We start from the raw sequence: 57,671 nt of genomic DNA on the forward strand, positions 1-57,671 counted from the left end.
GGGTTTCCCCGGGCTTGGGCGCGCACATTCAGCCTCGCCGGCGATTGAGGCGCGGGGTCCGGGGCGGAGCCCCGCGGGCCGCCCGCACAGGGCATGTCACCCCCGCGCCCCCCGCCAGGCAAGCGCGCGGGCCCGCGCCTCACAAGGAGGCGCGGGCCCACACGTACAGAAGAGTCGTACGACCGAGTCGTACTCCGAAGGTCAGCCCGCGAGGATCTCGCGCGCCAGCTTCGCCGTCTCGGTCGGCGTCTTGCCGACCTTCACGCCCGCGGCCTCCAGGGCCTCCTTCTTCGCCTGCGCCGTGCCGGAGGAGCCGGAGACGATGGCGCCGGCGTGGCCCATGGTCTTGCCCTCGGGCGCGGTGAAGCCGGCGACGTAGCCGACGACCGGCTTGGTGACGTTGGCCTTGATGAAGTCGGCCGCACGCTCCTCGGCGTCGCCGCCGATCTCGCCGATCATCACGATCAGCTCGGTCTCCGGGTCGGCCTCGAAGGCCGCCAGAGCGTCGATGTGCGTGGTGCCGATGACCGGGTCGCCACCGATGCCGACGGCGGAGGAGAAGCCGATGTCACGGAGCTCGTACATCATCTGGTAGGTCAGCGTGCCGGACTTGGACACGAGACCGATGCGGCCGGGCTTGGTGATGTCGCCCGGGATGATGCCGGCGTTGGACTGGCCGGGGGTGATCAGGCCGGGGCAGTTCGGGCCCACGATCCGGGTCTTGTTGCCCTTGGCCTTCGCGTACGCCCAGAAGGCGGCGGAGTCGTGGACCGCGATGCCCTCGGTGATCACGACGGCCAGCGGGATCTCGGCGTCGATGGCCTCGACGACGGCGGCCTTGGCGAAGGCCGGCGGCACGAAGAGGACGGAGACGTCGGCCCCGGTCTTCTCCATCGCCTCGGCGACGGAGCCGAAGACCGGTACCTCGGTGCCGTCGAAGTCGACGGAGGTGCCCGCCTTGCGGGGGTTCACGCCACCGACGATGTTGGTGCCGTCGCCCAGCATGAGCTTGGTGTGCTTCATGCCCGTGGCACCGGTCATGCCCTGGACGATGACCTTGCTTTCCTTGGTCAGGAAGATAGCCATGTGTTTCTGACCTCGTCCCTTACTTCGCAGCCGCGAGCTCGGCGGCCTTGTCGGCCGCGCCGTCCATGGTGTCCACGCGCTGCACGAGCGGGTGGTTGGCGTCCGACAGGATCTTGCGACCCAGCTCCGCGTTGTTGCCGTCGAGGCGCACGACGAGCGGCTTGGTGACCTCTTCGCCCTTCGAGGCGAGCAGGGCCAGGGCCTGGACGATGCCGTTGGCGACCTCGTCACAGGCGGTGATGCCACCGAAGACGTTGACGAAGACGGACTTGACGTCGGGGTCGCCGAGGATGATCTCGAGACCGTTCGCCATGACCTCGGCGGAGGCGCCGCCGCCGATGTCGAGGAAGTTGGCGGGCTTCACGCCGCCGTGGTTCTCACCGGCGTACGCGACGACGTCGAGGGTGCTCATGACGAGCCCCGCGCCGTTGCCGATGATGCCGACCTCGCCGTCGAGCTTGACGTAGTTGAGGTTCTTGGCCTTCGCGGCAGCCTCGAGCGGGTTGGCTGCGGCGTGGTCCACGAACTCCTCGTGGCCCGGCTGCCGGAACTCGGCGTTCTCGTCGAGCGAGACCTTGCCGTCGAGGGCGAGGACGCGGCCGTCGGCGACCTTGGCCAGCGGGTTGACCTCGATGAGGAGCGCGTCCTCCTCGATGAAGGACTTCCACAGCGTCACGAGGATCTCGGCGACCTGCTCCGCGACCTCGGCCGGGAACTTCGCCTGCGCGACGATCTCGCGGGCCTTCTCGATGGAGACGCCCTCGTTGGCGTCGACCGGGACCTTGGCAAGGGCCTCGGGGGTCTTCTCGGCGACCTCCTCGATGTCCATGCCGCCCTGCACGGACGCCATGGCGAGGAAGGTGCGGTTGGTGCGGTCGAGGAGGTACGAGACGTAGTACTCCTCGGCGATCTCGGGCGCGGTCTCGGCGATCATCACCTTGTGGACCGTGTGGCCCTTGATGTCCATGCCGAGGATGTCCGTCGCGCGGGCGACGGCCTCGTCCGGGGTGGCTGCCAGCTTCACGCCGCCGGCCTTGCCACGGCCGCCGACCTTCACCTGCGCCTTGACGACCGAACGGCCGCCCAGACGCTCGGTTGCCTCGCGCGCCGCCTCAGGCGTGTCGATGACTTCACCGGCCAGCACCGGTACACCGTGCTTGGCGAAGAGGTCCCTCGCCTGGTACTCGAACAGGTCCACGCGCGTCCGTCCCTTTTCTCATGATCGCGGTTCGTTGTCTGCGTGGGCGTGCCGCGAAGGGCAACGTGACTGCGCTGTCACAAGGGAGGCGTACACGGTGTCCGTGGACGCGGCATGTCCGCCTCGCAGGTTATCCCCGTGGGACGTGGGTCCCTAAATCGCAGATCACACCTGAGCGGTGATACCGGTCACAGATCGCCCTGGTGGCGGGGTCGGAGACGGGCGGCCCCCACCCCAATGGGGACCGCCCGTGAACGTCCGTGGAGCGTCGGCTCTGCGACTGCTCCGGACCGCTGCTCTGCGACTGCTTCAGACCGCTTGTGGACCTTCCGACCCGCCGGTCGGTGAGATGCCCTGGGCGGTCAGGCCGTCAGAGGCCCTGGCCCTGGGTCAGACCTCGTCCTGTACCGGATCCTCGTCAGAGGCCCTGGGCCAGACCTCGTCAGAGGCCCTGGGCCAGGTGCGACGCGTAGCCCGGGGTGACGGCCGTGCCCAGGCCCTGCACGCCCGAGACCGCGTTGCCGGCCAGCGGGGTCGTGTAGACCGTGCCCGTCAGGTCCTGCGCGAACGGCTGGACCTCGGAGACGACGCCGCCGGCGAACGGCTGCACGTCCCCGACCACGCCCTGCGCGAGCGTGCCCGCGCTGCCGCCGACGCCGTACGCGACCGGCTCGACGTGGTCCACCACGGTGTCCACGAGCGGCTGGACCGAGCCGACGACGCCGCCCGCGAAGGGCTGCACCTCGGAGACGACCCCGCCGGCGAACGGCTGGACCTCGGAGACGACGCCGCCGGCGAACGGCTGCACGTCCCCGACCACACCCTGCGCGAGGCCGCCGACGTCGCCGACCGCCTGGCCGGCGACCGGGACGACGCCGTCGACGGCGCGCGCCGCGATGGGCGGCAGGGTGTCCTGCGCGGCCGCGTCCACGACGGGGGCGGCGTCGGCCGCCACGCCCTGGGCGTAGCCCTGAGCGTGGGCGGGGGCCTGCTCGAGGTCGGGGGCGAAGGCGGAGAGCGGACCGAAGAGGTAGTCGATCTCGCCCTGCACGTCGGCGGTTTCGGCGGCGGTGTCGGCGGTGGCAGTGGCGGCGACGTGGTTCTTGACGTCCGCGGCGGCCGTCTTGACGTCTGCGGCGGCGGTCTTGACGTTGCTGACGTCGACGGCCTGCTGGAGGTCGGCGTCCTTGGCGTCCTTGGCGACCTCGACGGCGTCGACCTGCTTCAGATCCACGTCCTTGACGTCCTTGACGTCCTCTACGGCGTCGGCCGCCTGGTCGGGCGTGGACAGCGGTACGGAGACGGGCAGCTCGTCGGCGCTTGCCGCGGCGGTGCCCAGGGCCCACATACCGGTGGCCGTGGCGGCGACGGCTATGGAACGGCGAATGTTCTTGTGCATGCTTGCGTCAATTCCTTCGAATTCGTTCGGCAGTCCGGAACTATCCGGTTGGCGGGCAGACCTGTCCCGCCCCCGCGCGGCAGGTCTTGTGCGGGGGAAAGGGCTGCCCTAGCCGGGGAATTCGAGGATTTCGCGTGGCCGCTCACGGGTCGGCGGCTCGGTCGCCGCCCCGCCCGCGCCGGGTATGAGCACAAGGGCCGCGCCGTCTGCGAGCGCCGCCGCGGGCTGGTCGCCCTTGCGCGGTGTGTGCGTCTCGCCCGACTGCTGCATCGCGCCGTGCGCGAAGTCGCACGGCCTGGTGGGCGCCGGGGCGGGCGCGGGCACAGGCGCGCGGACGGCGAGCCGCCCGAACAGCGAGGCGTCGCCCCGCTCCGCTGCGACCGGCCAGACGCCGACGACGATCCCCTGCGGAACACCGGCCCGTGCCGCCCGCTCCGCCGCGCTCGAGTCCGCGGACTGGTTGGCGGTCTGGTCTGCGGTCTGGTCCACGGGGCGCTCGGCCGTACGACCCAGACCCGCGTCGACGCCGGGAGGCGTCACGACGGAAGGGGCCGAGGGCTCGAAGGGGAAGGAGGGCGGACCGGGCAGGGAGGGCACGGCATTCGCGTACGGCATCGACGCGGCCGCCGACCGGAGAGGCTCGGCGACGCCCTGCACGACGCCCGCGACCGGCTTCGCCGCCTTGCGGACGGCGTCGACGGCGTGGCGGGGCTGAAGGGATTCGACGGATTCGAGGGCGGCGTCGACTGTGCCAGCGGTATCGATGGCCCCGGCGACGTCGACATCGACGGCTCCGGCGACATCGACGGTGTCGGCGACGTCGAGGACGCCGGCGTGACCGACCGCCTCCGCGTCGACCGCGTCCACGTCGACCGCGTCGACCGGAACCAGCGACCGCGCCGCCTCGACCGAGTCCGCCGCCACGCGCCGTACTTGCTCGCGCGGCGCGGCGGTCGCGCCCAGCTCGGCCTCGACGGTTGTCGGCGCCGGGGACTCCGCCGCCTGCGCCTGACCGCCGAAGAGGAAGCCGAACGCCAGGAGCCCGCCGAGGAACAGCACCGCCCGCAGCGCATGCCGATCAGCGGCCGCCCGGCGCAGCGCGCACAGGACGGCAGCAGAACGAGCCACTGCGGCAGACATGGTGGGACGGGCCTTCCCGGTCGGCGGAAGCGAACCTTCCGCGGGGATCGGGGTCGATGCTCGCACGAGCATCCGGGGTCGACGCAAGTCCTTGGTTACTGATGGGTCACCATGTCCGGTATGGGCAGTGGTCGCTTCTCGATCGCCGCCGCCATGACGTCCGGGAAAAGGTCCGGAGTGCAGGCGAAGGCCGGTGCGCCGAGCGCGCCGAGGGCGGCCGCGTGCTCGCGGTCGTACGCCGGCGTCCCCTCGTCCGAGAGCGCGAGCAGCGCCACGAACTGCACGCCCGACGCCTTCATCGCCGCGACCCGCTTGAGCATCTCGTCCCGTATGCCGCCTTCGTAGAGGTCGCTGATCAGCACGACGACCGTGTCGGCGGGGCGGGTGATCTGCGACTGGCAGTACGCGAGCGCCCGGTTGATGTCCGTGCCGCCGCCGAGCTGAGTGCCGAACAGGACGTCCACGGGGTCGTCCAGCTGGTCGGTGAGGTCGACGACGGCGGTGTCGAAGACGACGAGGCGGGTGGCGATGGAGCGCATCGACGCGAGGACCGCGCCGAACACGGAGGCGTAGACGACGGACGCGGCCATCGACCCCGACTGGTCGATGCAGAGCACCACGTCCTTCTTCACGGACTGGGACGCCCGGCCGTACCCGATGAGCCGCTCGGGCACGACCGTATGGAACTCGGGCAGGTAGTTCTTGAGGTTGGCGCGGATCGTGCGGTCCCAGTCGATGTCCCGGTGCCGTGGCCGGCTCACCTTCGCCGAACGGTCGAGCGCCCCCGTGAGCGTGGACCGCGTGCGGGTGGCGAGCCGCTTCTCCAGATCGTCGACGACCCTGCGCACGACTGCTCTGGCCGTCTCCTTGGTCGTCTCGGGCATGGCCTTGTTGAGCGAGAGCAGGGTGCCGACGAGGTGGACGTCCGCCTCGACGGCCTCCAGCATCTCCGGCTCCAGCAGCAGCGTGGACAGGCCGAGGCGGTCGATGGCGTCGCGCTGCATGACCTGGACGACGGAGCTGGGGAAGTACGTGCGGATGTCGCCGAGCCAGCGGGCGACCGAGGGCGCGGACGCCCCGAGCCCGGCGGAGCGGCCGCCGGTGCGGTTGTCGGGGCTCCTGCCCGTGCCGCCGCGGCCGTTGCCGTAGAGGGCGGTGAGCGCGCCGTCCATCGACGCGTCGACGCCGGAGAGCGCGCAGCCGGTCCCGTCCGCGTCCTCGCCGCCCAGCACAAGCCGCCACCGCCGCAGCCGCTCGTCCCCGGCCTCCTTCTCCGTCTCCGTCTGCTTCCCCGGTCCCGTCCCTGTCTCCGTCTGCTTCACCCTCCCCGTCCCCGTCTCCGTCTGCATCCCCGTCTCCCCCTGCGCCTCCGCGGCGCTCGCCGGGGCCGCCTGGCTCACCGGACTCGTCGTGCTCATCGGGCCACCCCCGCAAGGTCGTCGTCGTCGATTCCGAGCAGCAGCTGGAGGACCGGCAGCACCGCGTCCGCCCGCGGCCCGTCCAGACCGTGGCCGAACCCCGGGACCCCGCCCGTCTCGGTGTGCGTCCGGCCCGCCGCCGTCGCCGGGCCGCGCCGGACCAGCTCGCCCAAGGTGCGCCGTACGCCCGGCTCGTACGCCGAGAAGGTGCGGCGCAGCAGTGGCAGCACGTCGGTGAAGGCGTCCGCCGGCACACCGGTGAGCCAGGCGTCGACGAGCCCGAGCAGCCGCTCGTCGTGCACCAGCAGCATTCCGCCGCCGGAGGCGCCGCCGACGAAGCCCTCGACCCAGGCGGCCGCGTCGGGCGGCGGCGTGCCGGGCGAGAGCGCGAGGCTCATGAGCCGCGCGGCCTCGTCCTCCTCGAGCCGGCCGTCGTCCAGGAGCAGCCGGGCGGCCCGGCCCCGGATCACGCCGGGCACGGCGTCCCGTTCGGCGAGCCGCCGCAGCACGGCGCCCCACCGCTCCCCCAGCTCCTCGGCGCCGGGCAGCAGCCCTATCGCGCCGTGCACGCCGTCCAGATGGCCGCGCATCTCGGCCGCGCCGTCCGCGTCGAGCCCGGCGCAGGCGGGCGGCAGTCCGACGCAGACCCGCTCGGCGAGTCCGGCCGCGACCTCCCCCAGGGCGGCCGTGTCCGTGGACCGCACGTCGCCGTAGCGCAGGGAGCGGGCGAGAGCGGGCAGCGCCTGGGCGAGATGGCCGACGTCGGAGTCGAGCGCGGCCCGGTCGGCGAGGCACCGCATCACCACGGGCAGGGCGTCGGGCAGTTCGGCCAGCAGGCACTGCTCGGCGAGCGCGGTGACGTCGGCGAGCGCGGTCGCGGACACGGCCTGGGACTCGGCCTTGGCCGTGGCGGCGGAGAGCACGGTGGTGCCCCACACCCCGGCCTCGGCGACCCGGACGTAGAGCTCGGGCTCCCAGCGCAGCCGCCAGCTCTCCCGGAACGTGCCGGTGCTCCCCCGCCCCGTCACCGGCTCGCCCCACCCGATCGACAGCAGCCGCAGCCGGTGCAGCAGCCGGCTCTTGGCGGCGTCGTTCTCCTTGCGCAGGTCGAGGTCCGCCTCCCGCTCCAGCGCCTCCGGCTTGAGCCGCAGGCTGCGCTGGAGGCGGGCGAGGTCCCGCTGCAACGGCACGGCGGGCGCGGCCTCGGGGACCTCCCCGAGCACGTCCCCGACGACGAGCCGGTCCCGTACGAGGTCGAGCGGCACGTCGGAGCCGTCGCACATCACGGCCCGTATGGCGTCCGTCGTCTCGGTCAGGCCGGCCAGCGGCCGTCCCCGCATCGCGGCGAGGGTCTCGGCCAGCCGGACGGCCTCGATGACGTGGGCGGAGGAGACCATCCGGTCCTCGTCCCGCAGCAGTCCGGCGACCTTGGTCATCCAGCGCTCGACGGGCCGGTCGGGCGCGCCGAAGAGATGGCCGTACCAGCCGGGCGAGTCGATGCCCGCGCCATAGCCGCTGTGCCGGGCGAGCCTGCGGTGCGTCCAGGGCACCCAGGTCATCTCCGTCTTGACCTTGGGCAGCCCTTTCAGCAGGGCCTTGTCGGCGGCGACGGTGGTCTTCTCCTGGAGCGCGGGCACATGCCACGCTCCGCAGACGACGGCGACCTCTTCGCCGAACTCCTTGCGCGCGGCGCGCAGTTGGAGTCGCATATGGGCCTCCCGGACGAGGTCCCGGTCGTGCCCGCCGTGTCCGTACGCCTCCCGGAGGGCGGTCATGGCCTCCGCGAGCACGGCGAAGGGAGCGCGCGGATCGGTCTCGTCGCCGGCACCAGCACCAGCACCGCGATGCTCGACGACGTCCTCCCACCAGCGCTCGGGGTCGTCGTACCCGGCGGTCTTGGCGAGCACGCCGATCGGATCGACGCGCAGCCCGCCCCCGGACCCCCCTCCCGCCTCCCCCTCTTCCCCCTTCTCCTCTCCTGCCTCTTCTCGCTCCGCTGTCTCTTCGGCCGCTGTCAGCGCCAGCGAGTGCGCCGCGGGCAGGTCCATGAAGCGCACCGGCGCCCCGTGGCCGAGCGCCCAGCGCAGGGCGACCCACTCCGGGGAGAACTCGGCCAGCGGCCAGAACGCCGCCCGGCCCGGGTCGTCCACCGCGTGCGCGAGCAGGGCCACCGGCGGACGCATCTGCTCGTCCTGAGCGAGGGCGAGCAGGGCGTCCGCTTCGGGCGGCCCCTCGATCAGCACGGCCGCCGGGGACGCCGCATCGAGCGCGGCCCGCACCGCCCGCGCCGAGCCCGGCCCATGGTGGCGGACGCCGAGCAGCAGAGGCCCGGTCATACGCTCACCTCGCGGCAGGCGCGGTAGAAGTCCTTCCAGCCGTCGCGCTCGCGGACCACCGTCTCCAGATACTCCTGCCAGACGACCCGGTCCGCCGCCGGGTCGCGCACGACCGCGCCGAGGATGCCGGCCGCCACGTCGCCGGGGCGCAGGACGCCGTCGCCGAAGTGGGCGGCGAGCGCGAGACCGTTGGTGACGACGGAGATCGCCTCGGCCGTGGAGAGCGTGCCCGAGGGCGACTTGAGCTTGGTGCGGCCGTCGGCGGAGACGCCGTCCCGCAGCTCCCGGAAGACGGTGACGACGCGGCGGATCTCCTCCAGCCCCTCGGGCGCCGCGGGCAGGTCGAGGGAGCGCCCGATCTGGTCGACGCGCCGCGACACGATGTCGACCTCGGCCTCGGGCGTGGCGGGCAGGGGCAGCACGACGGTGTTGAACCGGCGGCGCAGGGCGCTGGAGAGGTCGTTGATCCCGCGGTCCCGGTCGTTGGCGGTGGCGATGAGGTTGAAGCCGCGGACGGCCTGGACCTCCTGGCCCAGCTCCGGGACGGGCAGGGTCTTCTCGGACAGGATCGTGATCAGCGAGTCCTGCACGTCGGCCGGGATGCGGGTGAGCTCCTCGACGCGTGCGGTCATGCCCTCGGACATGGCGCGCATGACGGGGCTGGGCACGAGCGCGTCGCGGCTGGGGCCGTGGGCGAGCAGCTGGGCGTAGTTCCAGCCGTACCGAATGGCTTCCTCGGGCGTGCCGGCCGTGCCCTGGACGAGCAGGGTGGAGTCGCCGCTGACGGCGGCGGCGAGATGCTCGGAGACCCAGGTCTTGGCGGTGCCCGGCACGCCGAGGAGCAGCAGCGCGCGGTCGGTGGCGAGCGTGGTGACGGCGACTTCGACGATCCGGCGCGGCCCTACGTACTTGGGCGTGATCACGACGCCGTCGGGGAGGGTCCCGCCGAGGAGATAGGTGGCGACGGCCCAGGGCGAGAGCTTCCATCGGGCGGGCCGCGGCCGGTCGTCGGCCGCGGCGAGCGCCTTGAGCTCGTCGGCGAAGGCGTCCTCGGCGTGCGGTCGCAGCGCCTCGGCTCCGGTTTCGGACACGGTCATGGATCCCCCTCCAGATCGTCGACCAGATCGATCGACCCGATGTGGGATCCACCGTGCACCATGCCACTGACAATCGACCGTCGGCCGACCGTCTGCGCAGGTCAGCGCCTCAATGAGGCCGCCTCGCGGAGGAGTTGGACCGGGAGCTACTCGACGATCGGGGAGACCGCGATGCAGCCGGCCGCGGCCGCCAGGCCCTCGCCCTTCTCCTCCTTGATGACCTTGCCCTTGTACGTGATCTTGCACGCGACCTCGGACCCGGAGAGGTCCGCCGCGGCCGGCATGACGCCGGGCGGCATGATCCCGCGCAGCGTGACCGTCTTCTTCCACGGCAGCGTCGGCTTCTGCACCGTCTCGATCTTCGGGTCCGTCGCCTTGCCGCCGCCGGCGTGGAAGTCGATCGAGTCGACGTTCTTGCCGGTGACCTCGTACGTGACCTCGTACGTCTCGTTCGTGGCCTTGTCGACGGCGTCGACGGCCTCCGAGCAGGAGGAGAGGCTGAGCGCCAGGCCTGCGACGGCGACCGCGCAGACGGCGGTGCGGATGGAGCGGTTCATCGGGGACCCCCGGATCGTGAGGCTGAGACCTGCAATCAATCGCAAAGAAAAGGTAAAGTCAAATCGCCGCGCAAGCCCATCAAACCGCAGGTCAGGGCCCGTTGTCAGTGGCGCGCCGTAACGTCTTGGACATGAATCAGCAGGGGGTGCGCTGGACGTCGGAACAGGTGCTGGCACTGGCTCCTGACGACGCGTCACGCAGAGCGGGTACCAGACTCGGCACGGCCGGGCCGTGGTCGAGCGCGGGCAGCAGCAGCTCGGGGGCCGTGTGGGGCCTGTGCAAGGGCAGCGGCAGCAGGCCGTATCAAACGATCGTGGACACCGCCGGGCCGGCGTACAAGTGCAGTTGCCCGAGCCGGAAGTTCCCGTGCAAGCACGCGCTGGGGCTGCTGCTGCTCTGGGCCGCGGACGAGGAGGCGGTGCGGGACTCCACGGCGCCGGACTGGGCCGAGGAGTGGCTGGAGGGGCGCGGAAAGCGCACCGCGGGCCAGGAGCAGGGCGACGCGGGCGCGCCCGCGAAGGCGGCGGACCCGGAGGCGGCCAGACGCCGGGCCGAGCGCCGGGCCGCGCGGATCGCCGCGGGGGCCACGGAGCTCGAGCAGCGGCTGGCCGATCTGCTGCGCGGCGGCCTCGCCACGGCCGAGCAGGCGGGGTACGGCCTGTGGGAGGAGACCGCGGCCCGCATGGTCGACGCCCAGGCCCCTGGACTGGCGGGCCGGGTGCGGGAGTTGGGGGCGATCCCCGGCTCGGGTCCGGGCTGGCCGGTCCGGCTGCTGGAGGAGTGCGCGCTGATCCACCTCCTGGACTCGGCCTGGCTGGGCGTCGACCGGCTGCCGGAGCCGCTCGCGGCGACCGTGCGCACCAGAGTCGGCCTCACCTCGCCCGCCGACGGCGCGCCCGTCCGGGACCACTGGCTGGTCCTCGCGCAGTACGACACGTCCGACGGCAAGCTGACCACGCGCCGCATATGGCTGTACGGACAGGAGTCCGGGCGCACGGCGCTGCTGCTCTCCTTCGGAGCTGCCGGCCGCTCCCCGCAGCAGGCGCTGCCGGTGGGGCTGACGGTCGACGCCGAGCTGACGCCGCACACGGGGGCGGGGCAGCTGCGGGCGGAGTGGGGCGAGCAGTTCGGCGGCCCGGTCCCGATCGCCTCGCCGCCGCCGGGCGGTCCGGTCGAGGCGGCCGTCGCGGCGTACGGCCGGGCGCTGCGGGAGGACCCCTGGCTGGACTCCTGGCCGGTGACGCTGAGCGAGGTCATACCCATCCCGTCGCGGGACGGCTGGCAGCTGGCCGACGCGGTCGGCGAGTCCGCGCTGCCCATAGCCCCCGCCGCGCTCTCGCGGCCCGGACTGTGGCGGCTGGCCGCGCTCTCCGCCGGGCGGCCGGTGACGGTCTTCGGCGAGTGCGGCCACCGGGGGTTCAACCCCCTCGCGGCCTGGTCCGAGGACGCCTCCGAGACCGTCCCGCTGACCTGAACGACGTCCCGGAAACGCAACGCATGCCCGCACGCATCTCTGCACGCATCTCTGCACGCACGTCCGCAACCACGTCCGCCCGCATGTCTGCACGCACGGAGAGGGAGGCCGCCATGACCAGTACCGCCGCCAGCCATTCCCCCTGGGAAGAGCTCGTCACCTCGGCCCTGCTCGGCACGGACCGCCGTACCCCGCCCGCGGGACTCGTGCCGCCGGGCAAGGACGCGCCGGCCGCGCTGTTGGACGCCGCGGCGCTGCACACCGTGCGACGCCGGGCCGGACTGCTGCCCGCGCCGGCCGCCGAACGGCCGGAGCCCGCGGCCCACGACCCGCGTCCGCAGCTGCCCGCGGCGGCCCGGCGACGGCTCGCCCAGCTGCTCGCCGACCGGTCGGCCTCCTCCGGTGCGGGAGGCCGGCGGGGCTCGGCCCCCGATCTGACCGAGCTGCTCCCGCAGTGGCTGGCCACGGCCAACGAACACGGGTACCAGGCACCGGCGTCCACACTGCCCGCGCTGCTGGACGCGGCCCGCGCCCGCACGGACCTGCGTCCGCAGGCCCTCGCGTTCGCCGGGCCGCTCGGGCTGTGGCTGGCCCGGCTCAACCCGGAGTGGAAGTACGCGCTGCGCGGCGCGTCCGGCGGGTCGGCGCTGCCGGACCCCGGGGACGCGGCGGCTGTCCAGCGGCTATGGGAGGAGGGCCTGTTCGCCGAACGGGTCGCGCTGCTGACGTCGGTGCGGCGCCGCGACGCGGCGGCGGCGCTCGCTCTGCTGCGCACCACCTGGGCGACGGAACGGGCGGAGGACCGGCTGATGTTCCTCGACTCGCTGCGCACCGGCCTGACGGACGCGGACGAGGAGTTCCTCGAACAGGCCCTGTCCGACCGCAGCCGCAATGTCCGCGCCACGGCGGCGGAGCTCCTGTCGGCGCTGCCGCACTCCGCGCTGGCCGCGCGCATGGCGGCGCGGGCGGCGTCGTGCGTCAGCCTGGACCGCAGCGGCGACGGGACGGGGGCGGCGATATCCGTCGAGGCGCCGCACGAGTGCGATGCGGACATGCAACGGGACGGGGTCTCCCCGAACCCGCCCTCCGGCCGGGGCGAACGGTCCTGGTGGCTCGGCCAGCTGGTCGAGGCGGCGCCCCTTGCCACCTGGCAGGGCCGGCTCGGCGGGCGCACGGCGGAGGAGATCGTCGCTCTGCCCGTCGCGGACGACTGGGGCGACGAGCTCCACGCGGCATGGTGCCGGGCGGCGGTCCGCCAGCGCGACGCCCACTGGTCCCGCGCCCTGCTCGGCGCACCGGGCGTCCCACCGGCGTCCGGCCCCGGCACGACGTCCCTCGCCGAACGGGCGAAGCTGCTGGCAACGCTGCCGGAGCCGGAACGCGCGCAATGGGTGGCGGAGTTCATCGCGGCGCACGGCCTCTCGGAGGCGTTCCAGCTGCTCGGGGTCTGCGCGGTGCCCTGGGCGGAGCCCCTGGGCCGATCGGTCGTCGACGCCCTGGACATCGCCCGCGACGCGGGCAGCTACCCCTGGAGCTTCAGCGGAGTGATGGGCCTGGCCGAACGCTGTCTTTCCCCAGAGGAGGCCCCCCGCCTGGAGATCCTGACGACAACCCCAGACGAACGGGAAGGGGCGTCGCCGGGGGCGGGGGGCTACTGGTCGGAGGCGTTTCAGAGGCTGGTGTCGACGTTGAGGCTGAGGGCGGAGATGGGGGTGGAGCTGGGGGCGGTTCTCTCCCCCACCCCGCCCCTCCCCTGAACTGGGGGCAGGCCCCCGGGCGACCCCGCGTGCCCAGGTGCCCGCACCAAACAGGACCGGCTGCCCCGGGCAGCCCAGGAGGACCCGCACCAAGCAGGACCGGCTGTCCCGGGCAGCTCAAGCGCCCGCGCTCGGGTGAATCCTCAGGCTGGAGCGGGCCAGACCCGCACCGACGAGACCCCCGCGCGAGCCCCTACGCTTCCGCAGACTCCCTCACGTTCTCGTTCACCCACGTTACGATCGACGCCGTCGTCGCTCCCGGTGTGAAGATCTCCGCCACGCCCTTCTCCTTGAGCGGGGCGATGTCCGCCTCCGGGATGATGCCGCCGCCGAAGACCTTGATGTCCTCCGCCTCGCGCTCCTTCAAAAGGTCGATTACCTTCGCAAAGAGCGTGTTGTGCGCGCCGGAGAGGATCGAGAGGCCGATCGCGTCCGCGTCCTCCTGGATCGCCGTGTCCACGATCTGCTCGGGGGTCTGGTGGAGGCCCGTGTAGATGACCTCCATGCCCGCGTCGCGCAGCGCACGCGCGATCACCTTGGCCCCGCGATCATGGCCGTCGAGACCCGGCTTGGCGACCACCACGCGGATCGGACCAGTCACACCCATCACTGCCTCCACATACCGACTGCGCCGCCTTGGGCACGGGGCCCCGCGCCTGCCAGGGCCGGGGAGTGAACGAACGTTATCTCCAGCATCCCGCAACGCGCCGTTTCGCGGAGGATAGCGAGGGGGAAATCACACGTGGGACATGTTCGCTATGCGTCGTACCCGTATCGGGCAGTGCACAAGCCGCTCCGGGCAACGTCGCGAGGGAGCCGCTACAGGGTCGTCGCGTCACCGCGCCGTCAGCCGCGCGGCGCGGTGATGCGACCCCGTTGGCACCGGCCCGCACCGGGCCGGTCGCCAGAGCCTGAGCGGCATCCCATGAGGGCACACACGGGGGACGGAGGCGTCCTTCGCGTGCCGTTCGGGAGGTCGGCCATGAAGGTTTTCCCCTTCATCCCACTGTGTCTGCGCCACGTCCGGAGCCTGGGAATCTCCGCCGCTCTGCTCCGGGCCACCGCCCTTGAGCTGGCCATTCTCGCCGGACACCTGCTGCTCTACCCCTCCGGCCTCGCCCCAGAGCGCCGCACCCCCAGCCCGAAGCCGCTGGAGCAGGCCCCCAGCCGCACCGCGCGCAGCCGTCAGACCACCGACCCAGCCCCGGACCACCTCCACGCCCCCACCCCCGACCCCACCGACGCGCCCGCGCCCCTCCCCGTACCCCTCGCCGAGGCCACCGCCCTGCCCACCAGCGGCCCGGAGCGCCCGCCCGCCGTCCTGCTCCACGGGTTCGTCGACAACCGCTCCGTGTTCATCCTTCTGCGCCGCTCCCTCGCCCGGTACGGCTGGCGGCACCTCGAGTGCCTGAACTACTCCCCGCTGACCTGCGACATCCGCACCGCCGCCGAGCTGCTCGGCCGCCATATCGAGGAGATCTGCACCCGCACCGGGCACCGCGAGGTCGACATCGTCGGGCACAGCCTGGGCGGCCTGATCGCCCGGTACTACGTGCAGCGACTCGGCGGCGACCAGCGGGTACGCATCCTCGTCACCCTCGGCACCCCGCACTCCGGCACGGCCGTCGCCCCGCTCGCCAGCGCCCACCCGATCGTCCGCCAGATGCGCCCCGAGTCCTCCGTGATTCAGGAGCTGCGCAGGCCGGCCCCCGGCTGCCGGACCCGGTTCGTGAGCTTCTGGAGCGATCTGGACCAGATCATGGTCCCCATCGAGACGGCCTGCATCGACCACCCCGACCTCATCGCCGAGAACGTGAGGGTGAGCGGAATCGGGCATCTCGCCCTCCCCGTGCACCCCGCCGTCGCGGCGGGCATCCGCCAGGCACTCGAGTCGACCGAGCCCGCGGCCGGAGCGTCCGGAGCGGTCTCCGTCGCCTGACTCGACCGCCGTCCCAGACGACCGCTCATCGAACATATTTCGAACGTACGGCCAAAGCTCTGCCCGCAAGCGCCGAAAGGCCGCCGAATGCCCGTTTCCTGATTGCCTAAAACCAGCGGAAGATTGTCGACGTCCTATACCGCCGGGTACAGTCGCGGCCACTGCTTTCCTCTGGGACCCCACCCCTCCGCAGTCCGGGGCCCAGACCCAGGTCCTGCTGCCGAGGCGAGAGAGAAGTTGGTGAACGACCAGCACGCCCACGCCGGGTACGTCGGATACGACGCGTACACCACAGGCAGCTTCGAGACAGACCCGCTGTTCGGCGCCCTTCCGGGGAGCTACGAGGCGGGGCACAGCGGTCAGTACGACGCGACGCAGTGGACCACCGGTTCCCACCAGATCGCCGGCTACGACGCCTACGCAGCGCCGCAGGCGCCGCAGTCGCAAGAGACGCAGCACGCCCAACAGACGCAGCAGGCCGCTCAGTACGACACCACGGGACAGTGGGACGCCAGCGCCTGGAACCAGTCGACGCAGACGGGCCAGTACGAGACGGCCGCGGCCACATTCGCGTACGACACCACCGGGCAGTGGGCGGCGCCCGCCTTCGACACCGGGACGTACGACGCGACCGCCTGGAACACCGGCGCGGAGACCGGCTACCAGGGCTACGAAGAGGTCGTCGTACCGCACCAGTACACGCCTGAGCATGAGTTCACGGCCGAGCCCGCCTTCGAGGGCGTCGAGGCCTTCCAGGCCACCGCCCAGTTCGAGGCTCTTCCGGAGACCGAGGCCGAGCCCGAGCCGCAGGCCGAGTTCAACGCCCCCTTCGACGCCGAGTACGACAACGGCGAGTACAACGCCGAGTTCAGCCCTGAGTTCAACGCCGACCTCAACGCCGACTTCGACGCCGACGCGCAGGTCGGCCCCGAGGGCGAGTTCGACGCGGACGTGGACACCGCCCAGGACGCGGCCCCGGACGCGAACGCGGACTCCGAGACCATCACCCCGGTCGTCCCCGTCACCCCCCGGCCCGTCCGCCGTGCCGGCGGCAGCCGCGGCCGACGCCGTACGCCCGCCAAGCGCTCCGCCCTCCTCACCGTCGCCGTGCCCTCCGCCTGCGTCATGGGCGTCGCCGGCATCGCCGCCGCGTCCGTGGGCGGCCTGACCGGCGGCAGCGAGAGCAAGAACGACAACAAGACCAACCTGGCGGCCGCCGACCCGGCCGCCGTCAAGCCTGCCGCCGCGAACAACAAGATGGACACGCAGCTCGCCGCTCTCAGCGCCGACGCCCGCGACTTCGGCAGCCGCGCCTCGCGCACCCAGGAGCGCATCGACCTCAAGGCGCGCCAGGAGGCGGACCGCAAGAAGCGCGAGGAGGAGGCCAAGCGCCGCGAGGCGCTGCGCCCCAAGTTCGTGCTGCCGGTCAAGCAGAACGGTCTCAGCGCGTACTACGGCCAGGCGGGCGTCAACTGGATGTCCGTGCACTCCGGCATCGACTTCCCCGTGTCGTACGGCACGGAGGTCATGGCCGCGACCGACGGCACCGTGCGCACCCAGTGGAACAGCGCCTACGGCAACATGGCCATCGTGACGGCGGCCGACGGCACCGAGACCTGGTACTGCCACCTCAGCAGCACCAAGATCCGCTCGGGCTCCGTCAAGGCCGGTGACGTCATCGCGTACTCGGGCAACTCCGGCAACTCCACCGGACCGCACCTCCACTTCGAGGTGCGTCCCGGCGGCGGTTCGGCGATCGACCCGCTCCCGTGGCTGCGCAGCCACGGCCTCGACCCGACGTAGAGCGACAGCCTCAAGCCACGGCCTGTCACCTCACTTCACGAGTCGACTGACACCACGAGTACGCACGTCACGAGTCAACTGACGCCACGAGCCGAGCCCGCGAGGCCGGCGGGAGGCCGAAGCCCCCCGCCAGGAGCCCTGAGCCCCCGCCCTCGTCAGAGCTTCTCGACCGGTGCGTACCGCAGCAGCAGTCGCTTCGGCTTCGCGTCCCCGAAGTCGATCGTCGCCTGCGCGTCCGCCCCCGCCCCCGTCACCTGCACCACGGTGCCCAGGCCGAACTGGTCGTGCGTGACCCGGTCGCCCACCACCAGCGAGATCACGGGCTTGTCGGTCGTCCGCCGGGTGGCGAAGCCCGAGGCTCCGCCCCCGCCGCCCGACCGGGAGCGCGAGGACGACAGCGCCGAGGCGATGCCCGAGGTGGGTCCCGCAGGCGCGGCCATCGGGCCCGTGCGCTTCCACTCCAGGTGCTTGCCCGGGATCTCCTCCAGAAAGCGCGACGGCGGGTTGTACGAGGGCTGGCCCCAGGCGCTCCGCATGGACGAACGCGTCAGATAGAGCCGCTCGCGGGCGCGCGTGATGCCGACGTACGCCAGGCGGCGCTCCTCCTCCAGCTCCTTGGACTGGCCGAGGGCCCGCATATGCGGGAAGACGCCGTCCTCCATGCCGGTCAGGAACACCACGGGGAACTCGAGGCCCTTGGCGGTGTGCAGGGTCATCAGCGTGATGACGCCGGAGCCGTCCTCGTCCTCGTCGGGGATCTGGTCGGAGTCGGCGACGAGCGCCACCTTCTCCAGGAACTCCGCGAGCGTGCCCGCGCCCTCGTCCTCGGCGCGCTCCTGCTCGAACTCGAGCGCCACGGCGGCCAGTTCCTGGAGGTTCTCGATGCGGGTCTCGTCCTGCGGGTCGGTGGACGCCTGGAGCTCGGCGAGGTAGCCGGTGCGCTCCAGGACGGCCTCCAGCACGACGGCGGGGCCCGCGCCGGAGTCGACGACCGTGCGCAGCTCCTCCATCAGGACGTTGAAGCGCTTGACGGCGTTGGCGGATCGGGCCGCCATGCCGTACGCCTCGTCCACGCGCCGCAGCGCCTGCGGGAAAGTGATCTTCTCGCGGAGCGAGAGGGCGTCGATCATCGCCTCGGCGCGATCGCCGATGCCGCGCTTGGGGACGTTCAGGATGCGGCGCAGCGGGACGTTGTCCTCGGGGTTGGCGAGGACGCGCAGATACGCCAGGACGTCCCGGACCTCCTTGCGCTCGTAGAAGCGCACGCCGCCGACGACCTTGTAGGGCAGGCCGACCCGGATGAAGATCTCTTCGAAGACGCGGGACTGGGCGTTCGTACGGTAGAAGACGGCGACGTCGCCGGCCTTCGCGTCGGCCGCGTCCGTCAGCCGGTCGATCTCGTCGGCGACGAACTGCGCCTCGTCGTGCTCGGTGTCGGCGACATAGCCGGTGATCTGCGCGCCCGCGCCGGCCTTGGTCCACAGGTTCTTCGGGCGGCGGCTCTCGTTCCGCTCGATGACGGCGTTGGCGGCGGAGAGGATCGTCTGCGTCGAGCGGTAGTTCTGCTCCAGCAGGATCGTCGTCGCGTCCGAGTAGTCCTCCTCGAACTGGAGGATGTTGCGGATGGTCGCACCGCGGAAGGCGTAGATCGACTGGTCGGCGTCGCCGACGACGCAGAGCTCGGCCGGCGGCAGGTCCTCCTGGCCGGCGCCCACCAGCTCGCGCACAAGGGTGTACTGAGCGTGGTTGGTGTCCTGGTACTCGTCGACCAGCACATGGCGGAAGCGGCGCTGGTAGTGCTCCGCGACGTCCGGGAACGCCTGGAGCAGGTGCACCGTGGTCATGATGATGTCGTCGAAGTCCAGGGCGTTGGCCTCGCGCAGCCGCGCCTGGTACATCCGGTACGCCTCGGCGAGCGTCTTCTCGAAACCTCCCCCAGAGCCTTCGGCCTGGGAGGTGCCCCCAACTGCCTGGTCGGCGAAGGTCTCCTCGTCGATCAGCTCGTTCTTCAGGTTCGAGATCTTGGCGCTGAAGGACTTCGGCGGGAACTTCTTGGGGTCGAGCTCCAGATCGCGGCAGACCAGGGCCATCAGCCGCTTCGAGTCCGCCGCGTCGTAGATCGAGAACGACGAGGTGAAGCCCAGCTTCTTGGACTCGCGGCGCAGGATGCGGACGCAGGCGCTGTGGAACGTCATGACCCACATGGCGTTGGCGCGCGGGCCGACGAGCTGCTCGACGCGCTCCTTCATCTCGCCGGCGGCCTTGTTGGTGAAGGTGATCGCCAGTATCTGCCCGGGGTGGACGCTGCGCGTGCCCAGCAGGTGCGCGATCCGGTGGGTCAGCACCCGGGTCTTGCCGGAGCCCGCGCCGGCCACGATGAGCAGGGGCGAGCCGGTGTGCACGACGGCGGCCCGCTGCTGCTCGTTCAGCCCCTCGAGCAGGGCGGCGGGGTCCACGACGGTGCGGGGGGCGCCGTCCCGGTGGTACGGATCCCGGGCCGGGGGCACGTCGAACGCGCCCTGGAAGAGATCGTCCGGAACCTGCTCCGGATCGGAGTCCTCGGGCGGCGGCGGGTGCTCCTCCGTGTGGGGCTGGAGGTCCGCCAGGAAGCTGTCGTCAAAGAGGCTGCTCATCGCTCTACGAGTCTAGGCGGCCGCACTGACAGCCCGCGGCCGCATTCGCATACGGCCCCGGTCGCGTCCGAATACGACGGGGAGCCGCGTCCGAATACGGGCGGGACCCGCGGCCGGATGCGGCTGGCTGGCGTGTCCGGACGCGGGCGGGGCGGGCCCTGAAGGGGCAGGGGCAGGCACTACGGGCCGGGGGCAGGTCTGGCCAGGCCAGGCCAGGCCACGGTCGTACGACGTCACGACCCGCGACCCCATGCCAGTACGCGGCGGCCAGGACCCCCCGCGCAGGCCCCAGGCTCCCTGCCCAGGCCGCACGCCCCAGCGCGCCGCACCCCGCCCGCCCCCGGCCGCTTGAAGCTCACAGCCTCACAGCCGCCTCACGGCCGCCGATCTCCCCTGACCCGGCGCCCGCGACCGGCTACGGCTCCTGGTTCTGCTGCTCCCGTTTCCTCATCACTTCCGGGTCCGGGTACAGATCTGCCACGTCGGCCGACGGCACGATCTCGGACGGCTGGGGCGGCACGACCTTCACCGGCTTGTCGACCTCGCTGAGCGTCAGCGAAACGGGCTCGTCGTCGATCTCGAACTCGATGGCCTGTGGAGCGGTCCCGCCCTTGACCGAGAGATAGACGGTCACCCCGTCGTCCTCGGGCTGCTGGACGAGCGGTATCAGCTTCTCCTCCGGCTTGTCCCGCGCCTCGTAGCGCGTCGTCCCGGGGTTCAGCCGCTTCGCCGACTCCACGCTCTCCGGGATGGAGGCGAAGCCGCGGTCGAGATCGCAGAGCCTGAGCGTCTCGTCGTCCTTCATCTCGCTCGGCGTCAGCTCGATCCACTTTCCGCGCGCCTTCTCGGCGGCGGGTTCGTACTTCGCCACCTGCTCCGGGCCGATCACGGTCGCGAGCTGTCGGTACTGCTTGAGCATCTCGTCGTCGAGGCGGATCCAGGCGCGCTCGCCGCGTTGCGCGATCACCTCGGTGAACGCGAAGGGGGCCTTCTCGGTCTTCCCCGCGCAGTTGCCGTCTCGGTCGCCGCGGAGGTCGTGTGCGGAGCTTTGCAACCTGGCCGACCGATACCCCTTCAACTCCTTGAGCGACTGCGACATCAGCCGCCCGTCGCTCTTCGGGTCGGGCGCGGAGCTCTCGCCGCCCTTCCCCGAGCTCTGCGACTCCTCCCCCGAGCCGCAGCCGCTCGCCACCGCCGCCAGTAAGGCCATGGCACACATTCCAGCCAAACCTGACTTTCTCTTCCCCACCCCTGAACCTTCCAGTAACCGGGCTCAATCCCGGGACTCACCAGTCAAACGTCCACAGGTTCTCACTTTGGTCACGAAAATGTATCGGGCATATCGACCATCAACCTTCACAACAGCCACACGTATTGGCTAGCGTGCTCGATCAGGTGGTCCCGTCCCCCCTTGGCGAACCACGCCAATCGGGTCGCCTGCGCCGAATTCGGACTATCCACACGGAAGTTCGGAACCGGGGACCCACTTTGCACACTTGGGGTGAATCGGACCGCGACCCACTCGGTCCGTAGGGCGATCTTCCGTTCCGCCCGAACCCGACAGCTAACCCGGTAGGCGGTCCACGGAAGAAGGAGATGTCGGCCTTGGCGTCGCATCGCAAGCCGCGTACCCGTACCGGAATCCCCGGGATGGCCGGAATACGCACCAACTCCCCCGCCGTCGGGTTCACTACGGCTGCGCTCGCCGGCGTCACCCTGCTGTCGACGCAGAGCGCCGACGCGGCGCCCGCCGACCCGAACCCCTCCGTCGAGGAAGTACAGAAGAAGGTCGACGACCTGTACCGGCAGGCCGGTTCGGAGACCCAGCGCTACAACAAGGCCAAGGAGGCCACCGCCGAGAAGCGGCGCGAGGTCGACGGGATGCTCGACGAGGCCGCCAAGCGCACCGACAAGCTCAACGAGTCACGGCAGGCCCTCGGCAACTACGCCGCCGCGCAGTACCGGACGGGCGCGGTCACTCCGACCGCCGCGCTGCTGTTCGCGGACAGCCCGGAGTCGTACTTCGACCAGACGCAGCTGATGGACCGGATGACCGACCGTCAGCGCAAGGTCATCGACGACTACGAGACCGAGCGCGCCGAAGCGGCCGAGCAGCGCACGGAGGCGACCAAGAGCCTCGAGTCGCTCACGGAGTCCCAGAAGACGCTGCAGACCAGCAAGCGCGAGGTGCAGGCCAAGCTCGCCGAGGCGCGCTCGCTGCTGTCGAGGCTGACGGCGGACGAGAAGGCGCGGGTCGCGGAGCTCGAGCGCAAGAAGCAGGAAGAGGCCCGCCGCAAGGCCGAGGCGAAGGCCAAGGAGGAGGCGGAGGCCCGCGAGAAGGCCGAGGCGGAGGCTGAGGCCGAGCGCCGCCGCCAGGAGCAGAACGAGGGCGGCACAGGCCCGGGCACGGGCACGAACCCCGGCTCCGGTACGGGCCCCGGTACTGCCCCCGGCGACGGCTCGTACGCCACCAAGGCCGCCAAGGTCCTCTCCTTCGCTCGCGCCCAGATCGGCAAGCCGTACGTCTGGGGAGCGACCGGCCCCAGCTCGTACGACTGCTCCGGCCTGACCCAGGCCGCCTGGAAGGCCGCAGGCGTCGACCTGCCGCGTACCACCTGGGACCAGGTCAAGGCCGGCGAGCGCGTCGCCACGGAGGACCTGCTCCCCGGCGACCTGGTCTTCTTCTACGACGACATCAGCCACGTCGGCATCTACATCGGCGACGGCAAGATGATCCACGCCCCCAAGCCGGGCGCGAACGTCCGCGAGGAGTCGATCTACTACATGCCGATCTACGGCAGCGTCCGCCCGGCCTGACCCCGGGGACCCTACGGAGACGGCTCCAGACCGGGCATCAGCCCCGCGCCTGGGTCGCCGACCTGGCGGCCGCGTAGCAGCCCAGCGCCTCCCAGGCGTTCGCCGTCGCCGGCGCGCCTGGGAGGCGTCCGCGCTCCAGCGGACGCCTCACGCGTCCACGCCGTCTCACATCCAGGCCGCCTCACGTCCACGCCGACTCACGTCCACAGCGTCGCGATGAAGATGTTGGCGATCGTCAGGCCGCCCACCGCCCCGAAGACCGCCTTCTCCACCCGCTCCTCGTCCCGCTTGACGTACACCAGGGCGAGGATCACCACCAGCACCGCCAGCTTGACGCCGATCTTGAGGTTGTTCACCGGCTGGTCGTCCGCCTGGTTGAGGCCCACCAGCGCCACGCCCGTGACCAGCATGGTCAGCGCGCCGTGCAGCATCGCCGGGACGAACCGCGCCGTCCCCGCCCCCATCGCCTTCATCTGGGTGAGGAAACCCCCGAGCAGCGAGGCGATGCCGATGATGTGCAGGGCCACGAAGACATTGATCAATACGTCCATGAGGCGGAGCCTAACCGGCCCCATACCACCGCTCTCCGGTCAGGTATGCCTCATTCGTCGCATCGGTCACACGGGACGGGAACCCGGTCCGGCGCCATGGGCCCGGCACTCATAACGCGCCTTGTGCTGTCCACCTTTGTGCAATATCGGTCCGTACGCCTCACCCCCGTGACCTCCAGGCTTAGCGTCCTCCCTCAGGTGACCGACTCCCCACCGCCGCCGGACCCTCCCGGCGACAGTCGGCCGCCACCGCCGAGGAATCCGGCGGCGGGCCGCTCCCCCTGTGCGGTCCGTCGCCGGACCCGGACCCGCAGGGATCGGAAGGACGTGGACGCCCTCGTGGCAGTGCACCGGAAACCCAAGCAGTATCCGCTCACCGGGCCCGCCGCCCGGACCGCCGCCACCCTCGCGCTCGCCGGCGCGGCGACCGCCACCGCCTTCGAGGGCACCGGGTACGCCGAGCCCGCCCTCACCCCCGCTCAGGTCAAGGCCAAGGTCGACAAGCTGTACCAGGAGGCGGAGGCCGCCGCGGAGAAGTACAACGGGGCCAAGGAGCAGGCCGCCGAGGCGCGCACCGCGCTGGACTCGCTGCGGGACGAGGCCGTGCGCAGGACCGAGCGGCTCAACAACTCGCGCATGGCGCTCGGCTCGATCGCCACCGCCCAGTACCGCGCCGCAGGCATGGACCCCGGGCTCCAGCTCGCGCTCACCTCGGACCCCGACGACTACCTGGAGCGGGCCGCGCTCGCCGAGCGGGTGGGCGCGCGTCAGGCGGACGCCATCTCGGGGGTGGAGCAGCAGCTGGTGGAGATCGCCCGGCTGAAGGCGGAGGCGGGACGGCGGACGGCCGCGCTCAAGGCCCGGCAGAGCGAGCTGGCCGCGCACAAGTCGACCGTGCAGGACAAGCTCGCGGCGGCGGAGCGCCACTTGGACCGGCTGACCGCCGAGCAGCGCACGGCGTACGAGGGGTCCAGCGGCGCGGCCGCACCGGCGGACGACGTGCGCGCCGACCGCTCCAGCGCCCCCCGCGGCGCTCTCAAAGCGCCCAACGCCCGCGCCGAGCAGGCCATCGCGTACGCCTATGGAGCGATCGGGAAGCCGTACGTATGGGGGGCGACCGGACCCAACTCGTACGACTGCTCCGGTCTGACCCAGGCCGCCTGGCGCTCCGCCGGGGTCTCGCTGCCGCGCACCACGTACACCCAGATCAACGCGGGCCAGCGGGTGTCGCGCTCCCAGCTCGCCCCGGGGGACCTGGTGTTCTTCTACTCCGGGATCTCGCACGTCGGGCTCTACATCGGCGGCGGCAAGATGATCCACGCGCCGCGGCCCGGGTCCCCTGTCCGCGTCGCCCCGCTCGACGAGATGCCCTTCGCCGGAGCGACCCGGCCGGCTTGAGCCGCCTCACGCGAGCCGCCCACCCGCAGGCGACCCGAAGACGGCCCGCCCGCCCGAAGACGACCCGCCCGCAGACGAGACCCGGCCCGGCAGCCGCGACGACGCGACGTCCGGGCCGGGTCGGGTCGGGCCGTATGCGTCAGACCAGCCGGCGCGCCGTGGCCCAACGGGTCAGCTCGTGCCGGTTGGAGAGCTGGAGCTTGCGCAGCACCGCCGAGACGTGCGACTCGACCGTCTTGACCGAGATGAAGAGCTGCTTCGCGATCTCCTTGTACGCATAGCCGCGCGCGATCAGCCGCAGCACCTCGCGCTCGCGCTGGGTGAGCCGGTCCAGGTCCTCGTCCACCGGCGGCGCGTCCGTCGAGGCGAAGGCGTCCAGCACGAAGCCCGCGAGCCGCGGCGAGAACACCGCGTCGCCGTCCTGCACCCGGAAGATCGAGTCGACCAGGTCCGTGCCCGTGATCGTCTTGGTGACGTAGCCGCGCGCGCCGCCGCGGATGACGCCGATCACGTCCTCGGCCGCGTCCGAGACGGACAGCGCCAGGAACCGCACCGGGTTCTCGGCCGCCGCCATCATCGGGGCGCAGCGGCGCAGCACCTCCACCCCGCCGCCGCCCGGCAGATGGACGTCCAGCAGCACGACCTCGGGACGGGTCGCCGTGATCACGGTGACCGCCTGGTCGACGTCGGCGGCCTCGCCGACCACCTCGACGCCCGTGCGGTCGGTCTGCCCGATCTCGGCCTGCACTCCCGTGCGGAACATCCGGTGGTCGTCGACGAGCACGACCCGCACCCGCCGCTCCACGCCGCCCGCGCCCTCGCCGGCCGTGCTCTCTCCAGCAGCCTCGGTCATCCGTCCGCCCTCTCCATCTCGAGCTCCACTTCCGTGCCCCCGCCCGGTACGGAGCGCAGTCGCGCCGTGCCGCCGTTGCGCTGCATCCGGCCGATGATCGATTCTCTAACGCCCATGCGGTCCTCGGGCACCGCGTCCGGGTCGAAGCCCGGCCCCCGGTCCCGTACGGAGACGAACACCGTGCGGCCCTCGACCTCCGCGTAGACCTGCACCGCCCCGCCCTCGCCACCGTACTTCGCCGCGTTGACCATCGCCTCGCGCGCGGCCTGCATCTGCGCGGTCAGTTTCTCGTCGAGCGGGCAGTCGCCGACGACCACGACCTCCAGCGGGACGCCGTGCTTGTCCTCGACCTCGGCCGCGGCCTTCTTCACCGCCTCGGCGAGCGTGTCGGGCTCCTCGTCCTCGTCCTTGCCGTTGCCCTCGGGCTTGTAGAGCCAGTTGCGCAGCTCGCGCTCCTGGGCGCGGGCGAGGCGGCGGACCTCGCCGGCGTCGTCGGCGTTGCGCTGGATCAGGGTCAGGGTGTGCAGGACGGAGTCGTGGACGTGCGCGGCGACCTCGGCGCGCTCCTGGGCGCGGATGCGCATCGTCCGCTCCTCCGAGAGGTCCTGTGTCATCCGCACCAGCCACGGCCCGGCGAGCAGGGCGACTCCGGCGATGACGGCGACGGACGCGGTGAGCACGTTGCCGAGCTGGGCGGCCGAGCCGCGCACCACCATGAAGACGGTCAGGCCCATGCCGACCAGCGCGACGCCCGCCAGCGCCCGGCCCAGCTGGAGGAGCCTGCGGCGGCGGCCGACCTCGGTCCAGCGGGCGCGGCGGGCGTTGTCGGCCTGCCGCCACACCAGCACCACGCCTGCGCCGGTCAGCAGGATCGGCCAGATGTAGTTGGTGTTGCTGCCCATGTCGACGTTGCCGACGAAGACGGAGGCGCCGATGAGCAGCGCGGCCACCGCGACGAGCTGGCCGCGGTCGGGCTTGCGCAGCCGGCGGCGGCCGTCGGGCGTGGTCTCGAAGACGGAGCGCGGCTCGCTGGTCCTGCCGCCGACGCCGAGCGGCACGACGATCCAGAAGACGGCGTAGAGCACCACGCCGAGGCCGTTGGCCATGAGGAGGCCGAGGAAGACCAGCCGTACCCAGATGACGGGCAGTCCCAGATGCCCGGCGAGGCCGCGGGCCACTCCGCCGAGCATCCGGCCGTCGGCGCTGCGGTACAGCTTGCGCAGCGGCTGCTCCTCCGGCGCTGAGGCGCGTGAGGGACCGGCGGGTCGGGGCGTGGCGACTGGCATGCACCGATCGTCACACGCACGGGCGGGGCGCGGTATCAGGGTCGTCCCTTAAACCGACCCTGAAAGCGGTGGGCGACAGTCCGACCTGAAAGCGGGGGCGATGGACCGATCCTGAGAGCCGGGGGCGATGGGCCCTGGCCCTGAGAGCTGGGGGCGATAGATCACCCCCGAGAGCCGGGGGCGATGGACCGACCCTGAGAGCCAGGGGGCGATATCAGGGACCGTCCAGGGTCGACCTGGGTGCCGCGGGGGCGCACGGCCCGTCACCATGGACGTATGACAGAGCCGACCAGCGCGCCCGCCGGCGCGCAGCAGCCGGATGCGCGGCATGAGGCGGCGGAGCACGAGCCGCCGCAGCTGCGCCGCGCCCCCCGCCACAAGGTGGTGGCCGGGGTCTGCGGCGGGCTCGGCCGGTACTGCGACGTGGACCCGGTGATCTTCCGGATCGTCCTGGGCGTGCTCTCGGTGACCGGCGGCATCGGCCTGATCTTCTACGGCTTCGCCTGGCTGGCGATCCCCGCCGACGACGAGGACGAGAACGAGGCCCGCCGGCTGCTGTCCGGCCGGGTCGACGGCGCGTCGCTGACCGCCGTGCTGCTCGCCCTGATCGGCTGCGGCCTCTTCCTGTCCATGCTGAGCAACGGCGGGATCCTCGCCTTCGCCGCGCTGCTCTCGATCGCCGTGGCCGGCGCGGCCGTGTGGTCGCAGCGCCGCCGGGTCACCTCGGCCGAGGGCGTGCATCTGGACGCGGTGACGGCGCAGGCGGTGTCCGAGGCCCCGCCCGAGACGAAGGCGCCGCCCGTCCGCGACAGCCCGTCGTGGTGGCGGGACCCGATCGTCAAGGACGGCACGACCGGCCCGGTGCCCACCGGGTATCTGTGGGGCCCGGCGGACGCCTCGCTCGACGGGCTGACGCCGCGTCGGCGGCATGCGTCCCCCGCCGCCCCCGCCGCCGTGCGCGGGCCGCGCGCCATCGGCGGCGCGGTCTTCCTGCTGGCGCTGATCGCGGGCGGGCTGGGCACGGGCATCAGCTGGGACTCCCAGCCGCTGGGCACCAGCCTGCAGATCGGCCTGGTCTGCGCGCTGGGCGTGTTCGGACTGGGGCTGCTGGTCAGCTCGTTCCTGGGCCGTACGGGCTTCGGCACGCTGCTGCTGACGGTGATCACGGCGGGGCTGCTGGCGGGCGCGTCCGCGCTGCCCAAGGACATCAGCACCCACTGGTCGCGCACCTCGTGGAAGCCGGCGTCCGTGTCGGCCGTGCAGCCGTTCTACGACCATGGCACCGGCATCGCGACCCTCGATCTGTCCGCCGTCGCCGTGCCCGAGGGCGAGACGGTGACGACGATGGCGCAGGTGGGGGCGGGGCAGCTCAAGGTCGTGGTGCCGAAGGACGCGTCGGTGCGGCTGACGGCCGAGGCGGGTCTGGGCGACGTCCGGCTGCCCGACGACACGTCGCAGGACGTCGACGTCGCTCCCGCCCGGGAGCGGGCGGCGACCCTGGCGCCCCCCAAGGGCGCGAAACCGTCCGGAACGCTGGAGCTCCGCCTCGAGGTGGGCCTGGGACAGGTGGAGGTGACCCGTGCCGCGTCCTGACGACGTACGTCCTGACGAACGGCCTTCGCAGGGACGGCGAGAGGAGGGCTGGAGCCCTGACGCCTGGGGTCCGGCGGGATCGGGCGGCCCGGGCTTGGGATCGGCGGGTCCTGCGGGATCGGGCCCCGGCGCGGGACCGGAGGGCTGGGGTCCGCTCGGCCCGACAGGCCCGACGGGCCCGGGTCGCCCGCGCCGCCCTGAGGAGCGGCCTCGGCTCCGGCACGGCTTCCGCCCCGGCAAGCTGCTCGCGGGCACGGCGGTGCTGACCGCCGCCCTCCTCTTCGCGGGCGATGCGGCCGGCGCCTGGCAGACGCCCTGGTGGGTGGTCTTCCCGGTGGTCTTCGGCGGTCTGTTCCTGGCCGGGACCGTGACCTGGCTGCACTACATCGTTCGTCGGCGCCGCGCCGCGATCATCGCGTCGAGGGAGAGCACCGCCGCCCCGCCGACCACCAGCGGCAGCCAGGCCATGAGGTAGGCGAGGTCGTTGCCGTAGTAGTACGGCTCGGTCTGCCAGCTCACCGTCAGCCACAGGCTCAGCGAGATCAGCGCCCCGCCGAACGCGGCGATCCGGGCGAGCAGCCCGACCAGGGTGCCGACCCCGACGGCCAGCTCGCCGTACGCGATGGCGTAGCCGAAGCCCTCGGGGTTCTTCAGCGCCAGGTCGACCAGTCCGGGCACGGCCGAGGTGTCGCGCACCGCGCGCATCATGTCGCCGATGGAGTCGGGGCCGCTCGCCGCCAGGAACTGGCTGTCGGTGAGCTTGTCCAGGCCCGCGTAGACGAAGGTCACGCCCAGGAAGATCCGCAGCGGCAGCAGCGCGTAGGGCTGTGCCCGGTCGCGCCAGCCGCCGCCGACGGGGCCGCCGCCGTCGAGGGCGCCGTAGTTCGTCGGCCGGTATGTGTGTGCCATCGCTGGTCCCGCCTTCGGTTGACCCGTCAACTGACCATACGTACGACGGCGTGGCCCCGCTCACCAGGTGTGCGGCGCACACTGTGACAAGCGGAGGCCCAGCGTCAGCCCCCGACGGGCGCGGACCGGGGCGCCGGCGGCGCGCCGGTCAGTCGGTCACCTCGATGAGGCAGCGGTTGGACTCCACCCCCGAAGCGGTCACCACCTGCACGTCCACCTGACCCGGCTCGACCTCCACCGGGACCGGCACGGTGATGACGGTGTCCGACGGGTTGGCGAAGCCGCCGGGGACGGGGATCAGCGGTACGTGGACATGGACCGGGCCGATGCGCACGACCATTCGGGCCAGCCGGTCCGGGTCGCCGGCGCCCGGCGGCACGAAGCCCGCGCCGCGGATCTCGATGTCGTCGCCGGTGCGGATGGGGGCGTCCAGGTCGCCCGCCTCCCGGGCCCGGACGACGGACAGGACGACGGGCCGGCCGCCCTCCGCGTACTTCCCGGCGAAGTACGTCGCCGCCGACACCACGACGAGCAGCGCCAGGCCCCACGGAAGCTGCGGCAGCTGCTCGGGCCGACGGGCCAGCCGTATCAGGGCGAACACCACGGCAACGCCGCTGACCAGGGCGTACTGCACGTCCGAGAAGCTGCCGCGGCCGTTGTCGTCGCAGAGCAGATCGGCCAGCCTCGGCCGGTCGGCCCGCACCTTCGGCAGCCGCTGGGTCAGCACCCGCACGGCGACCACGCGGCGTACGACGACGGCGACGGCGCAGACCAGCGCGACGACGCAGAGCAGGCTCGCGCCGCGGGCGAGGCCGAGACCCCGGGTGAGCGCGTCCCGCTCGGCGGCGGAGGAGGCCAGGCCCAGCTGGAAGGCGAGGACCAGCACGGAGAAGGCGGCGAGGAGCACCCAGGCGATGGCGACGGCGCGGGAGGTGGAGAGCCGGTTGTCCTCGCCGATCAGCGGGGCGAGCAGACCGCCGCGCGCCCGGTGCAGCCGGGCCGCGCCGGTCAGCGCCGCCGCGAGCAGGAGGGCGGCGAGCAGCCCGGCGGTGCGTGCCGTGCTCCAGCCGCTGTCGACGGCGGTGAGCGTCTGGCCGAGCGCGAGGGCCAGGACGCTCGCCCAGACCACCATCAGCGAGCTGCGCCAGACCAGCTGGAGCCAGGCGTCGCCGACCGCGCGGCTGCGGTCGGCGACGGAGCGGGCGGACTGCCTCAGCTCGTCGGAGACCCACTGGCGCGACGCCCCCGGCGAGTGGGCGACGCCGACGGGGAGGCCCTGGCCCGCGGCGAACTCATCCCGTTTGGCGAGGAACGCGGCCACCGCGCGCCGATGCCCCTCGCGCGCTCCGTGCGTGCATTCGTCGCACTCTCTCGCCTCTTGCACGGCCACGTTCGTACGCCACCCTTCCCCGCCCCGCACCGAGTGATCTTCCGCTATGAAATTCCTTTTGATGACTGGGAATTGTGCCGTACGAACGGGCGACGCGCCGGAGCACAGCAGGCCGACAGGGGTGAATTCGCCGTCGCGGAATTGACCGGGGGGAACCGTCAGGCCGCCGGGAGCGCTACTGGAGCAGGTCGGGCTCGGCCCGGCTGATCTGCTGCCACATCGGCTGGTAGTTGATCCAGGCGACGAGATCGCTGCCGAGCTGCTCGCGGGTGTCGACGGCGTCCCGGTGCTCGATCAGCACGGGCTTGCCCGCCGCCCGCGCCGCGAGCTGCACCTGGGCGCAGCGCTCCATCGAGACGAACCACCAGGCCGCGGCGTCGACCGAGTCCCCGACGGTCAGCAGCCCGTGGTTGCGCAGGATGACGGCCTTGTACGGGCCGAGTGCCTCGGCGATCCGGCGCCCTTCCGCCTCGTCGACGACCACTCCGGTGTACCGGTCGAAGAGCGCGTGGTCCTGGTAGAAGGCGCACGCCTCCTGGGTGATCGGCTCGATCAGCTCGCCGAGCGCGGACAGGGCGCGTCCGTGCACGGAGTGGGTGTGGGCGACGGCGACCACGTCGGGCCGGGCGAGGTGGACCTGGGCGTGCACGGCGAAGGCGGCCTGGTTGACGTGGCGCCGTCCGACGACGACCTGGCCGGCGGCGTTGACCAGGACCAGATCGCCCGCGGCGACGTGCGCGAAGGGCACGCCGAAGGGGTTGACCCAGAAGCAGTCGGCGAACTCGGGGTCCCGGACGCTGACATGCCCGGACACCCCTTCCTCGTACCCGAGCCGCCCGAACAGCCGCACCGCGCCGGCCAGCCGCTCCTTGCGGTAGGCCCGCTCGTCCGCCGGGGAGTCGTGCACGGGAGGCATCGAGAAGCGCAGCTGTTCCACGGGTATGGGGGCGGGCGTCTCCGTCATGGCTGGAAGCTACCTCTGGGTACCTCAACTGACCAGAGATCGGGGCGTCTTCCACGAGAATGCGCTCATGACCGACACGACATCCCCGCTGGTCTCTCTCCTCGGCCTGGAGCCGCATGTGGAAGGCGGCTGGTTCAGGGAGACCTGGAAGACGGCCGGATCCACGACGCCGCCGGACTATCCCGGCCCGCGCACCTACGCGACGGGCATCTACTTCCTGCTGCACCCCGGCGAGAGCTCGCGCTGGCACCGCGTGCGCTCCGACGAGCTCTGGCTCTGGCACCGCGGCGGCCCGCTCCGCCTGCATCTGGGCGGCACGGGCGAGACGCCCTCGCTGGAGACCACGCTGACGCTCGGCCCGTCCGTCGAGTCGGGCGAACGCCCCCAGCTCCTGGTCCCGGCGGGCGCCTGGCAGGCGGCCGAGCCCGTGGGCGCCGAGCCGGTGCTGGTGACCTGCGTCGTCGCGCCGGGCTTCCACTTCGACGACTTCGAGCTGGAGAAGCCGTAGCGAGAGCCATGAAGCCGTGAAGCGAGAGCCATAGAGGACCGCCCGCGCGACACGCCTCCCCTGCACGCGCCGACGCCGCCGCTCGGCAAGACGAGCGACGGCGTCGGCGATACGGCTACGGGGGGTCTACTCCCACTCGATGGTGCCCGGCGGCTTGCTGGTCACGTCCAGCACCACGCGGTTGACGTCGGCCACCTCGTTGGTGATCCGCGTCGAGATCCTCGCCAGCACGTCGTACGGCATCCGCGTCCAGTCCGCCGTCATCGCGTCCTCGGACGAGACGGGACGGAGCACGATCGGGTGGCCGTACGTCCGGCCGTCGCCCTGCACGCCGACGCTGCGGACGTCCGCGAGCAGCACGACCGGGCACTGCCAGATGTCCCGGTCGAGACCGGCTGCCGTGAGCTCCTCGCGGGCGATGGCGTCGGCCTCGCGGAGCAGGTCCAGACGGTCCCTCGTCACCTCGCCGACGATCCGGATGCCCAGGCCGGGGCCCGGGAACGGCTGGCGCTGGACGATCTCCTCCGGCAGGCCCAGCTCCTGGCCGACCATCCGGACCTCGTCCTTGAACAGCTGGCGCAGCGGCTCGACGAGCTCGAACTCGAGGTCCTCGGGGAGCCCGCCGACGTTGTGGTGCGACTTGATGTTGGCGGTGCCGGTGCCGCCGCCGGACTCGACCACGTCGGGGTAGAGGGTGCCCTGGACGAGGAAGGCGACGTCCTCGCCGTGCTCGGCCTCGGCGATGATCTCGGCCTGCGCCTGCTCGAAGACCCGGATGAACTCGCGGCCGATGATCTTCCGCTTCTCCTCGGGGTCGGAGACCCCGGCGAGCGCGGCCAGGAACCGCTCCTGCGCGTCGACGACCTTCAGCGAGACGCCGGTCGCCGCGACGAAGTCCTTCTCGACCTGCTCGGTCTCGCCCTTGCGCATCAGACCGTGGTCGACGTACACGCAGGTCAGCTGCGAGCCGATGGCCTTCTGCACAAGAGCGGCGGCCACCGCAGAGTCGACGCCGCCGGACAGGCCGCAGATGGCGCGCTTCGTGCCGACCTGCTCGCGGATCGCCGCGACCTGCTCGTCGATCACATTGCCGGTCGTCCAGGTCGGCTCGATGCCGGCGCCCCGGTAGAGGAAGTGCTCCAGGACCTGCTGGCCGTAGGTGGAGTGCATCACCTCGGGGTGGTGCTGGACGCCGTAGAGCTTCTTCTCGTCGTTCTCGAAGGCCGCGACCGGGACGACGTCCGTGGACGCGGTGACGGTGAAGCCCTCGGGCGCGGCGGAGCAGGCGTCGCCGTGCGACATCCACACGGGCTGCTCGGCCGGGGTGCCCTCGAAGAGGGTGGAGCCGGTCTTGGAGACGTGCAGCGGCGTGCGGCCGTACTCGCGGGCGCCGGTGTTGTCGACGGTTCCGCCGAGCGTCGTGGCCATCAGCTGGAAGCCGTAGCACATGCCGAAGACGGGGACGCCGGCCTCGAAGATCTGGCGGTCGAGGCGCGGCGCGCCCTCCGCGTACACGGAGGAGGGGCCGCCGGAGAGGATGATCGCCGCGGGCTTCTTGGCCAGCATCTCGGCCACCGGCATGGTGGACGGGACGATCTCGCTGTAGACCCGCGCTTCACGCACGCGGCGGGCGATGAGCTGGGCGTACTGCGCGCCGAAGTCGACAACGAGGACTACGTCCGGGTTGGAAGTCTCGGGCGCGGCAGCGGGGGACGCTGATGACACTTCGGCGGCCTTCCGGCGGGATGGGAGGGGTCGGTTTTGTCGATTCTACCGGCGCGCCAGGGTGACTTTTCGTCTCACCATCCGAACCCGGATTGCCGCGCTCCGAGTCGGCTGGTCCATACTGGCCGCATGCACAAGCAGCTGACCTTCGTCTTTACCTATGGCACCGGCCCGTCCGGCTGCCATGGTCGTGCTGCTTGAGCTGCTGACAAGCGACTTCCCAGGCGCCCCGGGCCGACAAGGCCCGGGGCGTTCTGTCATCTCCGGGCCGTGCCGCTCCGGGGCCTCCTCCCAGCAAAGGAGCCCCACACCATGACCGCTACCGCTACTGCCGCTGCTGCCGCCGCCGGCGAGAAGACCGGTGCGCGCACCGACGAGGCCGCGGGCGTGATCACCGGCGCACGCGAGCGCATCGACGCGCTCGACGACCGGATCATCGGCCTGATCCAGGAACGGATGGCCGTCTCCACGGTGATCCAGGAAGCCCGCATCACCTCGGGCGGCCGCCGGGTGAGCCTGTCGCGCGAGATGGAGGTGCTCGGCCACTACAGCGAGGCTCTCGGCAAGCCGGGCACCTCGCTGGCGATGACGCTGCTGGAGCTGTGCCGGGGACGTATCTGAGTTCGGGCGCATCCTCACCCGTACGGCGCGTGACCGCACGCGACGAGGCTTCGTTGGTACCGGTGTCCGCGCCAGCCAGGGGCGGGCCAGGAAGGAAAACCACGCGTGGGCTCCGCTGGGGCGTGTGACGTGCGCAGGTACGTCGTGGGACCTCGCCCCAGCGCGCGTGACCGGTCGGCAGGGGACAGCAGCCCGGTCACCCGAAGAGCGGCCGGCTCCGGGGACGCCCGGGGCCGACCGCATCCGGACCGTCCGTCGGACGACCGGCGCAGGCGCTCGACTCCCCCCGGCGGACGACCCGTCGACTGCTCTTGTCGACTGCTCTTGAGGCAGCCCGTACCCCCGCCGCTCCGCACCCCCTCGCCCCCCCTTGGCCCAGAGCCGCCCGGGCGAACTGCGTCCCCGCTCGAAGCCGCCCGCCTCCGCTTCCTACGCGAGGCGTGAGTGACGCAGGCCACATAAAGATTCTGTGAGCGGTCGTACAACCCTTCTCACTGGTCACAGGTCATGCATGCGTAACAACGGCCTCACCCGTGTACCCCCATCTCGGAAGGCCCCTCCAAACGTGTGCCGCATCGCGTGGCACCCAGACTTCACTGAGGTCTTCATGAAGCTTCGCCGCGCTATGGCTGTCGCCGCCGCGACCGCCGTCATAGCCCCCGCCGCGCTCCTGGTCGCCCCGGCGGCTTACGCGACGACCCCCACGCCGAGCGAGACTGCCACCGCTCCGGCGCCCTCCGAGTCCGCCCCGACCTCAGCGGCTCCCAGCGCGAGCACCTCCGCCACCGCCTCGGCCTCCGAGACGGCCCCGGCGCCGAGCGCCTCGGCGTCCTCGCCGGCCGCCTCGGCCACCGCGTCGACGTCCGCGTCGCCGAGCACGCCGACGAAGACGCCGAGCCCGTCGGCGACCGCGCCCACCTCGCCCGACGACATCTGCGACTTCGAGGGCGAGCCGAGCCTCGACGAGAACCTGCGGACCAGCCTCGACGGCCTGCCGTCGAAGATCGTCGCGGGCAGCGGCTTCCACCAGTTCGAGCTCAACGTCTCGAACAAGGGCAAGAACGCCTACAAGCGCGTGGACCTCGGCGTCTTCACCGCGCAGGTGGACGAGGACACGTGGGAGGACACCACGGGTCACCTCACCCTGCAGTACAAGGACCCCGAGTCCGGCAAGTGGATCGACATCTCCCTCGACGAGGACGACGCGGGCGCCGGCTACCTCGGCTACACCGACGTGAAGGCGAAGGAGACGTTCACCGTCGACCTGCGCGTGAGCGTCGACAAGTCCGCTCCGGCCGGCTTCGGCTACGCCATGAGCATCGGCATCTACGCGGACGACGAGGGCAACTGCGTCTACGCGGACGACGAGTCGTACTACGAGTTCGACATCCTCGCCTCCGGCACGAAGCCCGGTGACGTCGAGGACGCCAAGCCGCAGGAGGGCGGCAAGAAGCCGCTGCCGTCCACCAAGCCGGCCGGCGACAAGGAGATCAAGGTCGAGGGCAACCTCGCCGAGACCGGTTCGGACTCCATGGTTCCCGTCATCGGCATCGTCGGCGGCATCGCCGTCGTCGCCGGCGCCGGCGTCATGTTCGCGATGAAGCGCCGCCGCGGCGACGCCACCGCGTAACGAGCCACCTGCAAGACCAGCGAGGCCGCTGCACTCGGAGGGGGGTGCAGCGGCCTCGCTGTGTGTTCGGGGCGTGCTCGGGGTTGCGAGCGGGCTCGTCAGGCGGTGCTGGACTGCGGCGGGACCGCGGTGCTGGACTGCTCCTTCGGCGGGACCGCGGGCATGCCCAGGAACGGCAGGTTCAGCGCGCCGAACGCGTCCGCCGGGACCACCGGGGACTTCGGGGCCACCGGGGACAGCCGTTCGTACGCCGCTCCCTGCGCCGGACGCAGGTCCTCCTCGCCCTTGTTGGGCCAGAACGACATCGCCCGCTCCGCCTGCGCCGTGATCGTCAGGGACGGGTTCACCCCGAGGTTCGCCGAGACCGCCGCGCCGTCCACGACCGAGACGCCGGGGTGGCCGTAGAGCCGGTGGTACGGGTCGATCACGCCCTCGTGGGCCGACGCGCCGATCGGGCAGCCGCCCAGGAAGTGGGCCGTCAGCGGGGTGCCCATCAGCTCGCCGATGTTCGAGCCCGCGAAGCCGTTGATCTCCTCGGCGAGCAGGGACGCGGCGCGGGTGGCCTCGGCGATCTGCTCGGGGTTGGGGACGCCGTGGCCCTGGCGGGCCGTGAGCAGGCCCTTGCCCAGGCCCTTGGGCTTGCGGTACGTCGTCAGCGAGTTGTCCAGCGACTGCATGACCAGGCCGATGATGGTCCGCTCCGACCAGCGCCGGTTGGAGAGCGAGCGCAGCGAGAGCACGGGGTGGCGCGCGCAGTTGCCCAGCCAGCCCAGCACCCGGCGGCCGCCGTAGGGGACCTGGAGGATCGTCATCGCGCCCATGGCGTTGGAGCCCTTGCCGTAGCGGACGGGCTCGATGTGAGTGCTCTCGTCCGGGTGGATGGACGACGTGATCGCGACGCCGCGCGTGAAGTCGGCCTTGTGGCCGTGGCGCTTGCGGTAGCGGCGGTTGTCGGTCTGCGCGCCGACGATCGCCTCGGAGTTCGTGCGCGTCAGATCGCCGAGCCGCCCGGAGATGCGCGGGAGCAGTCCGCTGTCCTTCATCCGGTGCAGCAGGGTCTGCGTGCCGTAGGTGCCGGCGGCGACGACGACCCTGGGCGCCGTGAACGTGCGCCCCCGCCCCTTGCGCTTGGCGTCGCTGGGGAGGGTCTTGACCGCGAAGCCGCCTCGCGCGTCCTCGGTGACGGCGACGACCGACGTCATCGGGTGGACGACCGCGCCCGCCTTCTCGGCGAGGTAGAGGTAGTTCTCGTTGAGGGTGTTCTTCGCGCCGTGGCGGCAGCCCGTCATGCACTCGCCGCACTCGGTGCAGGCGCGCCGGGAGGGGCCAGCGCCCCCGAAGTAGGGGTCGGCGACCTCGCGGCCGGGCGCGGCCTTCGCCGTCCCGTGGGCGTCCTCGCCGTCGCCGAAGAACACCCCGACCGGCGCCATGTGGAAGCTGTCGCCGACGCCCATGGCCTGTGCGGTCGCCTTCAGATGGACGTCCGAGGGGGTCATCGTCGGGTTGAGCCGTACGCCCAGCATCCGCTTGGCCTGCTCGTAGTACGGCGTCAGCTCCGACTTCCAGTCGGTGATGGACGCCCACTGGCGGTCCTCGAAGAACGGCGTGGGCGGCACGTACAGCGTGTTGGCGTAGTTCAGCGAGCCGCCGCCGACCCCGGCGCCCGCCAGCACCATCACATTGCCGAGCAGATGGATGCGCTGGATGCCGAAGAGGCCGAGCGCCGGCGCCCAGAGGTAGTTGCGCAGGTCCCAGGAGTTCCTCGGCAGGCTCTCGCGGGTGAAGCGGCGGCCCGCCTCCAGGACGCCGACGCGGTAGCCCTTCTCGGTCAGCCGGAGAGCGGAGACCGAGCCGCCGAAGCCCGAGCCGACGACGATGACGTCGTAGTCGTAGGGAGATTCGTCCTGATTCTGGGCAGGGGGTGCCTCGGGCATGGCTCTCCTCGGTGCTTTCCTCTGTGCTTCTTGGGTGCTTCTGGGTGCTTCTTGGCTGCTTCTTGGATGCGGTGACGAGTGGGCTAGCGCAGGCGCAGGGCCTTCATCGCCTTCAGGGCCCGGCTCATGAACGCCGCGTACTTCTCGTCGTCCATGCCGAAGGACGGGCCCAGCGGCATCAGCCGCTGCTGGGCGACCGTCTGGGCCTCGGTGTACTTCAGGATGCCCTCGGAGCCGTGCCGCCGGCTGAGGCCGGAGTCCTTCATGCCGCCCATGGGCGCCTGGACGCTGCCGTACGCCGGCGCGTACCCCTCGTTGATGTTGACCGTGCCGGTGCGCAGCTTCGCCGCGACGGCGTGGCCGCGCCTGCCGTCCTTCGTCCAGACGCTGGAGTTGAGGCCGAACGACGTGGCGTTGGCCTGCGCGACGACCTCGTCCTCGTCGGTGAAGCGGTAGACGGAGACGACCGGGCCGAAGGTCTCCTCCGTGCACACGGCCATCGGCGACTCGACGCCTTCGAGGATCGTGGGCTCGTAGAAGTACGGGCCGATGTCGGGGCGGGCGACGCCGCCCGCGACGATCGTGGCGCCCTTGGCGACGGCCTCCTCGACATGGCGGGCGACGGTCTCCAGCTGGCGCTCGCCGACCAGGGAGCCCATGTCCGCTCCGTACGCCAGCGCCGTGCCGAGGCGCATCGCCTTGGTGCGCGCCGCGAACCGGGCGATGAAGTCGTCGGCGATCGACTCGTGGACGTACAGCCGCTCGATGGAGATGCAGAGCTGGCCGGCGGAGGAGAAGCAGGCGCGGACCGCTCCGGCCGCCGCCTTCTCGACGTCGGCGTCGTGCAGCACCAGCATGGCGTTCTTGCCGCCGAGCTCGAGGGAGACTCCGATGAGCCGGGCCGCCGCGCCCTGGGCGACCTCGCGTCCGGTGCGGGTCGAGCCGGTGAAGGAGACGTAGTCCGCGTGCTTGACGACCTCGGGGCCGACGACCGGGCCCTCGCCGAGCACGACCTGGAAGACCTCGGCGGGCAGCCCGGCCTCGATGAGCAGGTCGCGCGCCCACAGGGCGGTGAGCGCGGTCTCGGTGTCGGGCTTCATCACCACGGCGTTGCCGGAGACGAAGGCGGGCAGCGCGTCGCCGACCGACAGCTCGAGGGGGTAGTTCCAGGGGGCGATCTGGCCGACGACCCCGCGCGGCTGGCGCAGTTCGGTGGTCTTGGTCAGGACCGGGACGACGCCGGTGTGGCGCTTGGGCTTGAGGTAGAAAGGCGCCCTGCGGCCGTAGTGGCGGGCGGCGACGGCGACCGCCTGGACCTCTTCGTGCGCGTGGAGGCGGGCCTTGCCGGTCTCCAGCTGGATCAGGTCGAGGACCTCGGCCTGGCGCTCGAGCACGAGGTCGTGGAAGCGCAGCAGGACGGCGCCGCGGGCGCGCGGCGAGGCGGCGGCCCACAGGGGCTGCGCGGCGCGGGCGCGGGCGAAGGCGGTGGCCACGTCCTCGGGGGTGGACTCGGGCAGGTCCGCCAGCTTCTCGCCGGTGAAGGGCGTGTGGTTGAGGGTGCGGCCGGAACCGACCACGCCTCGGGCGAGTTGGGCGACCACCTCGGGGGTGACCACGTCGGCGGCGGTGCGCGCGCCGGCCGGGGCGGCGGCGGTGGGGTTGGCGCCGGGGGCGGCGGCGAGGGCCTGCGAGTCCGTCATGGGGGCGAGAGTATGCGCCATCCGGGGCTTTGGGTACCCGTCGGTAACAGCTTTTCACCGACCCTGCACCATCGCGCCAGCGATTGCTGGCACATAAGCCCTGATCAGGGGCGCTTCCACGGTTCACGGGGCTGTGGAGCCTTCACCGGACCTCACAGAATTCCTGCCCTCACGACCTGCCGCGGCTGCCCCCGACTCCCCTGCGCCGACCCCGGCGCGCACCCGCGCGCCGGGTGCGGGGGCGTCCCCGCGGCGTCACAGTCCTTCGATCTTGAGGTGCTCGACCACCTCGTCGAAGAGCTCGTCGCCCTCCTTGGCCGCCCAGCCCTCGGCGGGGCCGCTGACCCGCAGCCGCCAGTAGACCTGGCCGGCGCCCTCGCCCTTGACGACGACGCGCTCGTGCCAGAGGTAGCGGACCGGATCGTCGCTGGAGTCGCTGTACGGGACGTGGTCGACGAGCGTGTCGAAGGCCTTCTTGCCCTGCTGCGTCGTGGACTCGCTCGTGACGTCCGCGTCCTTGACGTCCAGCCCGTTCCGGCCGCCCTTCTCGTAGTACCGGCGCCAGACCTCCGCCTCGGGCTTGAGCTCGTCCTTCTCGGCCTCGGTGTCGATCCGCTCCAGGTAGACCTGGAAGACGCCGCTGGGGTCGGAGTAGGTGACGCTGTTGCCGGTGTCGCCCTCGACCCGCTCGTACTCCGCGGGCACCGCGATGCTCGCCGAGACGACCTCGCGGTCGGGACGGACCTCCCAGCCCTCCGGCATCCCCTCGGTCTTGAACGGATTGGCGAAGACGAGGACGGTGCCGACGGCCGCCGCGAGCAGGCCGGCGCCGAGCCCGAACTGCGCGGCGCGGTTGCCCTGGAGGATCGGCGGCACCCATCGGCTGCCGCCCGTCGCGGGCGCTCCGGCCGCTGCCGCGCCGCCGGCGAGGGCCCGCGTCGCCTCGGCCGTGGGCTGCGGCGGCCGGGCGACCGACTCCAGCGTCTGCCGGACCTCGGTGGCGTCCGGCCGCATCGCCGGGTCCTTGCGCAGCAGGCGCATCACCAGCGTGCCGAAGGCCCCCAGCCCGCGCGCGGGCATCTGCGGCTCGGCGGAGAGCACGGCCTGAAGGGTCGCGGGGACGTTGGACCGGCGGTACGGGGACATGCCCTCCACCGCCGCGTACAGCACCACGCCGAGCGACCACAGATCCGACTCGGGCCCGGGGGCCTGCCCCAGCACCCGCTCCGGGGCGATGAACTCCGGCGACCCGACGAAGCCCCCGGTCTCGGTCAGCCCCTGCTCGCCCTCCACCTGCGCGATGCCGAAGTCGGTGAGCACGACCCGCTCGCCGCGTCCCAGCAGGACGTTGTCGGGCTTGACGTCGCGGTGCAGCACGCCGGCCTCGTGCGCGGCCGTGAGCGCGCCCAGCACGGCGAGGCCGATCCTGGCCGCCTCGCGGACGTCGAGCGTGCCGTCCTGGAGCCGGCCGGCGAGCGACTGGCCCTGGACGAGCTCCATCACGATCCACGGCTTGGCGTCCTCGACCACCACGTCGTGCATGGTGACGACGGAGGGGTGCTCGATCCGGGCGGCGGCGCGCGCCTCGCGCTGCATGCGCAGATAGACCCGCTCGCGGTCGCGGTCGCTCAAGTGCTCGGGGACCCGAGGCTCCTTGACGGCGACGTCCCGGTCCACGACCTCGTCGCGGGCCCGCCAGACCGTGCCCATCCCGCCGTGCCCCAGGCGGTCCATCAGGCGGTAGCGTCCGCCGATCAGCCGCCCGACGGAGGGATCTGGGGCAGAAGCGGGGGAAGTCGAAGCGGAACCCGGCAGCGCGCTCGCCTGCGTCGGCTGGTACCCGGCGCTCTGCGGCGGCGCCGGCGCGTAAGCAGAGGAGGCAGAGGAGGCAGAGGAAGCGGAAGGAGCGGGAGGAGCGGAAGCGGAAGGATCGGAAGCCGCTCCGGCATGCGGCGGCCGAAGTCCGTAACTGGTGGGCTCGTTCACCCTTCCCCCCTCATTGGTCATGTTCACATCCTGACCAATCGAGGTCGGCGATGCCACCTGCGAAGGCGACCGGATGCAGAGCCGTGACAGTACCCGGCCTGTGTCCGCGCTCGTCATCCGGTCGCGGCGAAGGAGTCCAGAGCGGTGTCGAAGTGCCGCCGCGCCTCGTCCATGCGCCCGACCGGAGCGGAGACCCACACGTCGTACATCCGCCCCTTCTCGTCCCAGCAGATGTCGTACGTGTGCCGGGCGCCCTCGGGCATCGAGAAGCCGTTCCAGGTGAACTCCCAGAAGGCGGCGGCCAGTCCGTTGTGCGTGGTCGCGGTGACCTTGCCGTCGCGGTAGCCGGGGTTGGTGTCCGGCCCGCGGGCGGCCGAGCGCCGCATCGCGCCGAGCGGCCCGTCGGGCTTCGCGGCCTGCACCCTGATGCCGATGCGGATGCTCTGGTCGGCGGCCATGTAGTAGACGCGCTCGTCGTCGTGGGAGCGGGCGAAGCCCTCGGGGACGGCGAGCGAGAAGCCGCTGGAGTCGGTCACCGTGCGATACCCGGCGGGGACGGGGGTCTTGGCCGTCGGGGTCGAGCCCGGCGCGGGCGACTGGGCGGTGCGCGGCGGGTTCGCAGTGCTCCCGGCGCTCCCGGCGGCTGTGGCGCCCGGCGTGCTCTGCGGGCTGCTGCTCGGCGTCGCGCCCGCGGTCTGGCCCTCGCCCCGCACCACCAGCGCGGCGACCGCGCCCGCCCCGGCCAGCGCGGCCACCAGCGCCGCGACGACCAGGAACGGCGTACGGCGACGGGGCGGGCCCGTCGGCGCGGTCGCCGGGGTCGGGGTCCCGGTCGCTGGCGACTGCGGCAGATCGTGGTGGGTGGGCGTGTACCGGACTTCCGTCGACGGCAGCGACCCGGTCGTGACGTACGTACGCAGCAGCCGCTCCGCCTCCGTCGCGTCCAGCCGCCGCGCCGGGTCGCGCTCCAGCAGCCCCAGCACGACCGGCAGCAGGGGCGCGGCCTGCGCCGGCGGCCGGATCGCGTCCTCGACGACCGCGTGCAGGATGCCGCCCAGCGAGTCGCGCCGGAAGGGCGACTCGCCGCTCAGCGCCGCGCACAGCAGCACGCCCAGCGACCACAGATCCGACTCGGGCCCGGCCTCGGACCCCTGCATCCGCTCCGGGGCCGTGTACTCCGGCGACCCGACGAACGACCCCTCCTCGGTGATCGTCGTCGACCCGGCGAGCCGCGCGATCCCGAAGTCGGTGAGCACGACGCGCCCGGTGGACTCCTCCAGCAGCACATTGGCGGGCTTGAGGTCCCGGTGCAGCACTCCGAGCCCGTGGGCCGCGCGCAGCGCGCCCAGCAGCGCGATCCCGATCCGCGCCGTCTCGGCCACGTCGAGGAGGCCGCCGCTCGCGATCCGGTCGGCGAGCGAGCCGCCGTCGACCAACTCCATGACGATGTAGGGCCGTCCGTCGTCGACGACCACGTCGTGGACGACGATGACATGCGGATGCTTGATGCGGGCGACGGCGCGCGCCTCGCGCAGCGGCGCTGCGGCCGAGGCATAAGGGGACGCGGAGCGCCCCGCGTCGCCCTCGTCGAGGTGGAGCTCCTTGACGGCGACGCGGCGGCCGAGCAGTTCGTCGTCCGCTCTCCAGACCGTGCCCATGCCGCCGCGGCCCAGCCGGTCCAGAAGCCGGTAGCGGCCGGCGATCAGCCGCGTTTCCTCCGACACTGAAGTCCCTCTCGATTCGGCGTCGTTCCCCGTGATCCCTCGTCGGCCCGGCCTCGTCGCGGCAGGCGCGATCGTGACGCCGTCAGGCCGACAGGGTCATGATGCCGGAGGACGCCACCCCTCCAGCATGATGTCGAACTGCTCGCGGGTCGTCGCCCAGTCCTCGGCCGGCCCGGACATGTAGAGCGCGTACTCGGCGCCGTCCGGCGCGTAGTAGATCTGGTCGATCGCGTGCCGCTCGCCCGGGTGGTCCGTGCGCTCGGTCCAGGTGAACTCCCACAGCGCGGCGTTGGTCTCGTCGCGGAAGGTGTTGGGGCGCAGCTTCACCCGCTCGTACTTCGGGAGCCGCTTGAGCCCCTTCTCCATCTCCAGCATGTGCGTGTACGGATTCTCGAAGTCGGGCGTCTCATCGATGCTGATCCGTATGCGGTGGCGGCCGTTGTCCGGCGTGTAGTCGATCTGGTCGCCGTCCAGCTGCCGCTTCCAGCCGTCCGGCACGAGGAGGCTGAAGCCGGCCGGGTCGTCGGCGCGGTACCAGCCGGCGCGTGCGGCCGAGGGGTCCGGGTCGCCGGACGACTCCACTTGCTGCGACGGCGTGCCCTCGCCGTCCGCGTACTTCATGGCGGCGAGGCCCGCGCCCGTGCCGACCACGCCGGCGAGGACGACGACCAGCACGGCTCGGCGCAGCCGGCCGCCGCGCCGGGGCGCGGGGCGGCCCGCGTCCGAAGGGCCGGAGAGCGAGCCTGACGCCGCGGCGGCGGGGTCCAACGCATACGTCGCGTCGGGCGCCGAGCCCAGGTGGGACGGGTCGGGGCGCTGGTGCGACTGGGTCGCACTCGGCTCTGCGGGCAGGCTGCCGGGCGCCATGCGCTCGGTCCGCCGCGTGCCCTGGCTCCGCGGGTTCTGCGGGCTCTGCGGGTTCTGCGGGCTCTGCGGGTTCCGCGGGTTCCGCTCGTGAGGCTGGTCGCGGTGGCTGCGCTGGTCGCGCTCGTCCCGCTCGGGGAACTGCTGGGCCGGCTGCGAACGGTGCGACCGCTGGCTCGGCACGGTCGGCTGCCCGATGTCCGGAACGCGCCCCTCCATCACGTCCTGCATCAGCCGCCCGGCCTCGGCGGCCGAGGGCCGGTCGGCCGGGTTCTTGCGCAGCAGCGCCAGGATCACCGGCGCGAGCAGCCCCGCGTGGTCGGGGTGCGGCGGCTCGTCGCCGACGACGGCCTGCATGGTGGAGAGCGGCGACGTACGCCGGAACGGCGACGTGCCCTCCACCGCCGTATAGAGCGTCGCGCCGAGCGACCACAGGTCCGACGCGGGCCCGGGATCGGCGCCGCGCACCCGCTCGGGCGCCAAGTAGTCGATGGACCCGACGATTTCGCCGGTCCTGGTGATCGTCGAGTCGCCCTCGATCGCGGCGATGCCGAAGTCGGTGATCAGCACCCGGCCGTCGCGGGCGAGCAGTACGTTCCCCGGCTTGACGTCCCGGTGCAGCACGCCCGCGGCGTGCGCCGCCCCGAGCGCGCGCAGGACCTCGAGCCCCACGCGGGCCCCCTCGGCCGGCTCGATCCGCCCGGCCTCCTTGGCCGCGTCGGCGAGGGAGGGCCCGTCGACGTACTGCATGACGATCCAGGGGCGGGCGTCGTGCTCCAGCACGTCGTGGACGGTGACGACGCCGGGGTGGCTGATCCGGGCCGCGGCCCGGGCCTCCTTCTGGGTGCGCGCGTGCAGGACGATCCGGTCGGCCTCGGAGACGTACAGACCCGCCGTCAGCTCCTTGACGGCGACCACTCTGTGCAGCACCTCGTCGTGTGCGCGCCAGACCTTGCCCATGCCGCCGCGGCCGATCGTCTCGCTCAACCGGTAACGCCCGGCGAGCAGCAGACCCGCTCCCGCGCCTTGAGTGTGTTCCACGTCCCCCGCCCAGTTCCTATGGATGACAGGTTACGGAGGGGAAGTACGCACAAGGAACCTCGGATCCCTCAAGTGACCGCACTGTGATGCGCATCGCCGGTCAGTATGCGATTCTCGCGCCCCCGCCGTCACGCTCCGTGACACGGAGGCGGCCTCCGCACGGTCTGGAAGCCCGTGGATCCCTGTCCTCGCTGGTAGTTAAGGGTTCAACGGGTCGTACGGTACGTAGTCGTCGCCTGCTCGTAGACCTCCGTCACCCGGTCCCGCTCGCCCTCCGGACCGATCACCTGGACCACGTGATAGCTGCCGCCGACGATGAGCGCGAAGTTGCGCACGTACACCTCGCGGCCGCTCGCGTCCTGCCAGGTGAACTGACCCTCCGCCATGACCTGCTGGCCGACCTCGATCCGGCGCAGACCGGTCGCACCGGCCCACGAGGAGTCACGGAAGGGCTGGAGCTCGCGCTCCTTGTCGCGCTGGTACGCCAGCGGATCGTCGCCGTTCGCCTTCACGCTGTCGCGGCCGGGGACGACGATCAGCGTGAAGTCTCCGTCCGCATAGCGGACTTGCCCGGCGTCGTTGATGGGGCTGCGCTGCCAGCTCTTGTCGACGGCTATCTGGAAGCCCTCGGGGTCGGTGCGCAGTGCGTAGCCGTACGGCAGATTGCGGGCGGGCGCCGACGTCTGCGGCTGCTGCTCGGAGGGCTTCTGCTTGTCCGGCGACGCCGAGGCCGTACGGTCCGGGGCGGGGTCGCCCGTCGGCTCGCCTCCGTTGCCGGGGCCGCTCTGCGGCTGGTTCTGCCCGCTGCCCCGCGGTGTGCTCGGCTCCTGCGAGTCGGACTTGGGCATGAAGAGGACGGCATACGCCACGGCGGCGGCCATGGCGAGCAGTATCAGGATCAGCAGGGTGCGGCCGAGCGCTCGCGGCGCGCGTTGCGTGCTGCCGCGTGGGGTGCTGCGCCGGGCGGTCGGCTGGGCGGCGGTGCGCTCGTCGCCTGCGCGCCGGTCGCGGCCGCCCTTGGCCTTCTTGTGGCGGTGGCGGCCATGGGCGACGTCGGCGCCGCCGCGGCGCCTGCGGACCAGCTCGCCCCGGCGCCGTATGACGGGCAGCCGCGCCGGGTCGACGGGGGTCGACGGCAGCGCGACCACGTCCATGCCGGCCTCGGGCTCGGGCGCGGAGCGGATCAGCGAGCGCAGCCAGCCCCTCAGCTCCTCGAAGTCGGGGCGCTCCGTGGGGTCCTGGCGGAGCAGCGACTCGACGACCGGGCGCAGCGGGCCGCACTCCTCGGCGAAGGCGGGCGGCTCCGCGCAGACGAGCTGGACGAGCTCGGCAGCGTTCTCCTCGGGATACGGGGCATGTCCCTGCACGGCGCGGTAGAGCAGCGCGCCCAGGGCCCAGAGATCGGTGGAGGGGCCGACGGGGGCCGCCAACTGCCAGTTCTCGTGGACCGGACCGGCCTGCTCCGGAGCCCAGCGCTCGGTGACCGCGCCGACGACCGCGATCCGCGCCTGCCGGGCGCGCTCGGCGGCCAGCGGGGTGGAGGGGCCGCGGAAGGCGGGGGCGCCGTCGTCGAGGAGCTCGTCCCAACGGCCGGTGGGCGCCACGGCTTCGGCGACGGCGGGCAGGGCGGAGTGCTGGGCCGAGGGCTGGGCGCCAGCCGGCTGGCGGGCGCCGGCGCGGAAGGAGTCGACGTTGCGCTGGGAGTCCGCGCGGAGGGCCTCTCCGCCCAGGCCGTGCTGCCAGCTCCCGGTCGACGCCGGACGGGAGCTGGAGGCGGAGGAGGGGGCCGAGCCGGGGGCTGGGCCGGGGGTCGAGCTGGGGCGGTCGGAGGCGGACCGGGGCGCGGGGAGCGCGGGGCGAGTCGGGGGCGCCTCGACCTCCGGGGTCGCACGCCGGTAGCCGTAGGGGAGTTCGCCGCCGTACGGATCGGTGTTGCCGCCCGCCGGGATCGGGCCGGAGCCCTCGCGCCCCGGGAACGGCGAGTCGTGCCAGGTGCCCGCCAGCCGGGCCGTCCCGGCGAACCCCTCGCCGTACTCGTCGTCGTCATCGTCGTCGTCGACGTCCACGACGGGGTGCGCCTCGCCCGGCCGCTGGGCCCACCAGTCGGGGTCGAGGCCGCTCTGCACCGGGCCGGTCCCGGGGGCGCCGGAGCCGTCTCCCCGGCGCAGGTCCTCGTTCACGCGGGCCGCGGCGCGGGCGCCCGCGCGGTAGGCGGCGATGGCGCCCGCCCTGGCCGCCCGCACATCCGGCACGGCGCCGATCTGCCGACCCGGACCGCCTGAGCTACCCGGACCACTTGAGCCGCCTGAGCCGCCGTCACCGGGCTCGTCCGCGCCGCGCTCGCTATAGCCGGACTCGCCCTGGCCGAGGGCCTGCTGGCCGAGGTGCTCCGGGCCCGTTGCGCTCGGGTCGCCATGGTCGAGCGGGTCGCCATAGTCGTTCGGGTCGGCCGGATCGCTGGGGCCGGCCGGATCGCTCGGGTCGCTCGGGTCGAAGGCAGCCTGCCCGGGGGCGCTCTCTCCCGGGGCGTCCTCGTCCCCGTCGAGCGACTCCGGCACCGGGGCGTACCCGCACAGCGCCTCCTCGGCCGCGCCCGACGCCAGGCCGGTCAGCACGACCCGCCCGTCGTCGCAGACGAGAACCGTACGCGTCGTGATGTTCCGGTGCGTCCAGCCGTGCGCGTGCAGCACGCGCAGCGCGGTCAGCACGTCGGAGGCGACCTCCGCGGCCCGGTAGGGGCTGAGCGGCTTGTCTGCGAGGAGCGCGGCCAGCGGGCGGGCGGCGACGCGTTCACTCACTATCCACAGCGAGCCGCCCTCGGCGAAGACGTCGAAGACCTGGTCCAGGCGCGGGTGGTCGGGGATCTGAGCGGCGGCCTGCGCGGCCTCGACGGCCCGCAGCACCGCCGGGTCGGCGGGCCTTCGCGTCGTACGCCCCGGACTCCTCCTCGGCACGGCGGCGCCCGCCAAGCCGTCGGCGTCGACCACCTCCGCGTCGACGACCTCCGGCAACGGCACCTGCCGCACCAGGACTTCCTGCCCGCTATAGGTGTCGAAGGCGCGGGTCTCGACGAGTTCGAACTCGTCGGAGGGCGGCAGCGGCAGGCGGTAGCGGTCGGCGAGCACCCTTCCCGCATAGTCGTCCACGACGCCTCCCCTCAAGCGCGCTGTCGTCCCCCGGTCGGTGCGGCAGACCGCACCAAACCGTCAATTCCGGTCGTTCTGCGGCCTCTTGCGGCCTCTTGCCGCTGCATACCGTCCGCGAGCTCTCACGATACGTGGCCTTGCTCAGTCCTTGGGCCTGAACGTCGCGAACGCCGTCTTACGCAGGGTCTGGCACTCCTCGCCGTCCCACTCGCTCGCCTTGCACGAGATCATGATCGAGTAGCCGCGCCCGGCGTCCACCTTGAAGCCCCTGTTGAGGACCCGTACCCGCTCGCCGCCCTGATTGCGCTCGAACGTCCAGTCGGCCACGGTCGGGTAGCCGTTGTAGTCGACCTTCTTGATGTCGATGTGCTTGTACTGGTCGCTGCTGACCCTTGTCCCAGCGACCGCGGCGGACCAGGCCGCTGCGGCGTCGTCCTTGGGGCTGGCGTTGAAGTCGACCTGGACGCGGGGGAATCCACCGCTCTCGCTGAAGATCCCTCCGGAGTTCTGGCCGGCGATGCCGGTCATCTTGAAGCCCTTGGGCATGGCCATGGTGAAGTGGAACTGGTCGTTGGTCACCATGACATAGCCGTCCGGGACGGCTTTCCCGCCCGCGGGGTCGTCGGTCTTGGGCGGGTCGGCCGGCTTGTCGCCGCCGGGCTCGCCGCTCGCCTGCTCGCCCTTGCCGCCGTCCTCCTCCTTGCCGGCGTCCGCTCCAGAACTCGTGCCCTTGCCCGTGCCCTCGGTGGACTGACCGTCGCCGCCGCCGTTCGCCGCCACTCCGGCCGAGGCGGTCGTGTCGCCCTTGGTCTTGTTCTGGCCGCCCTTCTTCTCGCCGTCCCCGTCGAGCGCTATCCACAGCACGGTGGACAGGACGGCGAGCACGACGACGACCGCGATGATCATCAGCGTGCGCCGGGGCACGACGTCGGTGATCGGCGCCCGCGCGGACGCGGGCCGCGCGGGGGTCGCCTGCGGCGCGGGCTGCGGCCTCGGCTCCGGCTTGGCGGCCGCGTTCCGTACGGAGCGCAGGGCGCCGCGCACCCGGTCGGCGGCCGGGTCCTTCGGCACGCTCGGCGTCGGGGGCGGAACGGGCGGCAGTGCTATGGCCCGCGTCGCCTCCGGCGACGGCTCGGGCTCGGCGGGCCGCTCCTGCTCCTCGGGCGCGAGCAGCACCTGGGTCAGCAGTGCGCGCGCGCCCGCGTCGTCGAGCCGCTGCGCCGGGTCCTTGACGAGCAGGCCGTAGATGACCTCCTCCAGCAGCGGGCCCGCGTTCTTCGGCGGGTCGAGCGGCTCGGTCATCACGGCGGTCAGCGTCGCGATCGCGGAGCCCTTGTCGTATGGCGGGCAGCCCTCGACGCTCGCGTACAGCAGGCCGCCGAGCGACCACAGGTCCGCGGCGGGACCGGGCTTGTGGCCTCGGGCGCGCTCGGGCGAGATATACGAGGGCGCGCCGACGAGCATGCCGGTCGACGTGATCGAGGGGTCTCCCTCGACCTGGGCGATGCCGAAGTCGGTGAGCACGACCCGCCCGTCCTCGGCGATCAGCACGTTGGACGGCTTGACGTCGCGGTGCAGGATGCCCTGGCGGTGCGCGGACTGCAGCACGTCCAGGATCGCCAGCCCGACCTCCGCCGCCCGGCGGGACGTCAGCGTGCCGTCCTCGCGGATGGCTTCGGCGAGAGACTTGCCCTCGACGAGCTCCATGACGATCCACGGCCGGTCGTCCTCGTCGACCACGTCGTAGACGGTCACCGCGCTGTTGTTGCGGATCCGCGCGATGGCCTTGGCCTCGCGCAGCGTACGGGTGATGAGGCGGCGCTTCTCGTCCTCGTCGATGCTGTTGGGGAAGCGCAGCTCCTTCACGGCGACGGTACGACCCAGGGTCTCGTCGACGGCCCGCCAGACGGTACCCATGCCACCACGCCCGAGAACCCCGCCCAGCCGGTACCGCCCGGAGAGCAGCCGCCCCTCGGAGTCCGCACTGTCGACCCCACCCGCGCCAGCGGCAGGCTTGGCCGCGCCGGACGCGGACTTGACGCCTCCGGGCTTGCCCTCAGCCGCACCGCCCCCGCCACCGGCCGCGGACTTGCCGCCACCGGCCGCGCCGACCTTGCCCTCGTCCGCCTTGTCACCGGTGCCGGCGCCGGCCACGGGCTTGGTTGCGGGCGCGGCTTCCGGCTTGGCTTCGACCCGGGCCTCCGGCTTGGCACCAGCCTGGGCTTCCGGCTTGGTCACGGGCTTGGCTTCGGCCTTGACCTCCGGCTTGGCTGCGGGCGTGGCAGGGCTCTTGGCCTCGGCCGCCTCGGACCCGGCACCGGACGTGACCGCAGACCCAGCCCCAGCCTTGGACTTCGCACCAGACCGAGACCCGGACCCGGCCGCGCCCTTGCCCTCGGCCGCCTCGACCTTGGGCTCAGCACCGGTCGCCCCGGCCGCCGCCGTCTTCGCGTCAGCGCTCGCCCCGGCCTTCACGTCAGGCTCAACCTCAGCCTTCGCCTCGGCCGCCTCGGACCCGGCATCGGACGTGACCGCAGACCCGGCCTCCGCCCCAGACCCAGACCCAGACTCGGACGCGCCCGTCGCCCCTGCCGCCGTCTTCGCGTCAGCGCTCGCCTTGGACTTCGCGCCGGACCCCACCGCGGACACGGCCCCGGCCTTCACGTCGGGCTCAACCTCAGCCTTCGCCTCGGCCGCATCCGCCGCATCCGCCGCTTCCGCCGCATCCGCCGCATCCGCGTCGGGCTCGTCCTGGGACGCCCCCGACCGGGGCTTGGGCACGACGGAGTCCGCTTCCCGCTCGCCCCGATCCGGCTCAAGCTCCTTCTTCGGGTCCTGGGACTCCACTTGGGGCTCCGTCCCGGAAACCCGGCCGGAGTCCCTCTCGGGCTCCTCGGCCGTGTCCCGCTGGGGCTTCCGCGACTGCTCCGCCTCCGACATGCGTCCCCTCTGCGATCCCTGATCTTCGCCCGCGCCTGCCGCTTCCCGCGCGATGCGGTAACCCGCCCTGGCAGAGCCCCCATTGTCTCTCACTCCAGGACCGGCGCTTCTCCCGGGTCACCCGTCCGCCCGGACGGGTCCAGAAGATGGATCACCAACAATGCCACTACTCGAGGTGAAGCTCACCGCTCTGCTGGTCGGAGCCCTTCTCGACCCGCTCTACCACACGCCCCTACCCGTTTGACCGCCCTTAACCAGCCATCTTCAAAGGCTGGTTTCCGCCGCAAAGCCCCAGACCGTCCGCACTCCGGGATCAGATCGGCACGATGTCCGGCGCCCCCAGCCGCGCCGCGTCCGCCGTGAGGTCGTCGGGCTGGCGCTGCGACTCCCGCTCCGCCTCTACCCGCTTCTCGTAGTGCTCCACCTCCTTCTCCAGGTGCTCCTTCTCCCAGCCCAGCACCGGGGCCATCAACTCCGCGCACTCCCGTGCGCACCGCGTGCCGCGATCGAAGGTCTCGATCGATATCCGGGTCCGGCGCGTCAGCACGTCGTCGAGGTGCCGCGCCCCCTCGTGCGAGGCCGCGTAGACGATCTCGGCCCGCAGATAGTCGTCGGCGCCCTCCAGTGGCTCCCCCAGCCTCGGATCGTCGGCGATCAGCGCGAGCAGCTCCTCGGCCATCGAGCCGTACCGGTTCAACAGATGCTCCACGCGCACCACATGGAGACCCGTCCGGGCCGCGATCCGCGCCCGCGCGTTCCACAGCGCCCGGTAGCCCTCCGCCCCCAGCAGCGGGATGTCCTCCGTGACGCAGTCCGCGACCCGCTGGTCCAGCGCGTGGACCGCCTCGTCCACGGCGTCCTTCGCCATCACGCGGTACGTCGTGTACTTGCCGCCCGCGACCACGACCAGGCCCGGCACCGGATGCGCCACAGTGTGCTCGCGCGACAGCTTGCTGGTGGCGTCCGACTCCCCGGCGAGCAGCGGCCGCAGCCCCGCATACACGCCTTCCACGTCGTCTCGGGTGAGCGGCACCGCCAGCACCGCGTTGACGTGCTCCAGCAGATAGTCGATGTCCGCGCTCGAGGCGGCCGGATGCGCCTTGTCCAGGTCCCACTCGGTGTCGGTGGTGCCCACGATCCAGTGGCGGCCCCACGGGATCACGAAGAGCACCGACTTCTCGGTCCGCAGGATCAGCCCGGTCGAGGAGTGGATGCGGTCCTTGGGCACCACCAGATGGATGCCCTTCGAGGCGCGCACATGGAACTGTCCGCGCTCCCCGATCAGCGCCTGGGTGTCGTCCGTCCACACCCCGGTGGCGTTGACGATCTGCCGGGCCCGGACTTCGTACTCCCCGCCGGCGTCCACGTCCTGCACCCGCGCTCCGACGACCCGCTCGCCCTCCCGCAGGAAGCCGACGACCCGCGCCCGGCTGGCGACTTGCGCGCCATAGCTCGCGGCCGTGCGCACGAGCGTGGCCACATAGCGGGCGTCGTCCATCTGCGCGTCGTAGTACTGCAGGGCCCCGACGAGGGCGTCCTTCTTCAGCGCGGGCGCGACCCTCAGGGCCTGGCGGCGCGACAGATGCCGGTGGACGGGCAGCCCGCGTCCATGGCCCGACGAGAGGGACATCGCGTCGTACAGCGCGACGCCCGATCCGGCGTAGAGCCGCTCCCAGCCCTTGTGCTGCAGCGGATAGAGGAAGGGCACGGGCTTGACCAGGTGCGGCGCCAGCCGCTCAAGCAGCAGCCCCCGCTCCTTCAGCGCCTCCCGCACCAGCGCGAAGTCCAGCATCTCCAGATAGCGCAGCCCGCCGTGGATCAGCTTGCTCGACCGGCTGGAGGTGCCCGACGCCCAGTCGCGCGCCTCGACCAGACCGGTCGACAGCCCTCTCGTCACAGCGTCGAGAGCGGTCCCCGCTCCGACCACGCCCGCGCCGACCACCAGCACGTCCAATTCACGCTCGGCCATCCCGGCAAGCGCCTCGGCGCGCTGCGCGGGTCCCAGTGTCGCTGTCCTCACTGTTGCCTCCCGTCGCCCCCGTCTGTGTCCCTGAGGTCGGGCTCACACCGTCGATTCTGTCCGCGATCCACGACTTCAGCCACCGCCTGTGGATAACACTCGGACAGCCACGAGCTTCCAATACGGCATATCGGTCATATTTACGCCTAGTGTGACATTGCGCCTGCCCCGTTCTGCCCACAGGGGTTGCGCTCACTGTCTCCTGCGGTTAAGGGAAGGACGGCCACCGCCATGCCCGCAGATCTCGCCGTCATCGGACTCGGTCACCTCGGGCTGCCCCTCGCCCAGGCCGCCGTGGCCGCCGGCATCGAGACCATCGGCTACGACACCGGCCCGCGCCAGCTGACGAACCCGGCTGCCGGCGTCACGCCCGCCGATATCCGCCGCATGCTCGCGGCCGGCTTCCGTACCGCCACCGACCCGGCCGAGCTCGGCCGCGTACGCACCGCCGTCATCTGCGCCCCCACGCCGCTCGGCCCGGACGGCGCCCTCGACCTCACGGCGCTCGCCGACGCCGCCGGCGCGCTGGCCGCCCGGCTGCGCCCGCACACCACCGTGCTGCTGGAGTCGGCCGTCCAGCCCGGCACCACCGAGGGCTTCCTCCGCCCCATCCTTGAGGAGGGCTCAGGTCTGCGCGCGGGACGGGACTTCCACCTCGCGTACTCGCCCAACCGCACCGACCCGGGCAGCCGCACCCACGGCTACGCCAACACCCCCAAGGTCATCGGCGGAGTCACCCCGGCCTGCACCGAGTCCGCCGCCGCCTTCTACAGCCGGCTGACCGACAAAGTGGTCCGCGCGCGCGGACCGCGCGAGGCCGAGACCGTCACGGTGCTCGAGACGAACTTCCGTCACGTCAACATCGCCCTGGTCAACGAGATGGCCGTGCTCTGCCACGACCTCGGCGTCGACCTATGGGACGTCATCCGCTGCGCCGAGACCAAGCCGTTCGGCTTCCAGGCGTTCCGCCCCGGCCCAGGGGTCGGGGGCCACGGCGTCCCCATCGACCCCAGCTGCTTCCCGCACGCCGGCCGCACCCCCGGCCACCCGCTGCGGATCGTGGGCCTCGCCCAGGAGATCAACACCCGGATGCCGCAGTATGTGATCCAGCGCTGCGCCACCCTCCTGAACGAGCACGGCAAATCGGCCCGCGGCGCGCGCGTGCTGCTCCTGGGCATCACCTACAAGCCGGACCTCGCCGACCTGGAGGGCTCCCCCGCGGCCGAGATCGCCCGGCGGCTGATGGATCTGGGCGCGGCCGTCAGCTACCACGATCCGTACATCCCCCACTGGCGGGTGCACAGCGTGCCGGTCCCCCGCGCCGACTCCCTCTACGAGGCCGCAGCCAGCGCGGATCTGACGGTCCTGCTCCAGCACCACCGCACGTACGACCTCCAGGGACTCGCCGTCAAGGCGCAGCTCCTGCTCGACACCAGGGGCGCCACCCCGGCGGGCGCGGCGCACCGCCTCTGAGCAGCTCCGCGGGTCGGCCTCGCGGGGAAGCTCTATGGACGGCCTCGCGGGTGAGGTCTATAGACGGCTCGGTGAAGGCGCTCCATAGCCGACCGCGGACCGAAACTGACTGCCGGGCCGGCGGATGGGACTGCTAGTCTCCGGGACCGCCGCTCGTACGTCCGTACGACGCCCGTGTCTCAGCAAGCCCAGGGGGAATCAGAACCATGAGCCAGCCCGTTCCACCGCCGTCCGGCAACCCGTTCGCCGGCGCTCAGTACGCCCCGGCCCCGCCGCCCGCGCCCGTCCGCGACAACGTCGGGCTCGGTCTGGCGACCGCCGTCGTCGTCGCCCTCATCGCCGGCGGCGTCTATGGCGCCATCGCGGGCTCGATCGAGCGGGAGATCGGCTGGGCGGCCGTCGGCGTGGGATTCCTCGTCGGCTTCGCCACCGGCAAGGTCGGCGGCCGGAACACCGTGCTGCCCGTCGTCAGCATCATCTGCTCGCTGGTCGCCGTCTACCTCGGCCAGCTGCTCAGCGTCGCCATGATCGCCGCGGATCTGACGAACGCGTCCGTGACGGAGATCCTGGTGGAGGACTTCGACCTGGTGACCTCGGCGTGGAACGAGAGCAAGGACGCGATGACCTTCCTCTTCTTCGCGCTCGCGGGAATCGCCGCGTTCTCCGGTGCGAAGAAGGCCGGCGAGTAGCCGGCTCGGCACCGAGCAGGCAACACCGAGCAGCTCAAAGCACCGAGCAGGCAGACGAGAGGGCGCGGGCCGCAGCAAGCGGCCCGCGCCCTCTCGGCGTATCTGTCCCCAGGTCAGCGGCGGTGCTGCGAGTCCGCCACAGTCACCTCGACGCGCTGGAACTCCTTGAGCTCGCTGTAGCCCGTCGTCGCCATCGCCCGGCGCAGCGCGCCGAAGAAGTTCATCGAGCCGTCAGGGCTGTGCGAGGGGCCGGTGAGGACCTCCTCGGTGGTGCCCACGATGCCCAGGTCCACCAGCTTGCCGCGCGGCACGTCCTCGTGGACCGCCTCCATGCCCCAGTGGTGGCCCTTGCCCGGCGCGTCGGTCGCGCGGGCCAGCGGAGAGCCCATCATCACGGCGTCCGCGCCGCACGCGACGGCCTTCGGCAGGTCGCCGGACCAGCCCACGCCGCCGTCCGCGATGACGTGGACGTACCGGCCGCCGGACTCGTCCATGTAGTCACGGCGGGCCGCCGCCACATCGGCGACCGCGGTCGCCATGGGCACCTGGATGCCCAGGACGTTGCGCGTGGTGTGCGCCGCGCCGCCGCCGAAGCCGACCAGCACGCCCGCCGCGCCCGTGCGCATCAGGTGCAGCGCGGCCGTGTAGGTGGCGCAGCCGCCGACGATCACCGGGACGTCGAGCTCGTAGATGAACTGCTTCAGGTTCAGCGGCTCGGCCGCGCCCGAGACGTGCTCGGCCGAGACGGTGGTGCCGCGGATGACGAAGATGTCGACGCCCGCGTCCACGACGGCCTTCGAGAACTGCGCGGTGCGCTGCGGGGAGAGCGCGGCGGCGGTGACGACGCCCGAGTCGCGCACCTCCTTGATGCGCTGCCCGATCAGCTCTTCCTTGATCGGAGCGGCGTAGATCTCCTGCAGCCGGCGGGTCGCAGTGGCCTCGTCCATCTCGGCGATCTCGTCGAGCAGCGGCTGCGGGTCCTCGTACCGGGTCCACAGGCCCTCGAGGTTGAGCACGCCCAGACCGCCGAGCTCGCCGATGCGGATCGCGGTCTGCGGAGAGACCACCGAGTCCATCGGGGCGGCCAGGAACGGCAGCTCGAAGCGGTAGGCGTCGATCTGCCAGGCGATCGAGACCTCCTTCGGGTCCCGCGTGCGCCGGCTCGGTACGACGGCGATGTCATCGAACGCGTACGCCCGGCGGCCGCGCTTGCCGCGCCCGATCTCGATCTCAGTCACGATGTGTGGCCTTTCCCTCTACGTCTGCCGTCCCAGTATCCCCGACGCACACGTGAGGGGCGGTCCCGGGAACCCCGGGACCGCCCCTGCGACGTGTGGACTACTTCCTGCTGTAGTTCGGCGCCTCGACCGTCATCTGGATGTCGTGCGGGTGGCTCTCCTTGAGGCCCGCCGAGGTGATGCGCACGAAGCGGCCCTTGCTCTCCATCTCGTCGACGGAGGCCGCCCCGACGTAGCCCATGGTCTGGCGCAGGCCGCCGACCAGCTGGTGCAGCACGGCCGAGAGCGGACCGCGGTAGGGCACCTGGCCCTCGATGCCCTCGGGGACGAGCTTGTCGTCGGAGGCCACCTCGGCCTGGAAGTAGCGGTCCTTGGAGTACGAACGGCCCTGGCCGCGGGACTGCATCGCGCCGAGCGAGCCCATGCCGCGGTACGACTTGAACTGCTTGCCGTTGATGAAGAGCAGCTCGCCGGGAGACTCCTCGCAGCCCGCGAGGAGGCTGCCGAGCATGACCGTGTCGGCGCCGGCGGCGAGCGCCTTGCCGATGTCTCCGGAGTACTGCAGGCCGCCGTCGCCGATCACCGGGACGCCCGCCTCGCGGCACGCGAGCGCCGCCTCGTAGATCGCGGTGACCTGCGGGACGCCGATGCCTGCGACCACACGGGTGGTACAGATGGAGCCGGGTCCGACGCCGACCTTGACGCCGTCCACACCCGCGTCGATCAGGGCCTGGGCGCCGTCGCGCGTCGCCACGTTGCCGCCGATGACGTCGACGCCGACGCTCGCCTTGATCTTCGCCATCCAGTTGAGGGCGTTGCTGTTGTGCCCGTGC

At 72.2% G+C, this 57,671-nt stretch carries 40 protein-coding genes and 1 riboswitch (1 of these 41 running past the window's edge); of the genes, 12 read left to right on the plus strand and 28 right to left on the minus strand.

All coding sequences use genetic code 11. The features are described from left to right. Positions 1-201: 201 nt before the first annotated feature. From sucD to AB0M39_RS04905, 8 genes are all read right to left on the minus strand, one after another. Positions 202-1,086 carry a succinate--CoA ligase subunit alpha gene (gene sucD / locus AB0M39_RS04870; protein ID WP_365360216.1) on the minus strand — a complete coding sequence of 295 codons (885 nt, stop codon included), beginning with the start codon at positions 1,084-1,086 and terminating at the stop codon, positions 202-204. Positions 1,087-1,105: 19 nt separating this feature from the next. Further along, positions 1,106-2,284: an ADP-forming succinate--CoA ligase subunit beta gene (gene sucC / locus AB0M39_RS04875; RefSeq protein WP_365360218.1), complete on the minus strand. Its 1,179-nt coding sequence runs from the start codon at positions 2,282-2,284 to the stop codon at positions 1,106-1,108. A gap of 442 nt (positions 2,285-2,726) precedes the next feature. Then, positions 2,727-3,683 (minus strand): hypothetical protein, encoded by a 957-nt coding sequence (locus tag AB0M39_RS04880; protein ID WP_365360220.1) that lies wholly within the window; start codon positions 3,681-3,683, stop codon positions 2,727-2,729. A 108-nt stretch (positions 3,684-3,791) separates the two neighbouring features. After that, positions 3,792-4,811 (minus strand): hypothetical protein, encoded by a 1,020-nt coding sequence (locus AB0M39_RS04885; RefSeq protein ID WP_365360222.1) that lies wholly within the window; start codon positions 4,809-4,811, stop codon positions 3,792-3,794. Positions 4,812-4,918: 107 nt separating this feature from the next. Next, positions 4,919-6,241, minus strand: a complete 1,323-nt coding sequence (locus AB0M39_RS04890) for a VWA domain-containing protein (protein WP_365360224.1) — start codon at positions 6,239-6,241, stop codon at positions 4,919-4,921. Then, the gene (locus AB0M39_RS04895; RefSeq protein ID WP_365360226.1) at positions 6,238-8,577 is read right to left on the minus strand and encodes a DUF5682 family protein; all 2,340 of its coding nucleotides are present in this window, start codon (positions 8,575-8,577) and stop codon (positions 6,238-6,240) included. Before AB0M39_RS04895 ends, AB0M39_RS04890 begins: the two co-directional genes overlap by 4 nt. After that, positions 8,574-9,674, minus strand: a complete 1,101-nt coding sequence (locus tag AB0M39_RS04900; protein ID WP_365360228.1) for an AAA family ATPase — start codon at positions 9,672-9,674, stop codon at positions 8,574-8,576. Before AB0M39_RS04900 ends, AB0M39_RS04895 begins: the two co-directional genes overlap by 4 nt. A 146-nt stretch (positions 9,675-9,820) precedes the next feature. Beyond that, positions 9,821-10,231: an MmpS family transport accessory protein gene (locus AB0M39_RS04905; protein WP_365360230.1), complete on the minus strand. Its 411-nt coding sequence runs from the start codon at positions 10,229-10,231 to the stop codon at positions 9,821-9,823. 131 nt (positions 10,232-10,362) lie between these two features. Here AB0M39_RS04905 and AB0M39_RS04910 point away from each other — a divergent pair, with 131 nt between their 5' ends. Both AB0M39_RS04910 and AB0M39_RS04915 read left to right on the plus strand, forming a co-directional pair. Then, positions 10,363-11,706: an SWIM zinc finger family protein gene (locus AB0M39_RS04910; protein WP_365360232.1), complete on the plus strand. Its 1,344-nt coding sequence runs from the start codon at positions 10,363-10,365 to the stop codon at positions 11,704-11,706. 113 nt (positions 11,707-11,819) lie between these two features. Next, complete coding sequence (locus AB0M39_RS04915) at positions 11,820-13,463, plus strand: DUF5691 domain-containing protein (protein WP_365360234.1); 1,644 nt, start codon at positions 11,820-11,822, stop codon at positions 13,461-13,463. A 193-nt stretch (positions 13,464-13,656) separates the two neighbouring features. Here AB0M39_RS04915 and AB0M39_RS04920 read toward each other — a convergent pair whose 3' ends face one another. Next, complete coding sequence (locus AB0M39_RS04920; protein WP_365360236.1) at positions 13,657-14,070, minus strand: cobalamin B12-binding domain-containing protein; 414 nt, start codon at positions 14,068-14,070, stop codon at positions 13,657-13,659. A gap of 375 nt (positions 14,071-14,445) precedes the next feature. Between AB0M39_RS04920 and AB0M39_RS04925 the strand changes: the two genes are divergently transcribed. After that, on the plus strand, positions 14,446-15,402 hold the full coding sequence (locus tag AB0M39_RS04925; RefSeq protein WP_365360238.1) for an alpha/beta fold hydrolase: 957 nt from the start codon (positions 14,446-14,448) through the stop codon (positions 15,400-15,402). Between the two features lie 240 nt (positions 15,403-15,642). Continuing rightward, on the plus strand, positions 15,643-17,205 hold the full coding sequence (locus AB0M39_RS04930; protein ID WP_365360240.1) for a M23 family metallopeptidase: 1,563 nt from the start codon (positions 15,643-15,645) through the stop codon (positions 17,203-17,205). 155 nt (positions 17,206-17,360) lie between these two features. On the opposite strand, the gene pcrA is transcribed toward AB0M39_RS04930, so the two are convergent. Both pcrA and AB0M39_RS04940 read right to left on the minus strand, forming a co-directional pair. Then, the gene (gene pcrA, locus AB0M39_RS04935; protein ID WP_365360242.1) at positions 17,361-19,838 is read right to left on the minus strand and encodes a DNA helicase PcrA; all 2,478 of its coding nucleotides are present in this window, start codon (positions 19,836-19,838) and stop codon (positions 17,361-17,363) included. A 415-nt stretch (positions 19,839-20,253) separates the two neighbouring features. After that, positions 20,254-21,048 (minus strand): hypothetical protein, encoded by a 795-nt coding sequence (locus AB0M39_RS04940; protein WP_365360244.1) that lies wholly within the window; start codon positions 21,046-21,048, stop codon positions 20,254-20,256. Positions 21,049-21,268: 220 nt separating this feature from the next. Continuing rightward, positions 21,269-21,432, plus strand: a riboswitch (cyclic di-AMP (ydaO/yuaA leader). Between the two features lie 2 nt (positions 21,433-21,434). Between AB0M39_RS04940 and AB0M39_RS04945 the strand changes: the two genes are divergently transcribed. Continuing rightward, positions 21,435-22,655 carry an NlpC/P60 family protein gene (locus tag AB0M39_RS04945; RefSeq protein WP_365360246.1) on the plus strand — a complete coding sequence of 407 codons (1,221 nt, stop codon included), beginning with the start codon at positions 21,435-21,437 and terminating at the stop codon, positions 22,653-22,655. 197 nt (positions 22,656-22,852) lie between these two features. Here the strand turns inward: AB0M39_RS04945 and AB0M39_RS04950 are convergent, their stop codons facing one another. Beyond that, positions 22,853-23,206, minus strand: a complete 354-nt coding sequence (locus tag AB0M39_RS04950) for a hypothetical protein (protein WP_365360248.1) — start codon at positions 23,204-23,206, stop codon at positions 22,853-22,855. Positions 23,207-23,533: 327 nt separating this feature from the next. Between AB0M39_RS04950 and AB0M39_RS04955 the strand changes: the two genes are divergently transcribed. After that, positions 23,534-24,604, plus strand: a complete 1,071-nt coding sequence (locus AB0M39_RS04955; RefSeq protein ID WP_365360250.1) for an NlpC/P60 family protein — start codon at positions 23,534-23,536, stop codon at positions 24,602-24,604. Positions 24,605-24,743: 139 nt separating this feature from the next. On the opposite strand, the gene AB0M39_RS04960 is transcribed toward AB0M39_RS04955, so the two are convergent. Together AB0M39_RS04960 and AB0M39_RS04965 are read right to left on the minus strand one after the other, a co-directional pair. Beyond that, positions 24,744-25,457, minus strand: coding sequence for a response regulator transcription factor (locus AB0M39_RS04960; RefSeq protein ID WP_365360252.1), 714 nt, complete (start codon positions 25,455-25,457; stop codon positions 24,744-24,746). Continuing rightward, positions 25,454-26,743 (minus strand): PspC domain-containing protein, encoded by a 1,290-nt coding sequence (locus AB0M39_RS04965; protein WP_365360254.1) that lies wholly within the window; start codon positions 26,741-26,743, stop codon positions 25,454-25,456. Before AB0M39_RS04965 ends, AB0M39_RS04960 begins: the two co-directional genes overlap by 4 nt. Before the next feature lie 276 nt (positions 26,744-27,019). Here AB0M39_RS04965 and AB0M39_RS04970 point away from each other — a divergent pair, with 276 nt between their 5' ends. Next, complete coding sequence (locus tag AB0M39_RS04970) at positions 27,020-28,336, plus strand: PspC domain-containing protein (protein WP_365360256.1); 1,317 nt, start codon at positions 27,020-27,022, stop codon at positions 28,334-28,336. Positions 28,337-28,717: 381 nt separating this feature from the next. Here the strand turns inward: AB0M39_RS04970 and AB0M39_RS04975 are convergent, their stop codons facing one another. The 3 genes from AB0M39_RS04975 to AB0M39_RS04985 all read right to left on the minus strand — a co-directional run bounded on the left by AB0M39_RS04975 (position 28,718) and on the right by AB0M39_RS04985 (position 31,599). After that, positions 28,718-29,245, minus strand: coding sequence for a DoxX family protein (locus AB0M39_RS04975; protein ID WP_365360258.1), 528 nt, complete (start codon positions 29,243-29,245; stop codon positions 28,718-28,720). 148 nt (positions 29,246-29,393) lie between these two features. Continuing rightward, positions 29,394-30,635, minus strand: coding sequence for a hypothetical protein (locus tag AB0M39_RS04980; protein ID WP_365360260.1), 1,242 nt, complete (start codon positions 30,633-30,635; stop codon positions 29,394-29,396). 175 nt (positions 30,636-30,810) lie between these two features. Further along, complete coding sequence (locus AB0M39_RS04985) at positions 30,811-31,599, minus strand: class II aldolase/adducin family protein (RefSeq protein WP_365360262.1); 789 nt, start codon at positions 31,597-31,599, stop codon at positions 30,811-30,813. 67 nt (positions 31,600-31,666) lie between these two features. On the opposite strand from AB0M39_RS04985, the gene AB0M39_RS04990 reads away from it, so the two are divergent. Then, on the plus strand, positions 31,667-32,107 hold the full coding sequence (locus AB0M39_RS04990; RefSeq protein ID WP_365360264.1) for a cupin domain-containing protein: 441 nt from the start codon (positions 31,667-31,669) through the stop codon (positions 32,105-32,107). 126 nt (positions 32,108-32,233) lie between these two features. Here AB0M39_RS04990 and guaA read toward each other — a convergent pair whose 3' ends face one another. Then, a complete protein-coding gene (guaA, locus tag AB0M39_RS04995) occupies positions 32,234-33,832 on the minus strand; it encodes a glutamine-hydrolyzing GMP synthase (RefSeq protein WP_365360266.1) in 1,599 nt (532 codons plus the stop codon). 312 nt (positions 33,833-34,144) lie between these two features. On the opposite strand from guaA, the gene AB0M39_RS05000 reads away from it, so the two are divergent. Continuing rightward, positions 34,145-34,453, plus strand: coding sequence for a chorismate mutase (locus AB0M39_RS05000; RefSeq protein WP_365360268.1), 309 nt, complete (start codon positions 34,145-34,147; stop codon positions 34,451-34,453). 607 nt (positions 34,454-35,060) lie between these two features. Then, positions 35,061-36,083 carry an LAETG motif-containing sortase-dependent surface protein gene (locus AB0M39_RS05005; protein WP_365360270.1) on the plus strand — a complete coding sequence of 341 codons (1,023 nt, stop codon included), beginning with the start codon at positions 35,061-35,063 and terminating at the stop codon, positions 36,081-36,083. 98 nt (positions 36,084-36,181) lie between these two features. On the opposite strand, the gene AB0M39_RS05010 is transcribed toward AB0M39_RS05005, so the two are convergent. The 8 genes from AB0M39_RS05010 to AB0M39_RS05045 form a co-directional block, all read right to left on the minus strand. Next, positions 36,182-38,017 (minus strand): GMC family oxidoreductase, encoded by a 1,836-nt coding sequence (locus AB0M39_RS05010; protein WP_365360272.1) that lies wholly within the window; start codon positions 38,015-38,017, stop codon positions 36,182-36,184. Between the two features lie 83 nt (positions 38,018-38,100). Next, positions 38,101-39,717 (minus strand): succinic semialdehyde dehydrogenase, encoded by a 1,617-nt coding sequence (locus AB0M39_RS05015; protein ID WP_365360274.1) that lies wholly within the window; start codon positions 39,715-39,717, stop codon positions 38,101-38,103. Positions 39,718-39,972: 255 nt separating this feature from the next. Beyond that, the gene (locus AB0M39_RS05020) at positions 39,973-41,724 is read right to left on the minus strand and encodes a serine/threonine-protein kinase (protein ID WP_365360276.1); all 1,752 of its coding nucleotides are present in this window, start codon (positions 41,722-41,724) and stop codon (positions 39,973-39,975) included. Between the two features lie 92 nt (positions 41,725-41,816). Further along, complete coding sequence (locus AB0M39_RS05025; protein WP_365360278.1) at positions 41,817-43,427, minus strand: protein kinase; 1,611 nt, start codon at positions 43,425-43,427, stop codon at positions 41,817-41,819. 96 nt (positions 43,428-43,523) lie between these two features. Next, positions 43,524-45,332, minus strand: a complete 1,809-nt coding sequence (locus AB0M39_RS05030; protein ID WP_365360280.1) for a protein kinase — start codon at positions 45,330-45,332, stop codon at positions 43,524-43,526. Positions 45,333-45,538: 206 nt separating this feature from the next. Continuing rightward, complete coding sequence (locus tag AB0M39_RS05035; protein ID WP_365360282.1) at positions 45,539-48,478, minus strand: protein kinase; 2,940 nt, start codon at positions 48,476-48,478, stop codon at positions 45,539-45,541. Positions 48,479-48,619: 141 nt separating this feature from the next. Beyond that, on the minus strand, positions 48,620-51,418 hold the full coding sequence (locus AB0M39_RS05040) for a protein kinase (protein ID WP_365360284.1): 2,799 nt from the start codon (positions 51,416-51,418) through the stop codon (positions 48,620-48,622). Between the two features lie 313 nt (positions 51,419-51,731). Next, positions 51,732-53,438 carry a glycerol-3-phosphate dehydrogenase/oxidase gene (locus AB0M39_RS05045; protein WP_365360286.1) on the minus strand — a complete coding sequence of 569 codons (1,707 nt, stop codon included), beginning with the start codon at positions 53,436-53,438 and terminating at the stop codon, positions 51,732-51,734. Between the two features lie 231 nt (positions 53,439-53,669). On the opposite strand from AB0M39_RS05045, the gene AB0M39_RS05050 reads away from it, so the two are divergent. Both AB0M39_RS05050 and AB0M39_RS05055 read left to right on the plus strand, forming a co-directional pair. Beyond that, a complete protein-coding gene (locus AB0M39_RS05050; RefSeq protein ID WP_365360288.1) occupies positions 53,670-54,911 on the plus strand; it encodes a nucleotide sugar dehydrogenase in 1,242 nt (413 codons plus the stop codon). A gap of 206 nt (positions 54,912-55,117) precedes the next feature. Further along, positions 55,118-55,600: a hypothetical protein gene (locus AB0M39_RS05055; RefSeq protein ID WP_365360290.1), complete on the plus strand. Its 483-nt coding sequence runs from the start codon at positions 55,118-55,120 to the stop codon at positions 55,598-55,600. Positions 55,601-55,713: 113 nt separating this feature from the next. Here the strand turns inward: AB0M39_RS05055 and AB0M39_RS05060 are convergent, their stop codons facing one another. Both AB0M39_RS05060 and guaB read right to left on the minus strand, forming a co-directional pair. Continuing rightward, a complete protein-coding gene (locus AB0M39_RS05060; protein ID WP_365360292.1) occupies positions 55,714-56,838 on the minus strand; it encodes a GuaB3 family IMP dehydrogenase-related protein in 1,125 nt (374 codons plus the stop codon). 100 nt (positions 56,839-56,938) lie between these two features. Beyond that, on the minus strand, positions 56,939-57,671 hold the final stretch of the coding sequence (gene guaB / locus AB0M39_RS05065; protein ID WP_365360294.1) for an IMP dehydrogenase. It continues 767 nt past the right edge of the window; only the last 733 of its 1,500 coding nucleotides appear in the window; its start codon lies beyond the right edge, outside the window — the gene reads right to left on this strand; it ends in the stop codon at positions 56,939-56,941.

Source organism: Streptomyces sp. NPDC051907 (assembly GCF_040681075.1).
Classification (GTDB): Bacteria; Actinomycetota; Actinomycetes; order Streptomycetales; family Streptomycetaceae; genus Streptomyces.

What these genes read in the sequence shown, in the direction of transcription:
- sucD (WP_365360216.1), bottom strand. Translation starts at nt 1,086, where the DNA reads ATGGCTATCTTCCTGACCAAGGAAAGCAAGGTCATCGTCCAGGGCATG.
- AB0M39_RS04880 (WP_365360220.1), bottom strand. Translation starts at nt 3,683, where the DNA reads ATGCACAAGAACATTCGCCGTTCCATAGCCGTCGCCGCCACGGCCACC.
- AB0M39_RS04890 (WP_365360224.1), bottom strand. Translation starts at nt 6,241, where the DNA reads ATGAGCACGACGAGTCCGGTGAGCCAGGCGGCCCCGGCGAGCGCCGCG.
- AB0M39_RS04895 (WP_365360226.1), bottom strand. Translation starts at nt 8,577, where the DNA reads ATGACCGGGCCTCTGCTGCTCGGCGTCCGCCACCATGGGCCGGGCTCG.
- AB0M39_RS04900 (WP_365360228.1), bottom strand. Translation starts at nt 9,674, where the DNA reads ATGACCGTGTCCGAAACCGGAGCCGAGGCGCTGCGACCGCACGCCGAG.
- AB0M39_RS04905 (WP_365360230.1), bottom strand. Translation starts at nt 10,231, where the DNA reads ATGAACCGCTCCATCCGCACCGCCGTCTGCGCGGTCGCCGTCGCAGGC.
- AB0M39_RS04910 (WP_365360232.1), top strand. Translation starts at nt 10,363, where the DNA reads ATGAATCAGCAGGGGGTGCGCTGGACGTCGGAACAGGTGCTGGCACTG.
- AB0M39_RS04915 (WP_365360234.1), top strand. Translation starts at nt 11,820, where the DNA reads ATGACCAGTACCGCCGCCAGCCATTCCCCCTGGGAAGAGCTCGTCACC.
- AB0M39_RS04920 (WP_365360236.1), bottom strand. Translation starts at nt 14,070, where the DNA reads ATGGGTGTGACTGGTCCGATCCGCGTGGTGGTCGCCAAGCCGGGTCTC.
- AB0M39_RS04925 (WP_365360238.1), top strand. Translation starts at nt 14,446, where the DNA reads ATGAAGGTTTTCCCCTTCATCCCACTGTGTCTGCGCCACGTCCGGAGC.
- pcrA (WP_365360242.1), bottom strand. Translation starts at nt 19,838, where the DNA reads ATGAGCAGCCTCTTTGACGACAGCTTCCTGGCGGACCTCCAGCCCCAC.
- AB0M39_RS04940 (WP_365360244.1), bottom strand. Translation starts at nt 21,048, where the DNA reads ATGGCCTTACTGGCGGCGGTGGCGAGCGGCTGCGGCTCGGGGGAGGAG.
- AB0M39_RS04945 (WP_365360246.1), top strand. Translation starts at nt 21,435, where the DNA reads ATGTCGGCCTTGGCGTCGCATCGCAAGCCGCGTACCCGTACCGGAATC.
- AB0M39_RS04950 (WP_365360248.1), bottom strand. Translation starts at nt 23,206, where the DNA reads ATGGACGTATTGATCAATGTCTTCGTGGCCCTGCACATCATCGGCATC.
- AB0M39_RS04960 (WP_365360252.1), bottom strand. Translation starts at nt 25,457, where the DNA reads ATGACCGAGGCTGCTGGAGAGAGCACGGCCGGCGAGGGCGCGGGCGGC.
- AB0M39_RS04965 (WP_365360254.1), bottom strand. Translation starts at nt 26,743, where the DNA reads ATGCCAGTCGCCACGCCCCGACCCGCCGGTCCCTCACGCGCCTCAGCG.
- AB0M39_RS04970 (WP_365360256.1), top strand. Translation starts at nt 27,020, where the DNA reads ATGACAGAGCCGACCAGCGCGCCCGCCGGCGCGCAGCAGCCGGATGCG.
- AB0M39_RS04975 (WP_365360258.1), bottom strand. Translation starts at nt 29,245, where the DNA reads ATGGCACACACATACCGGCCGACGAACTACGGCGCCCTCGACGGCGGC.
- AB0M39_RS04985 (WP_365360262.1), bottom strand. Translation starts at nt 31,599, where the DNA reads ATGACGGAGACGCCCGCCCCCATACCCGTGGAACAGCTGCGCTTCTCG.
- AB0M39_RS04990 (WP_365360264.1), top strand. Translation starts at nt 31,667, where the DNA reads ATGACCGACACGACATCCCCGCTGGTCTCTCTCCTCGGCCTGGAGCCG.
- AB0M39_RS05000 (WP_365360268.1), top strand. Translation starts at nt 34,145, where the DNA reads ATGACCGCTACCGCTACTGCCGCTGCTGCCGCCGCCGGCGAGAAGACC.
- AB0M39_RS05005 (WP_365360270.1), top strand. Translation starts at nt 35,061, where the DNA reads ATGAAGCTTCGCCGCGCTATGGCTGTCGCCGCCGCGACCGCCGTCATA.
- AB0M39_RS05010 (WP_365360272.1), bottom strand. Translation starts at nt 38,017, where the DNA reads ATGCCCGAGGCACCCCCTGCCCAGAATCAGGACGAATCTCCCTACGAC.
- AB0M39_RS05015 (WP_365360274.1), bottom strand. Translation starts at nt 39,717, where the DNA reads ATGACGGACTCGCAGGCCCTCGCCGCCGCCCCCGGCGCCAACCCCACC.
- AB0M39_RS05020 (WP_365360276.1), bottom strand. Translation starts at nt 41,724, where the DNA reads ATGACCAATGAGGGGGGAAGGGTGAACGAGCCCACCAGTTACGGACTT.
- AB0M39_RS05040 (WP_365360284.1), bottom strand. Translation starts at nt 51,418, where the DNA reads ATGTCGGAGGCGGAGCAGTCGCGGAAGCCCCAGCGGGACACGGCCGAG.
- AB0M39_RS05050 (WP_365360288.1), top strand. Translation starts at nt 53,670, where the DNA reads ATGCCCGCAGATCTCGCCGTCATCGGACTCGGTCACCTCGGGCTGCCC.
- AB0M39_RS05055 (WP_365360290.1), top strand. Translation starts at nt 55,118, where the DNA reads ATGAGCCAGCCCGTTCCACCGCCGTCCGGCAACCCGTTCGCCGGCGCT.